Here is a 54366-nt window from a genome sequence, read left to right as displayed (position 1 = left end):
GACGGGGAAAAAGCGCGACGCGTTCTACTCCACGCCGGGTTTATCGTGCAGGCGGTGCGAAAGCCGGTGATCAGAAAGCTTAAGCAGGAACGCCCCGGCGAGCTGGGCGAAATCGCGGCGGCGCTGGCGGCACGCGGTGTGTCTATCCTGACTCAGTACAGCGACCATGCGAATCACCTTATTCTGCTGACGGATGATGATAAGCTGGCCGCTGAGATCACCGAACCCTGGGCGGCCCATGCTTAAGACGAGTTTACCTCCTGACAATAGCGCGATGCTGGAAAAGGCGATTGCCGCGGTGGCGGCAGCTATGGCCGATCCGTCGCGCGTGAAGATGCTCTGCGCGCTAATGGACGGACGGGCGTGGACGGCAACCGAACTGAGCGCGGCGGCAGACGTTGCGCCGTCGACCGCCAGCGGGCATCTCGCCCGGCTGGTGGAGGGAAAGCTGATTACCTGCCTGTCGCAAGGGCGGCATCGCTATTATCGCCTTGCCGGGCACGACGTGGCGGCGCTGGTGGAGCAGATGATGGGGCTCTCCTGGAGCCGCATTACCCCGCCGGAAACCACCGCGCCGAAAGCCATGCGTGAAGCCCGGACCTGCTATGACCATCTCGCAGGCGCGGTGGCGGTGCAGATCTATGATTTCATGCAGGCGGAAGGCTGGCTGGAGGCTGACGGTTCAGCGTTGACACTCTATGGCCGGGAGCAGTTCCTGAAACTCGGCATTCCGTTAAGCGCTCATCCGCGTCGGAAGGCCTGCTGCGCCTGCCTGGACTGGAGCGAACGGCGGTATCATCTGGGCGGAGAAGCAGGCGCGTTACTGCTTGACCATCTGGAAAGTAAAGGCTGGATCCAGCGGGTGGCGGGATATCGGGAGGTGGTAGTGACGGCTTCGGGAAAGGCTGCAATTAAGGGGCTTTTTAGCCGCTAAACTCCACTGAGGGCTGGTGCCCTCACCCCGCCCCTCTCCCACAGGGAGAGGGAGAACATCGTTTTCGCAATTCCTGCGCTTTTACCTCTCGTTTCTTGATAGTTACCCTGATAACTATTATCTTGGCCGCGTGTGACGAGAGGTTTCCCCCATGAGTGAAGAAGAACTGTTCTGCCGCAGGCCGATGGGTATGCGGATGGCGATGATCGTGCGCCAGTGGCGTGCCGTCATCGACGATGCCATTCTCGATACCGGGTTAACCCAGTCGAGCTGGACGGTGATGATGCAGCTTCATCAGCTCGGGGATAACGTCTCAATGAGCGAGCTGGCGGAGGTGCAGGGCATTGAACTGCCGCCGCTGATGCGCACCCTGACACAGCTGGAAAAGCAGGGTTACCTGCTGCGCGCCGTATCGCCTTATGACAAGCGCATCCGGCTTTTGACGCTGACGCCTGAGGGAAAAGCCCTGTTACTAAGGCTCACTCAGGTGATTGAGACGTATCAGGCTCGCGTATCGCAAAACATCGCGCCGGAACATCTCGACATTTTCAGCGCTACGTTGAATCAAATCGCCTGCAATTTGCGGACAATCCGCGAAGAAGATAACAAGACCGAAAAATAATGACCCCTGAACAAAAGTTTGCCCGCTGGGTAAGGGTGAGTATTGCCTCTTTCCTGCTGATGTTTGTCTACTTTATCGTCGCGGATATCTGGATCCCGCTGACGCCGGACTCCACCGTGATGCGCGTGGTGACGCCGGTGTCTCCGCGCGTCTCCGGCTACGTGGCGGCGGTACATGTTCATAACAACAGCCAGGTGAAGAGAGGCGATCTGCTGTTTGAGCTCGACGACACGCCGTTTCGCAACAAAGTGGAAGCGGCGCAAATCGCGCTTGAGCAGGCACGCCTGTCCAATCAACAGCTGGATGCGCAGATCGCCGCCGCGCAGGCCAGCCTGAAAACCGCCGTGCTGACCGCGCGTAACGACAAAGTGACCTTCGACCGCTACCAGAAGCTGAGCACGCTGCAGAACGTCTCGCAGGCGGATCTGGATAAAGTGCGCACCACCTGGCAGAGCAGCGAGCAGTCCGTCAGCTCCATCCAGGCCAACATCCATAACCTGCGCATTCAGCGCGGCGAGCGGGACGAGCACCGCAACGTGACGCTGCAAAAATACCGTAACGCGCTGGATGAAGCGGAGCTGAACCTCGGCTGGACGAAGGTCTACGCCCAGGCGGACGGCACGGTCAGTAACCTGCAGTTAAGCCCTGGCTTTTACGCCTCCTCGGGTTCGGCCGCGCTGGCGCTGGTAAACAACCAGACCGATATCGTGGCTGATTTTCGCGAAAAAAGCCTGCGCCATACCCATCAGGGCACCGATGCGGCCGTGGTGTTTGACGCCTTCCCGGGACACGTTTTCCGCGCCCACGTCACCAGCAGCGACGCGGGGATCCTTGCAGGTCAGGAGGCCGTTAACGGCCAGCTCTCCGAGCCGGAAACCTCCAACCGCTGGGTGCGCGACGCTCAGCGCATGCGCATTCACGTGACGCTGGACGAGCCGCTGCCGAAGCATCTGCCTACCGGCGCCCGCGCGACCGTGCAGCTTTACAACAGCGAAGGGCCGTTTGCGCGTTTCTTCTCCGGGATGCAGATCCACCTGGTAAGCCTGCTTCACTATGTCTATTAGTACCCTGGCGCGGGTCTTTACCCCGCACGGCAACATCGTCTATACGGCAAACGACTTTCGCCAGACCCTGCGCATCGTCTTTGCCGGCATGATTGCGCTCAGCATCTCCAGCTTCTACAACACCAGCTACGGCGTGTTTTTCGTGGTCTACCCGATCATGCTGTTGTCGCTGGTGCCGGTGTTTAACCGCCACGTGGCGAAGCAGTTTATCTTCAGCGCCGCGCTAAACTGCGTTGAAATGGTGATTATCATCGGCTATCTGTCGCAATGGCCGGTCATCATGACGCTGGTGGTGTTTGCCCTGTACGTGATGCGCTTTCGCTTTATGAGTAAAGGGCCGCTGTTTTTGTTCGGTTCGATGGGCGTGGTGTGCCAGAGCGTGATGCTCAACTTTATGAGCTACCCCACCACCAACTGGCACACGCTGCTGTTTTCCAACATCGAAGCGAGCGTGATGGCGGTATGCCTGAGCGCGCTGATGAACTATCTCCTGCCGGACGTGGAGCCCCGCAAGCCGCCGCCGCTGATTGAGAAAGACGACGCCCGCGTGCGCCACGAGTCGCTGCTCTCCGGTACCGTCGCGACGCTGATATTCGTCGTTTTTCAGATCAGCGACTTAAGCGATTCGCTTTCGGCGCTGATGGCGGGGATTTTAATCCTGTTCCCGATGCACTATCGCGGCGCGGTGATGAGCTCCATCTGGCGCGTGGTCGGCGTGGTGCTGGGCTGTCTCTATATTCTGGTGGTGCAGCTGATCCTCTACGATCACAGCAGCCATATGCTGCTGATGATGCCGCTGATCGGCCTTGGGCTGGCGTTTGGTGCGCGACTCCACGTGATGGAGAAGGTGGGGGCGGGCGTGGGCTTCTCCAGCATCACCACCATCGGGATAATGTTCGGGCAGAACATGCACCCGGACACTGACCTGGTGTTCAGCGATCTGTACCGCATCACCTCCGTTACCTTTTCGCTGGTGGCGACGCTGACGATGGTCTTTCTGGTGCACCTGATCCTGAACCGCTTCGAGGCGACGCGCTACGTCATCGCGCCGCCCAACGCGGATTAATGTCCCAGCACGGCAGGTAGCTGCGAGAGTAAAAACAGGATCAGGCCAATCGTCCCGCCCACCAGGGTGCCGTTGACGCGGATGAACTGCAGATCCTTGCCAATGTTCAGCTCAATCTGGCGGGACATGTCTTTGGCATCCCAGCTTTTCACCGTGTCGCTGATGTGGCGTGTCAGGAACGCGGCAAAATCCGGCGCGAGGCGATGCGCGGCCTGCTCCAGATGCTCGTTCAGCGAGGCCTGCAGGTTCGCGTCGTTCGTCAGCGTTTCGCCAAACCACAGCCCGGCGTTGGCGATGCGCTGCTTCACGCGCGAGTCCTCGCTTTGCATATCCGCCTTCAGCCACTGGCGCAGGTCGGCCCACATCTCGCCCAGATAGCGGTTAAACGCCTCATCGTTTTTCAGATAGTGCTTGATGTTGTCGGCTTTCGCGGCCATGTCCGGATCGTTTTTCAGCTTGTCGATAAGCTTCAGCGTGGCGCGGTCAAACGCCTGGCGGATCTGGTGCGTGCGGTCGTGGCTGATATCGTCCAGCAGCGTGTTGACCGCGTTCGACACCATCTCCGCGCTTTGATCGCCCAGCCACTCGGTGGGCAGGACCATCGCCTTGCGCGGATGCTCGGTTTTGAGCCAGTGGACGATCTGGTCGGCGATAAAGTCCCGCGTGCTTTCCCGCTGAATTAAAGTAATCAGGCGATTGATGATGGCGTCCAGCAGCACCTGATGGCGATTGTTTTTGGTCATGCTCTCCAGCATCACGGCGCTGGTTTCGGTGAAATCGACCTTGTCGATGGCCTTATGCACCGCGCGTTTGAGCAGGCGCTGAATGCGCCCGTCGTCGGTCAGCTCAAGAAAACCGCTCATCACCTGCATCAGATGCAGCCCGACGCGCTGGGCGTTGTCGGGCTTGCTGAACCAGGCACCAATCATTTGCGCGGGCTCATAGCGGCGAATCAACGCCACCAGCGACTGGGTATCGAGAAACTTCTCCTGCACGAACTGGCCGAGATTGTCGCCGATCCGGTCTTTATTGCGCGGAATAATCGCCGTATGGCGGGAGATAAAGGGAATCGGCACCCGGCGGAACAGCGCGACGACCGCAAACCAGTCAGCCAGCGCGCCGACCATCGCCGCCTCGGCAATGGCCTTGACGCCGCGCACCCAGAAGGTCTGCGGCAGGAACAGGGTGGTGATAAAGGCCGCGGCGGCAACCAGCAGCAGCGACAGCGCCAGCAGCTTGGCGCGTTTGAGTTCAGCTATTTTTTCCATGGGTTAAGGATAGAGGCAAGTGAACCAAAAGTGCAAAACTGGTGTAAGGGGGAGACGCATTCTCAGTGTGAACAAATGGCGTCTATATAAAAAACATATACATCTAAATTATCTATTATTAATTTTTCTATATTTTTTGTGCTTATTTATATTCGGATGTAATGTTTTGTGACCGTCGTAGTCATTTTAACGCTCCTGTTAGCCATAAGATAAAGGGCTATTTATGAAAGGAGATGGTATTGATGACATGGGAGTATAAAGTTTCGACAGGGGTATTGAGCCATAACGGCGAGTTTGTCGCTAACTGCTACAGCGGTGCGGGTGAATCGAAAGATAAGCCAGAGTGTGAAAGTCAACGAAACAGAGGCCCCATTCCCAGAGGTATTTATTTTATTGCCGGGTGGAATAATCATAAAAGTGCAGAGGCTATTATTCTTGAACCTATAGCGGGGACCAATACCTTTGGTCGAGATCATTTTCAAATTCATGGTGATAAAAAAGGTCAGCCGCCAGGTTCTGCATCAGCTGGTTGCATCATTATGAACGGTCAGGACAAGCGTCATATGATTTATGATTCGGGTGATACAATACTGGTGGTGCGATAATGAAGTATATTATTGCGCTATTATTCTTGTGCTTACCGGTGGGTTTATTTGCCAAAAACCACACTCCTGAACAGATCTTGCAGATGATAAACGGCAAAGGCGCCATGTCTGTTGTCGCGGAACTGGATTCAAATGATACGGGTGAGTCGGAATGGTGGAATCATGTGATCCCGGAAATAAGCAAAGGTAGCCATGCCTGGTTAGCCGTTGCGAGTGCCCTTGAACCTGGGGTGGATGCCAGTACTGCTGAAGATCTAAAGGCGGCACTTTCAAATGCTATTCCGCATAACCCTGCGGGCGTTTTGGCAATCTTAAAAGACGATAAGCCGTTACTCACTGTTGAACAAATTTGCGCGTTTGCTAATTTCCCCGAAACGGAGGCAGAGAGTAATAAGCTTTTTGTGGATTCAATCAGGGAGATGTTCAAATTAAAAAGCCCGGAGGGTAAAAGATGTCTCGCCGTTATGATCTCAACTGTCGAACACTCTGTTCCATTCGATAAGGATATGTAAATGGCCATTCCGGGATATATGTCATTAACTGACGATGCGGGTAATAGCATAAAAGGCAGCGTGAAAGTTAAAGACCGTGAAAACCAGATTGAGGTTTTGGGGCTCTATCATAACGTAAGCTATAATTCTGACCTGCATAATGGCAGAGTGTTGAGCAAACGGCAGCATCGTCCCTTTCTTATTGAGAAGGAAATTGATGCATCGAGCGTTTTTCTCTATAAAGCACTCAGCACGGGCGGTACGCTCAGCAAAGCGACTATCGACCTTTACAAAATCAACGATGCCGGTCAGGAGGAAATCTATTTCAGGATAATGCTGGAAGCGGTGAAGGTCGTCACGGTGTTTTCATTAATGCATGACGTGAAAGAGACTTACCATGAAAAACAGGGGCATCTTGAGCTTGTTCTGCTTCGTTATGAAAAGATTACCTGGCATTACCGTGACGGTAACGTTATTCACTCGGATGACTGGGATTATCGGTTAGGGGCATAGAAAACGGCTGATTAGATTCTTTCATATCACCCGCCACAGCACCCACCCGCCAAACCCCATCAGCACTGCCCCCGCCGTGCGCTCAATCCACCACAGCGAACGGCTAAGCTTCTGCTGAATCGCCGATAGCCCCATCAGCGACACCAGCGCCAGATCCCACGCCAGCACCACCATTATCATCCAGACGCCGCAGGTCGCCTGCTGAAGCAGCGTGACGTCCGGCCCCAGTAGCGCCGTCATCAGCGCGAGATAGAACAACGCATTCTTCGGGTTTAACAGCGCCGAACCGAGCCCCAGCAGGATCTGCTTGCGCAGCGAAGGGCGGTGCTGACGAGTTTCATTCAGCGCCAGCGCCTGCGGTCGGCTGCGCACCAGATGCGAGCCGATCCACAGCAGATACAGGGCCCCGCAAAGCTCGATAAGCGTAAACAGCCACGTTAACTGGCGCAGCGCGCTCCAGCCGATAATCACCAGTAAGATATACAGCCCGTTGCCCGCGGCGATGCCGAAGCACAGCCCAGCGCTGCCGCGCAGCCGATAGCGCGCGGCGTAGCCCACCAGCAGGAAGAAGTCCGGGCCCGGGCTTAGCAGGGCGACAAAGTGCGCTAGCGCCAGGGCGAGAAAAGCGGAAGGGAAGAACAGTTCCATAGCAACCTCGGTTAACAATCCGAGGTCAGACTACGGTGATGCAAACGCTATTTATTGTCAGATATTGATCGGCCCGTCGCGTACTGGCGCGGCGTGGCGGCGGTATAGCTGACGAAGGTCTTATGAAAATGGCTCTGATCGGCAAAACCGCTCTGGTAGCTAACGTCAGCGATGTCGTCCCCTGCACGTAGCCGCGCTTTGGCGAACTCCACGCGGGAGATGTTGAGGAAGCTGCCCGGCGTCAGGCCGGTGTCCTGCCGGAAGGTGCGGATCAGCGTCTCCTTGCGCAGCGAGAATCGTTGGGCAAGCTCGTCGAGCGAAGGCGGTGCGGCCAGGTCGGCAAGAAACGCCTGCCGCACGAACTGACTGGTTGAGCGAAGCGCGTCTGCGTTATCCGCGCTGCGGGGAAGGGCTGAAAGCAGCGTGTCCACGGAGGCAGGCGACATCGTCTCAACAATCTCAAGGTAGCGCTTAAAGAGCGTACGGTCGCGAATCACCTGTAGCGCCAGAGGAAGCTCGGTGTCGATATAGAGCATATGATAGCTGCGCGGATTCCCGGCGACGGGATTGCAGCTGTGCGGCGCACAGGCCGGGATCACGATGAGGTCACCGGGGTTAAGGATGTACTCTCTGTCATGACACTCGCAGCAGGTCTGGCCCTCCACAATCGCGCCGATGGAAAGCTGAGGGTGACTGTGGCGTTTGTACGCATGCGTACTCTGCCAGGTACTGCGCAGCTCAAGGCCTGAGGCGCGGTGAAAAGTCTGGCGGACGTGTCGGGTAGCGGTCATATGAACTCCTTCTGGACGTTTTTTATACCACGTCAGCGAACCGTCTGGCAGCGCTTCATTAAGAACCTTCCGGATATACCCAACTTTACGTCCATAGCCAGTCACGTTGACTACCCTTAATACCCTAAGCGGTAAAACAAGGAGATTCGACATGGCTTATCAGACAGTAAATCCTGCCACTAACCAGCTCATCAAAGAATACCCCTCGCATACCGACGCGGATATCGAAGCGGCGCTGAAGGCGGCCGATGCGCTTTATCATTCGGACTGGGCGAAAGGCGACATCAATCAGCGCCTGCCGGTGCTGCATAAGCTTGCCGACCTGATCGACGAGCGCGTGGAGGATCTGGCGAAAATCGCCAGCCAGGAGATGGGTAAGCTCATCGAACAGAGCCGCGGCGAGGTGAAGCTGTGCGCGCAGATCGCCCGCTACTACGCAGACAACGCGAAGCAGTTCCTGGCTCCGGTGAAGTATCAATCCGAACTCGGGGAAGCGTGGGTGGAGCATCATCCCATCGGCGTGCTGATGGCCGTTGAGCCGTGGAACTTCCCCTATTACCAGCTGATGCGCGTCCTGGCACCAAACCTGGCGGCGGGTAACCCGGTCATCGCCAAGCATGCCAGCATCGTGCCGCACTGCGCCGAGACCTTTGCCCATCTGGTTCGCGAGGCGGGCGCGCCGGAAGGGGCGTGGACCAACCTGTTTATCTCGTCCGATCAGGTGGCGAAGATTATCGCTGACGATCGCGTGCAGGGCGCCGCATTAACCGGCTCCGAGAAGGCGGGCAGCGTGGTGGCCGCGCAGGCGGCGAAGCACATCAAGAAATCCACGCTGGAGCTGGGCGGTAACGACGTCTTCGTGGTGCTGGATGATGCAGACCTTGAGAAAGCCGTGAAAATTGGCGTAAATGCGCGCCTCAACAACGCCGGGCAGGTCTGTACCGCGGCGAAGCGCTTTATCCTGCATGAAAAGATTGCGGATACCTTCCTGAGCAAATTCACCGAGGCGTTTAAGCAGGTGAAGATTGGCGATCCGCTGGACGAAAGCACCACGCTGGGGCCGCTGTCGTCGAAAGATGCGCTTGAAACGTTGACCAAACAGGTTCACGAGGCGGTGAAAAACGGCGCGACGCTGCACTATGGCGGCAAGCCGGTGCAGCACGACGGGAGCTTCTTTGAACCGACGATCCTGACGAACATCTCGCGCGACAACCCGGCGTACTTTGAAGAGTTCTTCGGCCCGGTAGCGCAGATGTACGTGGTGAAAAGCGACGACGAGGCGGTCGCGCTGGCGAACGACTCCCACTACGGCCTGGGCGGGGCGGTATTCAGCCAGGATATCGAGCGCGCGAAGAAAATGGCGTCCCGGATCGAGACCGGGATGGTGTATATCAACTGGCTTACCGATACCGCGCCAGAGCTGCCGTTCGGCGGCGTGAAGCGCTCCGGTTACGGTCGCGAGCTGTCGGACCTGGGGATCAAAGAGTTTGTGAACCAGAAGCTGGTGGTGGTGCGTAAGTAAGAGGTAAAAAAAACCTGCCAGACGGCAGGTTTGCTATGAATAACGTCTTCGCCTTTCTTGCCGGGTGGCGCTGCGCTTACCCGGCCTACAATGTGCAACAATTTTAATATATTGCCCCTTTCATTGTAGGCCCGTGCAAGCGTAGCGCCGCCGGGCGAAACGCACAAACAGGCTTAGAAGGACACTCCACCGCCTACATATGCGCCGTCAATCAGCGTGTGGTTAGGACGACCGTCTTTGCCATCAACGCTTACGTGACGATAACCCACCTTCAGCGTCACCGGCTTCACTGGTGTCCAGCTTACGCCGCCGTTCGCTTCAACGTAGTTTTTCACGCTGTTGTTCAGGCCGTCTGGGGCAACATAGCCTTCACCGAATACCCTGATGCTGTCGGTCAGGGCAACGTTCACACCGCCGCCGATCGGGAACGCCACGCCGTTATCGCCTTTCTTCGGGCCAACGTAGAGGGCCTTAGCGCCTGCGTTCAGCATCACCGGGCCGACTTCGAAGTTGTAGCCTGCACCCACGCCACCGGTCGTGGTGCCGTCGTCGGTGTTTTTCAGCCAGCTACCTTCGGTGTACAGACCGGAGGTTGATTTACCCATTTCCACGTTCAGGTTAGTGAAGTTCTTACCCTGCTCAATGCTGCCACCCATGGCCAGTGCGGAGCCTGATACGGCGGTCAGAGCGGAAAGAAGGAGAACGTTGAGCTTTTTCATGAGTTTTTCCTCGTCATCAAATTAATCTGAGGGCACCTTAACAATAGCTGTTTATCTCTGCAAATGTGATTCTTGTCGCGTTTTTATGCTGATTTTGTTGGGTTTTTGAATTTTAAATGTTGGTTTAATGTTGGCCCGGCAAGGAGTCAATACGTAATGCATTCGTGTTTATGAATGGTTCAGGATTTTAATTAAACGTACGCTGAACGAGCCGGGGAATTTAGTTCCTGATGAATTAATTGAGTTTCTAATAATTTCCAAAAGTGTTTCAGTTGTCACAGATAAAGACACAGGTTTACATTTCTGGAGGTGGTTATACGTTCCGCAACGCCGAGTCGCTTTCCGCCATGTCATTTTTCTGACACGTTTATTCTTTACGTTGTTGGCTTCAATTACTGGATGCTAACAATATGAAAAGAAAAATTATTCCTGTGCTTATCGGTTGTGCGCTCTCTTTCTCTGGCCTTGCGGCGCAGCCTACCGCTGAGCGCTATGTCGTCAGTTTCCCTGACGGCTCCCATGTGAAATACAGCGGCGCGTTTGCCGATGCGTTCCCGAACGGGCTCCCGGTGGGGATTGGTTCTGGCCTGCTGTTTACGGGCAAGCAGGGCGATGCACTGACGTTTGCGACCGTGACCGATCGCGGTCCCAACGCCGATGCGCCAAAAATGGGTAAAAACGAAGCCAAAATATTTGTCACGCCAGATTTCGCGCCGCTGCTGATGACCATCCGCGTCCAGAACGGCAAAGCGGAGGCAACGGATGCCCGTCCGCTGCATGACGATAAAGGTGAGATTAACGGTCTGCCGCTGCAAAGCGGCGTGATTGGTTCCACCAATGAAGTGGCGTTCAGCGATACCTTAAAGACGCTCCAGGGTGACAACCGCGGACTGGATACGGAAGGCATCACGCCGGACGGCAAAGGCGGCTACTGGCTGTGCGACGAGTACGGCCCGTTCCTGATTAACGTCGACAGTAAAGGCAAGATCCTTGCGATCCACGGACCGCAGGCCGCGGAAGGCGAAAAATCCATCGCGGGCGGTCTGCCAAACATCATCAAATGGCGCCAGCCCAACCGGGGCTTTGAAGGCCTGACCCGGATGCCGGACGGACGGATTATCGCCGCCGTGCAGAGCACGCTGGATATCGACGGTAAGAGCAAAAAGCAGGCGCTGTTTACTCGTCTGGTGAGCTTCGACCCGGCGACCGGCAAAACCGCGATGTACGGTTACCCTATCGACAGCGCGGCCTATGACAAAAACAGCGACGCCAAAATCGGCGACATCGTGGCGCTTGATAACCAGCACATCCTGCTGATTGAGCAGGGAAGCGATAAAAACGACGGCATGCGTAACCTGATTTACAAGGTGGACCTCAGCAAGGCGAGCGATCTTTCCGCCTTTGACAAGCCGGGCGAGTACCCGGAATTTGATGATGAGAAAAACCTGGCGCAGCGCGGTATTACCCTTGCGTCAAAAACGCAGGTGGTCGATCTCCGCGCGCTGGGCTGGCAGCAGGAGAAGGCTGAAGGGCTGGCGCTGATCGACAGCAAAACGCTTGCGGTGGCGAACGATAACGACTTTGGCGTGAAGGTTGCGATGCAAAACCCGGTCGAGGGCAAGAAGCTCAAGGATTATCGGGTGAATGCGGAAGGCAAGCTGACGCTGGATGATAAACCGGTGGAAACCACGCTCAGCGTGAAGCCGCTGAAGAAGCCGGAGTCGGACAGCGAGTTGTGGATTGTGACGCTGCCGGAGGCGGTGAAATAAGTTTACCGCTCACCCCTCACCCTAACCCTCTCCCCACAGGGGAGAGGGGATTGTTCGGAGCGCATAGTTAAGCGGGGAGGCTATTTCTTCAGCCCCGCAAACGCCGCCCGAATCTCCTCTTCCGGCAGCTGTATACCAATAAACACCATCACGCTGTGCGGCGCTTCATCGCCCCAGGGTCTGTCCCAGTCGGCGCTGTACAGGCGCTGCACGCCCTGGAACAGCAGGCGGTTGGGTTCGCCGTCAATCCACAGCATCCCCTTGTAGCGCAGCAGCTTGTCGGCAAACGACAGCAGCAGGTTCTCCATTACGCGGGAGACTTCGCTGATATCCACCGGATAATCCAGCTCCACCACAATCGACGTCACGTCGTTTTGCTTGTCTCCCATAAAGTGGAAGCGCGGTTTCGCGGTGACGTTCTCCTCCAGCATAAAGCCGTTGGTGTTGAACAGCTGAGACAGATCGATATCGCCGTGCGTTACCGCGTAAATTGGCGCGCGGGAGTTGATGCGCGTCAGGCGCTCGCGAAGTTTAACGCTTTCGCCCGCCACGTCGGTTTTGGTCAGCAGGATGCGGTCGGCGTAGCCCACCTGAGACTGGGCGATGGTGAACTGGTTCATCTGTTCGTCTGCGTGGACCGCATCAACCAGGGCAATCACGCCGTCCAGCAGGTAGCGCTGGCAGAGGATCTCGTGAGAGAAAAAGGTCTGAATAATCGGGCCGGGGTCGGCCATGCCGGTACACTCGATCACCAGCCGGTCAAAGTCGATTTCACCGCGGTCGCGGCTGTCGAGCAGGTCCAGCAGTGCGTCTTCTAATTCGTTAGAGCGGGTGCAGCATATGCAGCCGTTGGTCAGGGTTTTGATCTGCGTGGCGCGATCGCCAATCAGCTGGTCGTCTACCGAGACTTCGCCAAATTCGTTTTCGATGACGGCGATTTTGAAGCCGTGCTGCTCGTTCAGAATGTGGCGCAGCAGGGTGGTTTTACCGGCGCCGAGGAAACCGGTCAGCAGGGTAACGGCAATCGGGGTCATGGTCTCTCCTTTAGCAGCAGCGGACGCCGCCTTCTCCACTTCCGCCGTAGCGCGCTTCCTGACGCTCGCGGAAGAATTCGGTGTAGGTCATGAACGGCTTATCCGGATGGTTGGTCTTCATATGCTCAACGTAGTTGTCATAGTCCGGAATGCCAATCAGCATTTTCGCCGCCTGACCGAGGTATTTTTTTGCTTCGCCTAAGTTACCAAACATAACGTGTCCTGATAAGAAAAAGCCCGGTGGCGCGCAGCGTTCCGGGCCTACAGTACCGTTGTAGGGCGGGTCAGCGCAGCGCCACCCGCCATTGTTTTAGTGATGTGAAGAGGTCTTCACGCCGCCTTCCGGCACCGGCACGTACGGGGTTTCTTTGTCCGTACGGCCTTCAGCGTTACGCACTTTCAACCAGGTTTTGATGCCGTAGAAGATAATGCTATACACCACCACCAGGAACAGAATGCTCAGACCCGCGTTGGTGTAGTTGTTCACCACGATATGGTTCATGTTGGCAATCTGCTGGGCAGTCAGGTCTGCGCCGCCTGCGGCAATTTTCTCTTTGTACTGGTTAGCCATGAAGAAGAAGCCTTCCAGCTGCGGGTTGGCGCTGAACAGCTTCAGGCCAAGCGCCCAGGTGGTGCAGAGCAGCAGCCAAAGCGCAGGGACAACTGTTACCCAGATGTATTTGGTGCGCTTCATCTTCACCAGTACTACGGTGCCGAGCACCAGCGCCACGGCAGCCAGCATCTGGTTGGAGATACCGAACAGCGGCCACAGGCTCTTCACGCCGCCGAGCGGGTCGACAACGCCCTGATACAGCAGGTAGCCCCACAGGCCAACGCAGCCCGCGGTACCGAGAACACCGGCGACCAGAGAGTCGGTTTTCTTCAGGAACGGTACGAAGTTACCCAGCAGATCCTGCAGCATGAAGCGGCCCGCACGGGTACCGGCGTCCAGCGCGGTCAGGATGAACAGCGCTTCGAACAGAATACCGAAGTGGTACCAGAAGCCCATGTCCGCCCACGGCAGCACTTTGTGGAACACGTGTGCGATACCGACAGCCAGCGTCGGTGCGCCACCGGCGCGGTTCAGCACGGACGGTTCACCGATGTCCTTCGCGGTCTGCATGATCTGCTCAGGCGAAATCACGAAGCCCCAGGAGCTGACGGTCGCCGCCGCGTGTGCGCTGGCGTCTTTCAGCTGCGCCATAATCAGCGCCGCGTTGTCGCCGCCCATCTCGTGCAGGTTAGGCATGGTAATGCCGAGACCCGCCGGTGGGGTGTTCATCGCAAAGTACAGACCCGGTTCGATGATGGACGCGGCAACCAGCGCCATGATCGCCACGAAGGACTCCATCAGCATCGCGCCGTAGCCGATCAGGCGTGCGTCTTTCTCGTTCGCCAGCAGCTTAGGCGTGGTACCGGAGGAGATCAGGGCGTGGAAGCCGGAGACCGCACCGCAGGCGATGGTGATGAACAGGAACGGGAACAGGGCGCCTTTCCACAGCGGACCGGTACCGTCGATGTACTGGGTCACAGCAGGCATTTTTAGTTCAGGGTTGATGATCACAATCCCGATTGCCAGCCCGACGATCACGCCGATTTTCAGGAAGGTCGCCAGGTAGTCACGCGGAGCCAGAATCAGCCACACCGGCAGCAGTGCGGAGATAAACGCATAACCAATCAGCGCGAAGGTGATGGTGGTGTCCTTGAAGGTCAGCGCCGGGCCCCAGTACGGGTCGTGCGCAATCACGCCGCCAAAGTAGATGGAGGCCACCAGCAGCACGATACCAATCACCGACACTTCACCCACGCGTCCCGGTCTCAGGAATCGCATGTAGATCCCCATGAACAGCGCAATCGGCACGGTTGAGCAGACGGTGAATACACCCCACGGGCTTTCGGCCAGCGCTTTCACCACGATCAATGCCAGCACCGCGAGGATGATGATCATAATCAGGAAGCAGCCGAACAGGGCGATAGTCCCCGGCACGCGGCCCATCTCCTCTTTGACCATCTCACCCAGAGAGGCACCGTTACGGCGAGAAGAGATAAACAGCACCATAAAGTCCTGCACCGCACCCGCCAGCACCACGCCCGCCAGCAGCCAGAGCGTACCCGGCAGGTAGCCCATCTGCGCGGCCAGTACCGGGCCGACCAGAGGGCCTGCACCGGCGATCGCGGCAAAGTGGTGACCAAACAGCACGTAGCGGTTGGTTGGCACGTAGTTCAGGCCGTCATTGTTAATGACCGCCGGAGTGGCGCGCGTCGGGTCGAGCTTCATGACCTTCTGCGCGATGTACAAGCTGTAGTAGCGATAAGCAACAAGATAGACGGAAACGGACGCGACCACGATCCACAGGGCGCTTACGTGTTCGCCCCGGCGTAATGCGACAACCGCCAGACAAAAAGCGCCGAGGATCCCGAGTAAGGCCCAGGGCACGTGCTTCAGTAGTTTTTTAGTATCCATAGTAAGACCTGGTTTTTTATGTAAAGAAAAAAGGGTCAGGGTTCGTTGTGAGGAGGTATTGATTAATGCTGGAGCGATCGTGCCAGATCCTCGCGCGCGTAAAGGACGGTAAATGAATGAGTGGTTGAAAGTGCCGGGTGAGCGGTCAAAGGCGGCGGCGAGCGGTTTCGGCTCGCCGCCATCAGGCGAAATTATGTGATTGAGATCACTTGATTATTCGGGTTGCGCTCCACGGCCAGATAGCTTTCCAGCGTCCTAATGAGCTTCTCCTTCAGCCAGCTCGGCTCCAGAATCTGAATATGGGGCAGCCAGTAGAACAGCAGCGGCAGGATCTGGTTCTCGTGGGCCGCCTGGCAGCGCAGCGTGACGCCGTCCTGTTGCTCCTCCAGAAGCTCCTGTTCCGGCAGAAGATCGCGGCGCAGGAAGTAATGTGAAATATTATCTTTGATGAATATTTTCACCGCGAAAGTATCTTCGGACACCCAAGGGTCGAGGCTTTTTTCCAGCAGCGCAAGGACATTTCCTTCCGGGGTGAAGGTCGTTTTCTGAATATCAAACCAGCTAATCTGGCTCAATGAGAAGGATTTCAGGCGGCTATTTTCGGTAGCTTGTAAATACCATATATTTTTTTTGTTAATGAGTTTATAGGGATTAATCAGCCGGGTTTTGCCCTTATAAACAATCTGACAAACATTATGGTTTTTAATCGATCTCTCGATTTTCGTTAAATGACGGCGAATATCGCGTTCTACCGTGTGTTCGGCTTCATTCGCAAGAATAAGAATATGGTTTTCGTCAACGCGCGTTTCAAGATTCTGCCAGAATTCCGTATTTCTTTCAGGGAAAAAGCTATCAGCATTCAGAAAGTTAGCCAGAGTGTGATGCAATCCTTGTCCGCCGGGCGATTGTGCAGAATGAATCAGCCGATATAGCCCGTTACCGGTATGTTCAACAATGGGAGAGAGTGCATTTAAATCCCGGTAGACGGTACGCTCGGTAATTTTAAATTTCTCCATTAGCGCACTGCGGTTTACCACACCGTTTAAATGTAGCTCAAGAAGAATATCGACCAGACGTTCAGCCGAGCGGCTCCGCGTCGTTTTAGCCATAAGGTCATCCTGTATATATAGGCATGCGCTGAATGATGCGGGTGCACTGACAGGCGGCGTCAGTATTCAGTCACAGAAAATTTCTCTTATGGGTATATAACGGCGTGATTTAGCGGAAACCTTAGGAGTTTTTGTAGAAAGCGGCGCTGGCCGGAAAAAAAGGCCAGCGCGAGGGGGATTACAAGGCGGCTTCCGCCTCCAGCATGACCGGGTGGAAACGGCGCCTGAAGTAGATCAGGCCGTGTCCCGCGTCACTCAGGATGATGTTTTTAATTTCAACAAGATAAACCAGATGCGTGCCGATGGTTTGTACCTGGCTTATTTCACCTTCAAGGCTGGCCAGCGCGCCCTTCAGCACCGGCTGCGCCAGCGGGCCTTTCTGCCAGCAGGAGAGGGCAAAGCGCTCCTCCATCGTCATTCCGGTCATCCCGGCGAAATGGCGAGCCATGATCTCCTGCTCGTGGTTCAGCACGTTAACGCACAGCCTGCCGTTGCCCTGAAATACCGGGTTCATGGCGCTGTTGGCGTTGATGCACACCATCACTGACGGCGGCGTGTCCGTGACCGAACAGACCGCGGTGGCGGTAATGCCGCAACGGCCCGCCTCGCCCTCGGTGGTGACAACATTAACCGCGGCCGACAGGCTGGCCATCGCATCGCGAAAACGCAAGCGTTGTTCATCTAAATGCATTGCTACCTCCCGCTGCGCTATTTCAGCAGCTTATCCAGCATGTTGATATCGCTGTTATTGTGCAGGTGCGGCACCGTCCAGCCGTGTTGGTCGTATTCGGACATGCAGCGGTCGACCATCGCCATCATCTTGTCCATGTTACCGGAGCTCTGCGCCTGGCGCAGACACTGCAGGCGGATCTCATCCTGGCTGCCGGAGTAGTTAATTTCGTACAGCTCGTGACGACCGCCAAACTCGCTGCCGATGGCATCCCACATCAGTTTCAAAATCTTGATGCGTTCGACGTGATCCATGCCGTTGGAGCCGCGCACGTATTTCGCCAGATACTGGTCGATCTGCGGGTTGTTCAGATCCCGGGCGCTGGACGGCAGGTAGATCAGCCCGGAGGTGACGTTACGCTCGATGATGTTCTTGATCTTGGCGTAGGCCATTGGCGCCATCACGCGGTAGGTCTGCAGCGCGGCGTGATCCGGCAGATACGCGCCGTTGACCCACGGAGTGGCTTCGGAACACATGGAGTCGCTCAGCGCCCAGAACATGTTGCGCCAGGCTACCACTTCGCCGAGATCCGCCTGCACGCCGCGAAACTCCAGGGTGCCGGTACATTCCAGGGATTTCTTCAGCAGGGCGGTGATGAAGTCGAGCTTTACCGCCAGGCGCACGCAGGCCTGCAGCGGGTACATGCGGGCGAAACCGCCCTCCATCGTCCAGCGACGGCAGCGGTCAAAATCGCGGTAGATCAGCACGTTTTCCCACGGGATCAGCACGTGATCCATCACCAGGATGGCATCGTTCTCATCGAAGCGGCTGGAGAGCGGGTAGTCGTACGGGGATCCGGTTGCGCCTGCCACCATCTCGTAGGAGGCGCGGGAGATGAGCTTCACGCCCTCGGCATCCATCGGCGCGACGAACATCAGCGCGAAGTCCGGGTTTTCGCCCATCACCTGCGCGGAGCCGAAGCCGATCATGTTGTAGTGGGTCAGGGCGGAGTTGGTGGCCACCACTTTCGCGCCGCTGACGATAATCCCGGCGTCGGTCTCTTTCTCCAGCTTGATGTAAACGTCTTTTACCTCGTCCGCCGGCTTGTGGCGGTCGATCGGCGGGTTAACGATAGCGTGGTTGAAGTACAGGCCGGTTTCCTGAATGCGGGTGTACCAGTTGCGGGCGTTCTGCTCGAACTGGCCGTAGAAGGCCGGGTTGGCGCCGAGGGCGCAGCCGAACGCGGCTTTGTAGTCCGGCGTACGGCCCATCCAGCCGTAGCTCAGGCGAGACCACTCGGCGATGGCATCGCGCTGCTGGCGCAGGTCGTCGGCGCTTTTCGCCACGCGGAAGAACTTGTGGGTATAGCCGCCGCTGCCGGTGTCGGTGCCCCAGCACAGCGTGTCCTGCATATCCGGCTTGTGCAGCGCGTCGTACATCTGCGCGATGGAGGCCGCCGCATTGCGAAACGCCGGATGGGTGGTGACGTCTTTGACGCGCTCGCCGTAGATATAAATCTCACGACCGTCCTGCAGGCTTTTTAAATACTCTTCACCGGTTAACGGGCGTTTGGCGTCAGCGCGGAACTCTTCAGGCTTCATAGGGGACCTCGTATCGGAATTGGGGTTGTTAAATTTATGTTTTGTTTTTGTTGTTTAATTGAAGCCTGAGAGGGACGTAACGTGAAGGGACGATTGGGACAACGGCGGGTACTTTTCGGGCGGGATGTGGTTTTGTGATCTGTGCGCCTTTTCGGCGGGTGGCGCTGCGCTTACCCGCCCTACGAACCGTGATACGTTCAGGAAACCGGTACTTTCTGCGCCCGATACGCGCTCGGCGAGCATCCCACTAAGCGGTTAAAAAAGCGGGCGAAATAGGCCGGATCTTTGAACCCCAGCTGCCAGGCAATTTCGCTGACGGTGCTGTCGGAGAAGAGCAGCAAGCGTCTGGCCTCCCGCAGCTGGCGGTCGAAGATCAGGCGTTTTGGCGGGCGGTTGGCGAAGCGGCGGCAGATATCGGTCAGGCGGGATTCGGTCAGGTGCAGCTCGCTGGCGTATTCCGGCACCGTCCAGTGCTGGTGGTAGTGGCTGTCGATCAGCTGGGTAAAGCGCTGGAACAGCTTCAGCTCGCCGCGCATGCCGCCTGAGGCGTGGTCGTCGAGCTTCGCGTTGCGCAGCAGCAGGGTAAACACCGCCTGCGCCAGCAGGACTAGGGTATGCTCGCGCCCGGGCAGCTGCTCCGTGGATTCCCGGGCGATCAGCTGCCAGTAGTGCTTCAGCGCCGCCAGCTCGTCCGGCTTATCCGCCAGCGAGAGGCAGATCCCCGGCAGGCCAAACGCCTCCCGCGTGCCGGGATAGAGCACCTCCAGCAGCGGCCAGATCAGCTCCTCGCGCACCGTCAGCACGTGACCGTCGCTGTCGGATTCGGTGATAAACGCGTGCGGCACCGACGGCGGCGTGAGGACAAACAGCGGCGCCTGCACCGAATAGCGGTGATCGTCGAGCTGGAGCTCAATCTGTCCGGTATCGAGAAAGTGCATCTGAAAATACTGGTCGTGACGATGCGCCTGCATGTCGCGGCCAAAAAAGGCCGCCATGCGGGCGAACGACTGGTAGTGCACATCGTCGGTGCCCAGACTTTCGTCGTACTCCTTGCTGATATCGATGTTGGTAATTGGGCTCTGGCACATACCCGCTCCCTAGTGGATCTTCTGCGCCGCGATGCCCGGCTCGCGTTCAAGGCTTTCGCGCTGCGTCATCGGAATGCGCGTCAGTACCAGCGCGCCGACCACCAGCAGCCCGGCCACAAACCACAGCCCCGAGCTGAAGCTGCCGGTCGCGTCGCGCAGGATCCCAATCAGCAGCGGGCTGACGGCGGATCCGACGTTGCCGATAGCGTTGATCACCGCCAGCGCCACCGCGCGGGACTGCAGGCTAATAACCCGATCCGGCGTGGTCCAGAATATCGCCATGGCGGTAAACGATCCGGTTGAGGCCATGATGATGCCAAGCAGCTGGATCAGGCTGTGATCGGTGGCCGAGGCCAGCATCCATCCCGCCGCCGCGAACAGGTACGGCAGGATGGTGTGCTTTTTTCGCTCTTTCAGCCTGTCGGAACGGCGGCTCCACCAGATCATCCCGAGGATGGTGCAGAACTGCGGGATTGCCGCCAGCAGGCCGATGACGATATTGCTGCTCCCCGTGTTGAAGCTTTGCAGGATCTGCGGCGTCCAGATGTTGATCGCGCTCAGCGTGTTGGTCAGGCAGAAGTAGGCCAGCGTGTAGAGCAGCACCGCCGGGGTCAGCACCTCGCGCAGCGTCGAACGCGGCGTGATGGATTGGGCAATGGCGACCTCCTGCTCCCGGGCTATCATCGTTTTCAGCGCCTGTTTTTCGTCGTCGTCCAGCCAGGTGGCCTGATCCGGCGTGTCGTTGAGGTAAAACCAGGTCACCACGCCGAGCACCACCGACGGCAGCCCTTCAAGCAGGAACAGCCACTGCCATCCTTTGAGGTTCCACAGTCCGTCCATCGCCAGAATGTACCCGGAGAGGATCGAGCCGAGCATCATGGTCACCGGCATGGCGATCATAAACAGCGCGTTGGCGCGGGCGCGGTGATAGGCCGGGAACCACCAGGTTAGATAGACCAGAATACCCGGCAGGAAACCGGCTTCGGCAATGCCCACCAGCATGCGTAAAACATAGAGCGTGTGAGGGCTGGTGGCGAACATGGTGCAGGTGGAGGCAATGCCCCACACCACCATGATCCCGGCGATCCAGCGGCGTGCACCGATCTTCGCCAGCATGATATTGCTCGGGATCCCGCACAGCACGTAGGTGACGTAAAACAGCGTCGCGGCCAGGCCAAACATGGTTGACGTGAGGCCCAGATCTTTACCCATCGTCAGCCCGGCGAAGCCGATGTTGATGCGATCGAGGAACGAGAAGACAAACAGAATAAAGAGAAAGACGATCAGGCGGCGGAACAGCTTGTGAATGACGCGGTGTTCAACAGCTTTATTATCATGGGTTTGAAGGGTAGAGGTCGTCATGGTGCGCTCCAGATCTTACGTTTAGTAGACGGATTTATTGTTATGAACTGACGTAACCGGTGTTTCGATAAAGCGTGCCGCCAGCGCTTCCGCGCCGCGGGCAAGCAGGGTAGTGTCGACCCCGACGGCAACAAACAGCGCGCCGAGTTCAAGGTAGCGTTTTGCCAGCGTTTCATTCGCCATCAGGATGCCGGGGGCTTTACCGGCAGCGCGTATCTGCGCGATCGCCTGCTCAATGGCGGCCTGCACCTCCGGGTGCTGCGGATTGCCGGCAAAGCCCATATCGGCGCTCAGATCCGCCGGGCCGATAAACACGCCGTCGACGCCTCCCACGTCCAGGATCTGCGGCAGGTTTTTCAGCGCCTCGCGGGTTTCAATTTGCACCAGCACGCACATGGCGTCGTTGGCCTGCTGCAGGTAATCGGGAATGCGGTTCCAGCGCGACGCGCGCGCCAGGGCGCTGCCGACGCCGCGAATACCCGCAGGCGGGTAGCGGGTGGAACGTACCGCCAGCCGCGCTTCGTCGGCGTTTTGCACCATCGGCACCAGCAGGGTTTGCGCGCCCACGTCCAGCAGCTGTTTGATCTGCACCGGGTCGTTCCACGACGGGCGCACCACCGGCTGGCTCGGATAAGGGGCGATGGCCTGCAGCTGGGTTAAGACGGTCTGCACGCTGTTTGGCGCGTGCTCGCCGTCGATCAGCAGCCAGTCAAAGCCTGCTCCGGCCAGCAGCTCGGCGCTGTAGCTGCTGGTCAGCCCCAGCCATAAGCCAATTTGCGGACGGCCTGCTTCCAGCGCCGCTTTAAATGCGTTTTGCATCGTGCTCTCCTAGACAAAGCGGCAGCTGATGGAGCCCATGTTGCCGTAGTCGACGTGGAAGGTGTCGCCTCTGCTGGCGGGCACCGGGCGGGTAAACGAGCCGCCGAGAACGATCTGGCCAGGCTCTAGCTGCACGTCGTACGGCGCCAGCTTGTTGGCCAGCCACGCCACGCCGTTGGCCGGGTGGTTAAGCACGCCTGCGGCCACGCCGGTCTCTTCGATCACGCCGTTGCGGTAGAGCAGGGCGGAGATCCAGCGCAGATCCAGCTCGTCGGGCTTGATAGGACGGCCGCCGAGGATCACGCCCGCGTTGGCGGCGTTATCGGAGATGGTGTCAAATACCTTGCGCGGACGCTGGGTTTCCGGGTCAACGTTGTGGCAGCGGGCGTCGATCAGCTCCAGCGCGGGGATGACGTAATCCGTGGCGTTATAGACGTCGAAGATCGTGCAGTTCGGTCCGCGCAGCGGCTTTGCCAGCACGAAGGCCAGCTCCACTTCAATGCGCGGAACGATGAAGCGATCGACGGGAATGTCGCTGCCATCGTGGAAGAACATGTCGTCCAGCAGCGCACCGTAGTCCGGCTCGCCGATCTGCGAGCTGGCCTGCATCGCTTTGGAGGTGAGGCCGATCTTGTGGCCTTTCAGCACGCGGCCTTCGGCAATTTTCAGGCTGACCCATTCGCGCTGGACGGCGTAGGCGTCTTCAATGGTGATCTCCGGGTAGTCCAGCGAGATCGCGCGGATCTGCTCCCGGGACTGTTCCGCCTGATGCAGACGATGGGCGATCAGGGTATGGGTGTGTTTATCGAGCATGGCGATATCCTTTGTGCGGCTGTTGCCGGGTAGCGCTTCGCTTACCCGGTCTACGTTCGGGGCCGTTGTAGGCCCGGTAAGCGAAGCGCCACCGGGCAAGCAGACGGCTACTTAAACAATGCGTGCACGTTGTTCTGTTTGTAATTAAGCGTTGGGTGCAGTTCGTCGAGCTCGAACGACAGCGCCAGATAGCGGGCGGCCATCAGCTCCGCGAAGTGCGCTTTGATAAGCTCAAACAGCATCTCCCCCACGGCTTCCCGGCTCTCCAGACTGCGCCCCGCGCCAATCTTCAGCGTCATATGCGCAAAGGCGTAATCGTGTTTTCCGTCGGCCATCTGCCAGGTGTCCAGCCAGTGGGCGCGGCTGCGGATACCGCCGAGCGGGAAGATGCCCGTGGCGGCGAGCGCCTCGTTCACTTTGGCAAACAGCCCCGGCAGGTCGGCCTGCTGGCGTATGTTGTCGGTACATTCAGCAATAAAGTGCGGCATGGTGGCTCCTTACGCGGGCAGGGGGAAAACGGCGTTGACCTGGCCGGTGCCGGAGCTGGCGAACAGCTCGGTGAGAAACTCCACCTTGCCGTCGTATTTGTCCCAGCCGAGCATGCCCAGCAGCATCACCGTGTCGTGCATGTTGCCCTCGCCGTAGCAGTAGTCGGCGTACTCCGGCAGCATGCTGCAGAATTCTTTGAACTGGCCTTCACGCCACAGCTTCACCACGCGCTCGTCCATCTGGCGGTCGAACTCGCGGGTGTAGCTGTTCATCCCTTCCTCGGCGCGCTGATCGTCGATAAAGCGGTGCGACAGCGAGCCGCTGGCGAGCACCGCCACGGTGCCGTCGTATTTCTCAATGGCGCTGACGATGGCCTCGCCCAGCCTGCGGCTGTCGGCGAAGTCGTGAACCGTGCAGAACGCCGAGATGGAGACCACTTTGAAGTGCTTATCCGCGTTCATGTAGCGCATCGGCACCAGCGTGCCGTACTCCAGCTTCAGGCTCGGAATGTTGTGCGCTTTGGCGCGTACGCCAAGCTTCACCGCCTCGTCGGCAATCAGCTGGCCGAGTTCCGGGTTGCCGTCGTAGTCGTAGGTCATGTCGCGGATAAAGTGCGGCAGCTCGTTGCTGGTGTAGACGCCCGCAAAATGGTCCGCACAGTTGATGTGGTACGCGCTGTTCACCAGCCAGTGGGTGTCGAACACGATAATGGTATCGACGCCCAGCTCCCGGCAGCGCTTGCTAATCTCTTTGTGTCCGTCGATAGCGCCCTGGCGGCAGCCGTGGTTTTTACCCGGCAGCTCGGAGAGGTACATCGACGGCACGTGGGTGATTTTTGCCGCTAACGCTAATTTACCCATTTTCAGATCCCCCACTTTGGAATCGGATGGTCGCCCATGGAGATGCAGACGTTCTTCATCTCTGCGAACACTTCGAAGCTGTACTCGCCGCCCTCGCGGCCGGTGCCGGAGGCCTTCACGCCGCCAAACGGCTGGCGCAGATCGCGCACGTTCTGGGTGTTGACGAACACCATGCCCGCTTCGATGCTGCGCGCCAGACGCAGCACCTTGCTGACGTCCTGGGTCCAGATATACGACGCCAGGCCGTACTCCACGTCGTTGGCCAGCCGCAGTCCTTCCGCTTCGTCCTTGAACGGCAGCAGGCATGCTACCGGTCCGAAGATCTCCTCCTGCGCTACGCGCATGCGGTTATCAACGTCCGCCAGCACGGTCGGGCGCAGGAAGTTGCCGCCCTTCAGGTGCGCAGGCAGGTCGGTCGGTTTGTCAGGGCCGCCCGCCAGCAGGGTTGCACCCTCTTCAATACCGAGGCGGATGTAGCCGGAGACTTTTTCCCAGTGCTGCTTGCTGATGAGTGCGCCAATCTGGGTGTTTGGATCGGTCGGGTCGCCCACGCGCAGGCGGTTGGCGCGTTCGGCAAAACGTTTGACGAATTCCGGGTAGATGCTCTGCTGGATAAAGATGCGCGAGCCTGCGGTGCAGCGCTCGCCGTTGATGGAGAAGATGGTGAACAGGGCGGCGTCCAGCGCGCGCTCGATGTCGGCATCCTCAAAGATCAGCACCGGGGATTTGCCGCCCAGCTCCATGGAGTACTTCTTCAGCCCGGCGTTTTTCATGATGTTGCGCCCGGTGGCGGTGCCGCCGGTGAAGGAGACGGCGCGCACGTCGTGATGGCGCACCAGCGCGTCGCCTGCCGTTGCGCCGTAGCCCTGCACCACGTTGAGTACGCCCGCCGGAATACCCGCTTCGAGGGCCAGCTCGCCCAGACGGTCGGCGGTCAGCGGGGAGAGCTCGGACATCTTCAGCACCGCGGTATTACCTAAGGCCAGACAGGGCGCGACCTTCCAGGTGGCGGTCATAAACGGCACGTTCCACGGCGACACCAGCGCGCAGACGCCCACCGGCTGCACCAGGGTGTAGTTGAGCATCTTGTCGTCGACCGGGTAGGTTTTGCCGTTCATCTGCTGACACACTTCGGCGAAGAACTCGAAGTTGTGCGAGGCGCGGGGGATCAGCACGTTTTTGGTCTGGTGGATCGGCAGGCCGGTGTCGGCGGTTTCCATGGCGGCGATCTCCGGTACGTTCTGGTCGATCAGATCGCCCAGACGACGCATCAGGCGCGCGCGCTCCTTCATCGGCAGATTAGCCCACTTCGGGAACGCCTCTTTGGCGGCGGCGACGGCCTGGTGAATTTCAGCCTCGCCGCCGGAGACGACTTCCGCTAATACCTCGCCGGAGGCCGGGTTGGTGGTGTGGAAGTACTCGCTTCCCGCGACGTTTTTACCGTTGATCCAGTGGTTAATCTTTTTCATTTTGCCGTCTCCTCACTCACAATTCGGTTCACCAGGCGTCCAACGCCTTCGACTTCCACCACCACTTCATCGCCCGGTACCACGTCGGACAGCCCCTTCGGCGTGCCGGTGGCAATCATGTCGCCCGGCTGCAGGGTCATAAAGTCGCTCAGGTATGCAATCAGGTACGGGATGCTGAAGATCAGATCCGCCGTGGTGCCTTCCTGACGCAGCTCGCCGTTAACGAAGGTGCGCAGGGCGAGGTTGTGCGGGTCGGGAATGGCCTCTTTTGGCACGACGTTTGGGGAAATGGGGGTCAGCCCGTCGCGGCTTTTCACCCGCAGGTTCGGGCGGTAGTAGTTTTCCAGGTAGTCGCGGATGGCGTAGTCGTTGCAGACCGTATAGCCCGCAACATAGTCCATCGCCTCGGCTTCGCTCACCTTACGGGCGGTTTTGCCGATGACCACCACCAGCTCCGCTTCATAGTGCATGTACTCGATGTTGTTCGGGCGCACCGACGTCTGGTTGTCGCCGTTGAAGGTGTTCGGCGCTTTGATAAAGACCAGCGGCTCGGTGGGCGGCTTGAAGTCCAGCTCGCTGGCGTGATCGGCATAGTTCAGACCGAGGGCAAACAGCGTGGCGTGCGGCGGCGTGCGGTGCGTGCTAGCGACGTCGCGCTCATCCACCACCGGGTTTTCCAGCGGCGGAAACCCCTCCGCCAGAATACGCACCCGATCGCCCGGGCGGACCTCAACGCGGCTTTGCGGAGTACCGAGCAGGATCGCATCGCCGGGATTAAGGGTGGCGAACTCGCTCAGGGCGCTCAGCAGTTCGGCGGCGCTTCGCTGCAGATCGGCCGTGTTCCAGTGGTCCGCTTCGCGGCCGTTGATCTCGGTGATGATGGTCAGGTTATCCACGTTATCAACGGCGACAAGTTCGCCGAGCGGGCAAAATCCGTCCCGGCATTTAGCCTTGATGGCCGGGCGGTAGAAGCTCTCTTCCGGCAGGCTCACTTCGTTGGCGAGCGCATACCCCGCGATGTACTCCGCGGCGTCCTCCACGCGCACCTTGCTGGCGGTTTTGCCCACTACCAGCGCCACCGTGGCGCCGCTCAGCACCGTTTCCCCCTGCGGGAACGGAATGGGCTCGCCCGCGCGAATCACCGTGTTATGCGGTTTGATAAACCACACCGCCGTTTTCGGCGGCGTGTTGTAGGGGGCTTTTTCAAACGCCTCGCGCCAGGCTTCACGCTGGCTTCGATGGTTGAGAGCGACGGCAAAAACGGTACCTTTCATTCATATACTCCTCATCCCGTTAGTCCGGGTTATGATTTCGTTAATATGTTAATGATCTGGTTTTATGCTTTTGCTGTTTATTTCGCAATCAGAAGTGAAAAATTTGTGATATGAATAACAATAAATTTACATATTGGTTTTTATTTATATTTAAATCAGTTTGTTAAGAAAATCGAATGGTTTCTGTTAGACTTTTTGACGGAAAACGTGTTGTTTATAAAAGCATCTTTTAGTGATTGTTTACTTGTTAATGACTAGCGGGGAGAGGCTATGCATGATTCATTAACCATCGCGCTGCTGCAGGCGCGGGAAGCGGCGATGTCGTACTTCCGCCCGATCGTGAAGCGCCATAACCTGACCGAGCAGCAGTGGCGCATTGTGCGCGTGCTGGCTGAACATCCGTCGATGGATTTTCACGATCTGGCGTTTCGCACCTGCATCCTGCGCCCGAGCCTGACGGGCATTTTGACGCGGATGGAGCGTGACGGCCTGGTGCTGCGCTTAAAGCCGGTGAACGACCAGCGCAAGCTGTACGTGTCGCTGACCAAAGAGGGGAATGCGCTGTATGAACACGCCCAGGCGCAGGTCGAAGAGGCGTATCAGCAAATTGAGGCGGAATACACGCCGGAGAAGATGAAACAGCTGACGGCGCTGCTGGAAGAGTTTATTGAACTCGGAAACCGGCATAACGCAGCGCGGGAAGAAGAGTAAAAACCACAAATTCCAGGATGAATTTCGTAAAGTTTTCCCTTTCCAGGCCGAAAATTCTGTATCTGTCTGAGGAAAGAGAAAACATGTTAAACCGTATCAAGATTGTCACCAGCTTAATGCTGGTTTTAGCGATATTTGGCCTTTTACAACTCACATCCGGTGGTCTTTTCTTTAATGCCCTTAAGAATGACAAAGAGAATTTCACCGTCCTGCAAACCATTCGCCAGCAACAGTCCACGCTGAACGCCAGCTGGGTAGCGTTGCTGCAAACCCGTAATACCCTGAACCGCGCGGGTATCCGCTACATGATGGACCAGAGTAATATCGGCAGCGGCGCGACCGTGAACGATTTGATGCAAATTGCCTCTGCGTCTCTGAAACAGGCGGAAAAAAACTGGGCTGCCTACGAAGCCCTGCCGCGCGATCCGCGTCAAAGCGATGCGGATGCCATGGAGATCAAGCGTAACTACGATATCTACCACGGCGCGCTGGCGGAGCTGATTCAGCTGCTGGGCGCGGGCAAAATCAACGCCTTCTTCGACCAGCCGACCCAGAGCTATCAGGACGGTTTTGAGAAGCAGTACGTGAGCTACCTGCAGCAGAACGACAAGCTGTATCAGACGGCGGTCGAAGACAGCAACAGCTCCTTCAGCCAGGCTATCTGGGTGCTGATCAGCGTCCTGATTGCCGTGCTGGTGGTGATTGTGGCCGTCTGGCTGAACATCAAGCAGACGCTGATCTCTCCGCTGAATCGTCTGATCGACAACATTCGCCATATCGCCAGCGGCGACCTGGTGAAGCGCATTGAGGTTCAGGGCACCAACGAGATGGGTGAACTGGCCGACTCGCTGCGCCATATGCAGGGCGAGCTGGTGCGTACCGTTGGCGACGTGCGTAACGGCGCGAATGCGATCTACAGCGGCGCGAGCGAAATTGCGATGGGCAACAACGACCTCTCCTCCCGTACTGAACAGCAGGCCGCTTCCCTGGAAGAGACCGCTGCCAGCATGGAGCAGCTGACGGCGACCGTTAAGCAGAACGCAGAGAACGCCCGTCAGGCGAGCCATCTTGCCCTGAGCGCCTCCGAAACCGCGCAGAAAGGCGGCAAAGTGGTGGATAACGTGGTGCAGACCATGCGCGATATCGCCGGCAGTTCGCAGAAAATTGCCGACATTATCAGCGTGATCGACGGCATTGCTTTCCAGACCAACATCCTGGCACTGAACGCGGCGGTAGAAGCGGCGCGTGCGGGCGAGCAGGGCCGTGGTTTTGCGGTGGTAGCAGGTGAAGTGCGTAACCTGGCCCAGCGCAGCGCCCAGGCAGCACGCGAGATCAAGAGCCTGATTGAAGACTCCGTGGGTCGCGTGGAAGTGGGTTCAACGCTGGTAGAAAGTGCCGGTGAAACCATGGGCGAGATCGTGAATGCGGTTACCCGCGTCACGGACATCATGGGTGAAATCGCCTCTGCGTCTGACGAGCAGAGCCGCGGTATCGACCAGGTAGGGCTGGCGGTGGCTGAGATGGATCGCGTGACCCAGCAGAACGCCTCGCTGGTAGAGGAATCTGCCGCAGCGGCAGCCGCACTGGAAGAGCAGGCAAGCCGTCTGACTCAGGCCGTGGCGGTGTTCCGCATTCAGCAGGAGCAGATGAAAGCCCGCGAATTCGCTTCTGCGAAAACCGTTGCAGCACCGGCGATGGCGCGTAAAACGGTTACCGCTGATGCTGGTGATAACTGGGAAACGTTCTAACGCCGTAAGTTGTGCCGGGTGGCGGCTGCGCCTTACCCGGCCTACGGTTTAGGGTTTTGTAGGCCCGGTAAGCGCAGCGCCACCGGGCGATATTACAGAGGCAGGCGCATGGCGCAGCGCGTTTCATACACGAAACCGTGCGCTGTCTCTTCTTCCCTTTTCTGACGCAGTTCAGGCGTCAGCGTCGTCATTTTTTCAAACCCCAGCCGCGCATAGAACGGCGCATTCCATGGTACGTCCCTGAACGTCGTCAACGTCAGCGCTGTCAGCCCCCTGTTACGCGCATGATCTGCCGCGCGGGCGATTAGCTGCCTGCCGATCCCTTTTCCCTGCCAGTTCAGATCAACCGAGAGTTCGACAATAAACAGTGATGATGGATGGGGTTCAGCAAGGATAAACCCGACGGGCTGGTCGTTCGCCAGCGCCAGCCAGCTTAGCCCGCGTTCGACATAGCCGAGGTGTTGCTCAGCGGAAATGACCTCGCCATCGGCAAGCCAGGCGAGTTCCGGAACGTCACGGAAGCGCCCGGCCGCCGCGCGTTCAATGGCGGACAGGGCGGCAACGTCTTTGAGGGTGGTGGGGCGAATGCGAATATTCATGGCGGCAAGTATAGCCTGACCCGTCGACATTATTCCGAGCAGATCAGCACCGGCGAATAGAAATTGCTGATCACCAGCGCGTCTTCCGGCGTGCGCTCGATCGTCAGAAGCCTTTTATTGCCCAGCGTCAGGCCGGCAACGTATTTTTCAAAGACCCCGGGCGGCATGGCGTCATGGCTAAAACGCTCCACTTTTTGAATAACGATCTCATACAGCTCGCCCTCCACGTGACGCCATTTAAACATCTCCTGGCGGGAAACCTCCCAGCTTCGCGGGGCATTCACTACGCTGCCGTTAACCGTGATGTACCCCGTTTTGTCGGGATGAAAACGCATAATGATCTCACCGTCAAAGGTGAAATCGTGGCTGTCGCGCCGGTCAGAGAAGGTCAGGTTTCCGTCGCAGGCCACCGACAGCGGGGGAGTGTGAAAGTACCATGCCAGCACGGTGCCCAGCAGCAGCAGGTTGAGGAGCAGGATCAGCCAAACTTTTTTGTGTCTCATATCACCACTCGTAATAGTAAAGCGTACGACAGGCGCTGGCTTTACCCTGCGTGAGGGAACATTGGGAGAGCACCAGCCGCCCTTCGTGGCCGTAGAAAAGCGTTCTCTGAATGTGCATGTAGAAAATTGAGTTTTTCAGGCACGGAAGATGGCCGTCCTTCTGAAGCGTTTGCGCCAGCGTAATCGCCTTCCCGTGAAACACGTCCGCCAGCGGCGTAAAGGTGTAGACCGGACAGGTGCCAATATGCGTCAGCAGATGGATCTCCCTCTGTGAGTTTTCTGGCTTGATCAGCGCGATCCAGAGGCATAGCGAAACGACGACCAGCGTGAGCGCGCCGCAGAACAGCCATTCCGGGCGAATGCGCCATGCAGGTTTTGCCGTTTCGGCGGTCGGCGGGGCCTCCTCCAGCGGAGTGACCGTGACGTCCGCGCTGAGCATAAAGCCCGTTTTCGGTACGGTAACGATAAGGAGCTCGTCGGGAAGAAGGGTCGCCAGCATCTTGCGCAGAATGCTGATGTACTGGTTTAAGGAGTTGTTTGACCCCTGCAGCCCTCGGCGATCCCAGACTTCCTGGAGAAAGGTTTCCCGTTCAACCACGTTCCCATGATGCTGAACCAGCAGCCTCATGATGGTATTGGCCGTACAGGTGAGGAGCTGCGCATCCTCATCCGGCGCATTGATAAGAGAAACAGAACCGTCCTCGTCGTTGTAGACGATGGCGTCAGCAAGCAGGTATTTCATAAGTTCTTGTAATTAAAACAGAGATAACGAATAAAAAGAGAAGGTTTACACCTTCCGGGCAGCACTGCTGGCTATTTTAACGCCACTGTTACCGATAACATTGATCCAGACAGGATTTTGGGTGATTTAATAAGTCAGGGTGATAATCACGTCATCAATAAATTCCCCGGTGCCGGTTAGCGGCTGCGCCGGAACCTCGCCGTATACGGTGTAGTTCTGGGTGCCGCCTTCGGGATTCGTGACCTGCAGCGCATCGCCGCTGCTTTGATCTCCCCAGCGTTGCGTGGCCGCCGCATCCTGCCAGAGCCCGTAGCGCAGGCACTGGCCCTCGCTGTTGCAGAGCTGCCGCTGATTACCGCTGGCATGGTTGCCTTTGCCCATCGCAAGGGTGAACGCGGTTCCGGCCGGACAGCGCGTGGTGAGGGTGGCGGTAGATCGCGTCGGGCGCAGGGTAGCGGTGCTGGTCAGGGTGCCGAAGTTAAGCGGCGTCACACGCTCGATGTAGCACCCCTGGCTGATTTCGGCCTGCGCGCTGGTGCCGCCCTGCACCTGCTCCCCCTCTGCCGAACCGTCCGAGCAGTTTTGCAGCGCATCCTGACGCAGGGCGCTGTGCCAGGCGATGCGCAGATTCATGTTGTAGTTGTAATAGTGGTAGGCCGGAAGCTGGCTTTGCCCTGCCGGAATGGTGGCGACAAGCGGAAAGGTACCGCTGACGTTGGCATTGCTTTCCGCGGCCAGAGTCTGCTGAATCAGGTTCCCGCTGCTGGCAGGCCCCAGCTCCTGAGAGCGCGCTGCGCCGTTAAGCAGGCGGAAGAGGAGGGTGTACTGTTTCCCCTCCTGATCCCCCGGCGAGATCATCTCAAAGGGCGGGGCGTCTACGCTGCTCAGACAGACGTTGAGATATTCCGTCCTGCCCTCGTTGTCGGCCTGGCAGCTAAATTTGACCTCGGTGTTGACGGAGGTGGAATTGCCCGCCACGACGTTGCCAAAGTTAATGGCGGGCATGGAGGTTATCCAGCAGGCTGCCGCCATTGCCTTCACGGACACGACGAGCAGCAATAATAACGGCGCTCTTAATGACACAGTTGTTCTCCGATATTCTGTATAGATGACGCGGTACGCGGCGCCGGAAGCGTGACCCGGCACTCCCCCTCACCGGTCTTCACCACCAGCTCACCCGGCAGGGGCGGGTCTTCAAGCCAGATAAAGCCGTCGCGTCCAACGATGGTGGCACCCTTCGGCGTTGACACGACGCTGCCCAGCGGGAGCGGCCTGCGGCGGCTGTCGACCAGCCGGGCCTGAACCGTGACGGCGTGATGGACGTTAAAATCGACTTTCACCGCGCTGCTGTTGCCCGGCCTGGCATGCATGTCGGTGACGGGGGCGATCACATCGGCAGGCAGGTCGAGCGGGTTAATGCTGACTTTGCTGTTGTGGTAGCGCGGCAGGTCGGTCAGCAGGAGATAACCGTCCTCATCCGTTTCACCGGCCGGGCGGTTTTCCAGCATCACCGGTACGTGCCCAACGCCGTGCGTGGACACCAGCGCCATGCCCTGCTGGATGTAGCGCAGCGCGTGCAGGCTGCCGTCCAGCAGCGTCAGACTGCCTTCGGCGGAGGCATACTTATTGCCCTGGCTGGCACCTTGCTGCAGCCCAGCGTGCCATTCGCCCGCTCGGCCCAGATAGCCTACGTCCGCATATCTTTCACGCCGTTCGCCAAAGCCCTGGCCCAGCGCCCATGACCAGCCGCCGGTCTCATCGTCCGGCTGGTGACGGTAATCCATGCGCGGCGTATCCCGGCTGGCCTGAACGGAGAGCGTGTCCTCGCGACCCAATGGGACGGAAAGCAGCAGCTGAACGTGACTCGACGCATCCGTAAACGAGCGGGTATAGCTTAGCGTGGTGGAGATGTGTGCCGGCAGCGACACCGACCAGGAGGCGTTGAGGTAGCGCTCTGTACTGCCCTGAATGTTCTGCTGTACCCAGCCCGCGCCCACGGTGCCGAAGTGGGGGACGGACTGGCTTACCCACACGCTGTCGCTGCGTCTGACGGGCGCGGCACCGCTCATGCGGGCGTTGTCGGCGAAATCCGCCTCGGTACGGACGGTGCTGGCTGAAATGCCCGTACCTCTGCCGTTCCACTGCCAGCCGAGTCCCCACTGAACGCCCCGACCGTAAGGGCTGTCGCTCACGGCAACGTGCTGGCTGACCACCCCTACGGCAGGAGAGACCAGCCAGTCAGCGCCCGTGCCCACGTTGCGCAGCCTGCGCTGCTGTTCCGTATGCAGCGCCAGCGTCAGGTGATTATTCACCCCATAGCGCCAGCCCGCGTCCAGCAGCGGCGAGGCGGCATAGTCGTCGGAGTGCAGGGCGTAGTTTTCGCGCATCCAGCCGATGTCCAGCGAGCCGCTGCTGAGCCCTTCCGCCAGCATGCCCGGCGCGCCGTAGAGATCGAGCTGTACGGCGCGACGCTGGCCGTTGATATCGGTCGACCTGCGCCTGCCCGCTTCCGGTGAAGGAGGGCAGGGTATCCAGCAGAAAGTCCCCCGGCGTGACGCGCTGGCTGCTCTGCTTAAGGCCGTCGATGTAAAGATCGACCGTGGAAGGCAGCACGGCCGTGTCGCTGTAGCGACTGCGCGGTTCGGTATTGAGCTGGGGATTGAGCTCAAAGTTACGTGCCCAGTGCAGTCCGCCAAAGCGCACCTGTCGGCTCCAGCGGGTGCCGGTGGTGACGCTGTCGCCCAGCGCCAGCGTCGTCAGCGAGTCGGTATTGTCCCACTGCCAGCGTGTTTCGAGACGGGTGTGGGTCGGTCGACCGGCGCTGTTTTCCTCCCCGGCATGGCTTGAAAAACTGCTGCTGAACGTTCCGGGCAGCCCGCCGGAGGCGGTCAGCATGGTCTGGGCGTTAAGCTGGCGCTTCCCCTGCGCGTCGCTGGCGTAGAGCGCGTATCCGAGCGTATACGCGCTGACGGGCTGCGCATCAGGATAGCGGTACATGGGCGTGGGCTTTGAGACGGTCAGATGCTGCTGGCCCTCGAGCGCGTCGGCCTCTGCGGTAATCGACACCTGCTGGGACAGCACGTCGAGATTGACCTTCAGGCCCGGCAGGGAAGTCAACTCAACCCACTCGGTGCGATCGTCCGGGGCGTGAAGCCCCAGCTTTTTCATGTCGCTGCGGCTTATCCATAGCGCATTATCCACCACCCGGCAGGCCCAGAGCTCGCCTCGCGGGGCGTGGTTCACGGTAATGGCCAGCCATTGAACGGTGTCGGCGGGTTCAGTCCGGGCTGACAGCATGAGCGGTAGCCAAAACAGGAGCGCGAGAAGCGAGCGGGCGCAAGGGTATCTGGCTGGCATGGTGGTCATCATTGAGATAGACGCGCAGCGTGCTGAGCGCGTGTCGTGAGGGCTGCTTAAGCGATAAAAGAGCGGTGTGTCCCGGGAGCACATAGCCCGCCAGGCCTTTAATCGACCCTATAACCTGCCCATCAGCCGTCAGGGCCTCAAGGTGGCTCAGGCGGATGTGGCGGTTTCCGGCGTTAAAGCAGCGGACGGTGGCCGGTATGTCTGCCTGCTCACAGCTCAGGGCATCGTGGCTGACGGGCGCGTTCTGGTTCCCGGCAATAAACACCGGAATCGAGTAGCGCAGCAGGAAGTGCACCGCGTTGGGATTAGCGGCACGGGACGTGGCGTCCGGTAATTCGTCGATGATCAGCCGGTAACTTTGTTCCTGTGCACGGATGCCGGGCTGCATGACGATAATGCGCACCAGCTGCTGCTGGCCCGGCGCCAGTGATGTCATCGCCGGGCTGCTGACCACCTCCCCGGTGGCCACCAGAACATCTTTATCGTTTTTTTGCGTCCATTCGTACACCCGAATCTGCGCATGGATGGCCGCCTTCCCACTGTTAGTGAGATAGACCGCCGCTGCCCGCTGATCGCTCTGCAGGTCGAGCGTTACCGGGGCTACCTGAAGCGTGGCGGCCAGCGCGTAGCGCGACAGCAGCGCCAGCATCATGAGCCACAGAATGAAGCAGGGAAGGTAGCGACGCACGATCAGTACTCCAGTTTTAACGTGATATCGTCGCTGTAGGCACCGGCCTGGGCGGTTGTCAGCGCCCCAGCGTCAATAACGCCATACAGCGTTTCCTCCTGTTCCGCACCGTTGCCGGTATCGTCCAGGCCATTCGTGCCGGTGATTTGCGTCTGCTTGCCTTCGTCGGCAAAGAGTTTCCACGCAATCTTCTGCGCGCCCGTTTCGCCGTTTTCCGGCTTCAGCCAGAAGGTACCGTTTTCGCCGTCGTTGCTGGTGGCGGTGAGGGTGAAAGGCGTGCCGTTGGTACAGACGATATCGACCTGCGTTTTGGCCTGGATTTCGCTCGACTCATCGGAGCCGTGACGCGAGAAGTTGAGGTCGTTGGCTTTGAGGGTGCACGACTTCACGACCTCAAGTGATACGTGCATCGTCGCGCTTGCCGTACTGTCTGCGGCAATCGCGGCAGCAGGAAGCAGGAGGGCGGAACAACATACGGCAGTGGTGATAATTTTCATGATCTTATTTCCTGACGTGAGTAACAGTGCAATTACAAAGAGAATGACTGAGCGTCCAGCAGGCAGAGTTTTCGATAAAACTCCGCCAGGCTGTGGCAGCAAAATTTGTTCATCGCGTTACGCTTGTGGGTGTAGATCGTTTTAGGGGACTTATTCATAATTTTTGCGATCCGAACCGGACTGAACCCTTTATGGAGCAACATGCAAACCCGCCTCTCCTGATACGAGAGCGTGGCGGCGTTTTCGAAGGCGAATGTCGTGTCGCTAAAACAGTGGCTTAGCTGTGCAAAAGAGAGGTTGTCCGCGACGACTCGAACCCGCTCGTTGCGCAGACTGGCGTGAACGTCGCAGACCCGCGCGGCATCCGTAAATACCAGCCAGTTCTCTCCGACGTGCGTATTGAGCAGCCGTTCCTGCAGGCGTATAAGCCCTTCCGGATTAACGTCATTGATCCAATACATCTCCGGGCGAGGGGTAACAGACGTCGAGATTATCGAAGTGAGGCCAAGCCATAAAAAAGTATTCCCGCTCAGAACGATAACCTGATAGCCAGCATTCGGAATGAAGGGGGTCATTTTCTACCCCACAGATAGCCCTGGCCGTAATCGGCCGCGCTGGCGCGGGCCAGCGCGAAATCACCCGCGGTTTCGATGCCTTCGATCAGCACCTTGCTGGCGACGCGCTTGCACTGGCGGGTGAGATGCAGAAACTTAGCCTGCTCGGTCCGTCCGTTCCAGAAGGTATGTTTGTCAATTTTGATGCCGCAGAAGCGGATCTGGCTGGTCAGAAGGTCGGGAAGAAGGTCTTCGCAGACGTCGTCTGCCCACACTTCTATCCCCCACTGATGGAGCGTCGCGATGCATTTCCGCAGCACCTGGCTTTGCGTATCGTCGAGTTGGACCATCGTATGGAGATCGGTGATCTCGATAGCAAGTCTCTCCGGGCACGGGGTTTCTTCTTTTAGCCTGTCGAGGAAGTCCGTTTCCAGCAGTAAATCCGATGTCGCATTGAGATAATACTTATCGCCATCCTTGCAAAACATGGCGTGACGAAGCTGCGCAAAGAAGTGCGCTTTACGCTGCGTCGCGGGCATTGAGCCAAAGTAATCTTCAAGATTGACGTTGGGCTTTGCCGTGGACAATACCTCCCAGGCAATCACATTTTCACTGCGCAGTGCCCGGATGGATTCGAACTTATAGCCGGTTAGCATGATAAAAGTGCGTAACGCTCCGTGGTGACTTCAGGAGCTGCACATTTTATGGATTTGCTTTTTGGCGGGATATTTATAGATAAAAATGGCTTATATAAAGTGTTTTTATCTAATTTATAAGCGATGCATAGGATTATTTATTTTCATAAGCGCCCGGCAGAACGCCGGGCGTGACGCGTATTAACCCGCTTTGCTGACGATTTTGATTTCAACCATGCCGATCCCGAGCTCACGCGGTGAGTGCCCAAGGATGTTCCCCTCATTTGTAGACTGCGGCTCCGGCGGCACGATCACCAGGGTATTGCTGCGCGAAGGATTCTCAAAATGCAGCGTGTGCGTGCTCACGTCGTTTCCAAGCGTTAACATCTGCTCCCGATCCCCCACGCGCACGGGGACGGGCTTGTTAGCATTCGGCCCATAAGCCCTGGCGGTGATCACCAGGTCGAACTGTTCCGGCAGGGGATGGGTGTACTCAATTTTCACCTCATTGCCCAGCTGCGCGTTGGACCAGCGCCCCCAGGACTCCGGCCGCGAGATGCCGCTAAACTGCTTCACTTCTTCCGGCGCGCCGGCCACGTTAAAGATAAAGCTGTCCGCTTTGTAGCGAATATCGTTGTCGACGATCTTCAGCATGTCGACGTTACGCTGATAGCGCGCGGTATCAATCACCGTATCGTTGAACGCGGTTTTGCCTTTCCACTGCGCCTTATCCACGTGCTGGACGGTTTGCTCCCCGCCAAGCTGGCCCTGAGAAACGCACCAGTCGGTAGAGAGCGCCAGCGGCTGCGACCAGAGCTGGCCCATTTTGTAGCACCGATCAATCCAGACGAAGTTATCGCGTGGCGCGAAATCGGCCAGCTGATAGCGCAGCGGCGCGGAATATTCGCTTTCTGGCAGCGGCTCAACGCGACCCTCCGATACGCGTACCAGCAGCGGCAGGCGGAAGTTGCTGCCCGAGAAGGCAATGGTGTTTTTATCCCGATCGATGGTGAAGTCCTTCATCTCTTTCGGGAAGTTCCACAGGCGGATAATGTCTGGCTTCCAGGCGAGGATTTTATCCTTCATGTTGAGGAACACTTCCGACAGGGACTGCCCCGACAGCGTGCTGCGGCCAAGGCCAATAAAGTTGTCGCCGCCCAGAATGTCCAGCACGGTGGCGCCGTTATCCATGGAGTTGCGTTTGGTGGCGATCTCCTCCTGCTGCGGCTGGTCGCCGCGCAGGACGAAGAACAGATTGCTGCGATCCTGCTTGTTGAGCTGCTCCCAGGCGCTGTTTTTCATCGCCAGATGGTCAGACGAAACCACGATTACGGTGTTTTTAAAATATGGCGAGGCTTTGATTTTCTCGACCAGCGCGGCAATGTGCTCCTGGCTGCAGGTGACGGCGCTGAACGATTTGTTGTTCTTGCCATCAACGTCATAGCTTTTGCGCTTGCAGGTGCGCGAGACAAATCCGTCCGGATGATGGGTATCCACCGTCAGCGCAAAGAGGGAAAAACGCTTGCCCGCGCGGGAAAGTTCCTCGAATTTCTTCCAGGTTTCGTCGAGTACCGTATCGTCATAGAAACCCCAGTCATTGCGGTAGCTCGGATCGGCAACGGTCGTTTTTAATTCTTCTGAGCCATACAGGTGATCAAAACCGTGGGATTTCAGGAACACATCTTTTCCGGCGAAGCGCAGGTTTGCCCCCTGCACAAAATAGTTTTCGTAGCCGGAGTTTTTCAGGATATCGCCGAGGCAAATATTCTGCGGGAAGAAGGTCGACATCGAGGCTGAGGCGTTACCTTCAAAAGGGGCGAACAGCGGGATACCACACTGGGAGGCAACCATCCCGGCAATCGTGTAATCCGTACCGGGCAGCTGCATAGTGTGGCTGAAATCGAGACCTTCATTTTTCAGCGCACCCAGGTCCGGCGTCAGGTCAGGGAAGGCATCGTTATCAAAGTACGTGCGTTCCAGGCTTTCACCATATATGTAGACCAGATTGAGCTTCGGGTTGGCGATCGTTTTCGACGGTTCTTTGTAGTAAGCCGCGAAATCCGGATCGCCGTCGCGCGACTGGGACTTCACCAGCTCGGTGATCTGATGGAACGCCGGGCTGGCGTCGACGGAGGCCAGCGCCAGAAATAACGCCAGCAGGCTGTAGCCATGATGATGCGGATGATGGCGACGTCGACGCAGCACCCAGGCCAGCGCGCCAAAAATCGTCACCAGCGCGACGATAAGGCCGAGTCCCGGCAGAATGTACTTGCCCACACCCGCGCCCGTCAGGCTGTTCGTCAGCGTGTAGAGTACCGCATCGTTAATACCGTCACCGGTAAAGTAATCGCTGGCGTATAAGGTAATGTTTAAAATAATAAAAATGCCGAGCACCACCAGCGTGGCGATAAACCACCAGGTGTGACGGCCGGCTTTGCAGGCGTAAACGCCGACAGAAGCCAGAAAAAGGATAAGAGACATGATTTCAGACAACAGCATATCCTCGTGACGCCAGATGCTTCGCTGGCTAACTGTTTATTTTTTGGGTCATACAATGTAATTGCGATGTCGTTAAGCTGCAATTTTAGTGTCACGAAAGTGTGCTGTTGTTAGGATTTGGTTTAGAAAATCGTTTTTATGAAGACGGACACATCCTGACAAACGGACGCTGAGACGGTGGCAGGTGGGAAAAACGCTCGTTTAGCGCCGCGCTGCAAGACTATCGCATTAAACGCGGCGTGTTGTGGCAGAAAATGGGGTGGATCAGGAGATGAAATTAACGCCTTGTTTCAGCACCAGATCGCAGGCTTTGGTTTTCACCTGTTTTGCCAGAGAAGAGTTGCCGAGGGTGCTCAGGTTAAGCTGCTGGCCGTTTTGCGCATTAAGCAGGCCCTGAATGCCGTCCATATAGTTGGTGTCCGCTTTCTGCTCCTGAGTATCCAGACCCAGTTTACCCAGCACCTGGTTTTTCACGTTTTGCGCGTCGGTCACCGAGGCCAGCTTTTGCTTCGCGCAATATTCCAGAATCCCCGCCGCGTTGTTCATCGTGCCCGCGCTCAGGCTCTGGCCGCTGTTGCCCAGCAGGCTGGTGAGGGAAGAGGCGGAGAGTCCACCCTGAGAGCTGCTGCTCTCTTTGGTCAGCTCATTCGCTGCGCTTGACAGGGACTCCTGCCAGGACGCCGCTTGCGCTGCGCCGGTCATCAGCAGCGCGCCTAAAAAAGTGCTGATTAGAATCTGTTTTTTCATCATGGCTCTCTCAAAAAGGTCCGTTTTGGGCCGAAGGGGTTCCAGTATATACCTATGCCCTGGCGGCGATTCCTGGAACTGTCTTAATACTCTTTGCCGGTAACGCGGCTGCGGTAACTTTCCCAGTCGAAGATGACATAAAGACTGTTACCCAGCTTCATGCGATCCATGACGCGTTCCCCCAGCAGGCGGGTCATCTCGTCGATATTGTGGTTCGTCAGCATGCCGGTAGGGCGTTTGGACGAGGAGCGGCGATCGACAATCTGGTTGATGATCACCTTTTCATAGCGGGATTCTGTCTGAACGCCAATCTCGTCGATAACCAGTAAATCGACGTTGCTCAGATCGTTCAGCAGCTGTTCTTCGCTGGTTTCGCGGTTGCTGAAGGTGTCTTTCATTGCGGACATGATATCGGCCACGGTGATGATAAGAACCGATTTACCCCGCAGAAGCAGCTCGTTGCAGATCGCGGCTGCAAGGTGGTTTTTGCCGGTGCCCGGCTTGCCGCTAAAAATGAAGCTGGCGATATTGCCGTCGAATTCATCCACGTACTGCCGGGCGGCAGCAAGGGCGTTCATCTGCCCGTTGGTCTCGATTTTATAGTTATCGAACGAGCAGTTCTGGTGCAGGGGACGAATACCGGAACGGTTAAAGGTGCGCTGCATTTTCATCGCCCGGTTTTCCCTGGCGAGCGCGGCGGCGCGGATCTCACCTTGCTCTTTTTGCCACGCCAGCAGCTCTTCACCCGTGGTGAACGCGGGCTTCACGTTGGCAGGCATCATTTTTTGCAGACGTTTCATCAGGTCGCCGACGTTCTTCATTTCGCACCTCGGAATCCGCTGGGGATCTGTTTATCCGGTTCTGAAAACGCGTTGATATCGCGTTTTGGCTGCCCATTGTTGCCAGCGCGGGTGATTTGAAGATGACGCGCAAGCTTTTGCTGCCACTGAATGTGAGTGAACACTTTCCCTTCCGCCTGCCACCAGGCGGTAAACGCGGCGAGCTCTTCCGCGGTGGCCGGTTGGGTTAACGCTATGCCCCACAGCGCCGCCTGCCGCTGAAAATCCGCATCCGGTTGCCAGCCCGCATAGAGGGCAAATTTGCCCATCGGGACGGTCACGGGGACGTTAACCGGTTCATCAAAGAACTGGCTGTCCAGCGTGACATCGCTCGCCGGGCGTGTCAGATGCGCTTCAATCTCCAGAAGCTGCGCCAGGCGTTCCGGCGTGATTGCGTAAAACGCCGGAGCGTTGTCGGCAAAAACGGCAACCGTGCCGCCTTCGGCGTGGGTCAATACACCGCGAGGGTCGCGCATAAAGGCATCGATGCCAGCAATGCTGGTAGTCAGAATTCTGGAGGACATAACGCTTACTCTACTGATTACTACGGGCGTGATATGGGCTTATGGTAGCACAGAGAGGGGAAAGGGAAGGAGGGGATTTCCCCGGTGGCGCTGCGCTTACCGGGGCTACAGTCATAGGCCGAATAAGCGCAGCGCCATCAGGCAGTTATCACGCGATGATATTCAGGGTCACGTCGATGTTGCCGCGGGTTGCGTTAGAGTACGGGCAAACAATGTGCGCCGCATCGACCAGCTTTTTGGCTTCCGCAGGATCCATACCCTCAACGTGGATGTTCAGTTTTGCTTCGATACCAAAACCGGTTGGCAGTGGGCCAATACCCACTTCGCCTTCAATAAAGGCATCTTTTGGCAGGGTAAATTTGTCGCGTGCGGCCACGAACTTCATCGCGCCCAGGAAGCAGGCAGAGTAGCCCGCGGCAAACAGCTGCTCAGGGTTCGTCACGTCTCCGCCCATGCCGCCCATCTCTTTTGGCACGCCCAGTTTTACGTCCAGTACGCCATCGGAAGATGTCGCGCGGCCGTCACGGCCACCGGTTGCTTTTGCTTTGGCGGTATAAACAACTTTTTCTAAAGACATGGCAGGTTCCTCATCTTGCTTTAATGTGTGCTATTAAATAGCGTGCGATATATATGGGTGATAATCACGCGTAAAGTACAGCTTTACGCGCGGTGTAGCTGTTGTCGCAAAAGTTCGAGCTGCTGTTTGAGTGCCAGCAAAGTATCGGTATCACACTGTGCTGCGCAACCCACCGCATGGGGAATACCCAATGCCTGCTGCTGAAGTTCACGTCCTGCTTCACTCAGGGTGACGGCGACCTGACGTTCGTCTTTGCGTGAACGGTGACGGTTGATGAGCCCGCCACTTTCCAGGCGTTTTAACAGCGGCGTCAGCGTCGCAGAGTCCAAAAACAGGCGTTCGCCGATATCCGACACCGTGACGTCATCCTGCTCCCACAGCACCAGCATCACCAGATATTGCGGGTAAGTCAGGTTCAGCGGTGCCAGCAGTTGCCGGTACAGCTTATTAAGCGCCAGATTTGCCGAATAGAGAGCAAAACAGAGCTGGTTATCCAGCTTGAGCGCAGCGGTTGCGTCGTTCGTTTTCGCGTTCATGAGATGAATATAGGTAGTGCGCGATTTAATTGCAAGCAATTTTATGGGCAGGTGTAGCGGAGAGCCACCTGAACGGCCATTTTGCGGTAGTGCTGGCGCTGAGCCTGTTCGTTTGCGCCTTCTTCAAACAACAGCGTAAAGGTGTAGCTGTTGGCAACGTAGTGAAAGCTGAAGCTGCTTATCAGACGATGAAGATCGCGGGCGTCAACCGTCTCACTGAAGAGCTGTTTTTCTTTTCCCCGGCGCAGGATCTCCTCCAGCAGATCGAGCGCGCTGCGGTTGACCTGGCGAAGATAGCTCGACTGCTGCATAAAGCGGCCGCGCTGCATGTTTTCCATGCAGATAATTCGGATGTAGTCAGGGTGGTCGGCATGATAGTCAAAGGTGGTTTCAACCAGGTTGACCAGCGCTTCGACGGGGGGCATTCCCGCCAGGCTTAGTGCTTTTTCACTGGCGCGAATCTGGGTGTAAACATGTTCCAGAACCAGAAGATAGAGATTCTCTTTATTCTTAAAATGGTAAACCACCATGCGTTTGGTGGTACCCGCTTTCTCCGCAATCTGCTCCATGCGGGCACCGTTCAATCCATACTCGGCAAACAGTGCGATGGCGCTCTGAAAAATTTTCTCTTTCAGGCTGGATTCTTCGCTGTGCTCGGGGTGTTCGCTGCCAGGGTTAGCCACATCCTTTCCTTATTTTTCACCAAACGGACCAGAAGGATTATCTCCACGGCAGCGAAATAACACAAATATCAAACGCGTGGGCGTTTGCGGTACAGCCACAGCCCGGGGATCGACAGCCCGACGGAGAGCGCGCCGACGATGGACGACGCCTTAAGAAAGTTGCTCAGGAGAAGGATCATCTGAGGCTCTGTGTAGCCAAAATGACTGATTTTCACCGCGGAAATCATCGCCGTATACGCCGATATGCCCGGGAACATCGGGATCACGGCGGCGACGGTGAACACTTTGGGATGCGCCAGATACCAGCGCGACCACTGGATGCCGATACTGCCAACCAGCATGGAGGCCATAAATGTTGACCATTCGATGTTAAAACCCGCGGTCATCATCACCATGCGTGAGCCATGACCAATCGCGCCCAGCAGCGCACACCACCGCAGAGCACGTTGCGGAACGTTAAATACCATCGCAAAGCCAACGGCAGGAATAGCGGCCAGAAGCATGTCTTGGGCCAGCGCCAGCAGAAAATCTATCACGCCCATCCGCGTAACCCCCAGAGAGTCATAGCCATCACTACGCCGATACAGGTCGCCAGCGTCAGCAGGCTGGCAATAGCCCAGCGTGCCAGACCGGTATTGATGTGCCCTTTAAACATGTCGGCGACGGCGTTAATCAACGGAAAGCCCGGGACCAGCAGAAGCACGCTCGCGGCCATGGCAATCGTCGGGGTAGTGGCAAACTGCGGCAGGCGCAGCAGCAGGCCGGAAACCGTGGTGGCGACAAACGCGGTAATGCAGAAGTTAATTTGCGGATGCAGCTGCCGGTGCGTCAGCATCTGGCGAACATACATAGCGATACTGCTGGCAAAAAAGGTGACGATCGCGCCGTCCCAGCCGCCTTTATTGAGCTTACAAAAGCAGGCGCACGACAGCCCTACCATCAACACGACCAGCCAGCGCGGATAACGTAATGGCTTAATTTGGTTGAACCGTTTTTCAATTTCATGGAGATCGAGAAGCTTGTGTTCAGCAAGGATGACGATGTGCTGCACTTCGGTCACGACGTGCATGTTAATGCCGCGGTCGTGGTTTTTGCGGGTGGAAGTCAGGCACTGACCGTCTTTGATTGTGGTCAGCACGATGGCGTTGGATGAAATAGCGCTTTCAACGCTATCCATACCCAGCGCCAGCCCCAGCCGTGTGGAAAGCTCTTCAACCAGCGCGCTTTCCGCACCGTGCTGGAGCAGAAAAAGACCGCACTGAATACATAGCCGCGTGATTGCACGCTGCGTTGACCGATCTGCCTGCATGTATTGTCCTGAAGAAAATGGAAAGTTGCCGGTTGGCCCATAGCGATTACTTTTAGCACAAAATGCAGAGCCTCTTGCTGTGGGCCAGATCAAGGTTTATGCAAACAGTTGCTGCCCCTAAGTGCGGAAGGGGGGTTATTCATCATTTTGGTGAATTATTTTTATTCAAAGATAAGTTATATATATTTAGTTATTCTAATTTTATATTGTAGTTATTTTAATGACACTGCAATTAAATTTAATTTCGCTTTGTGAGATATTACTGCTGTTTAGGCATTTCTTAAACTACGAATACATCTCATCTTCTGCTTGTATTAACCTGCTTTACATTCAGAGACGAAAATACTCATACGTTGATGCGTTTTAACGTTACTCATCAAATGAAGAATGGACACGGAGGGTCTATGTTGTCTTTGCACGGTAAGCATAGCGTTATCATTAGCCGGATACCGGTGATGCAAAACGGGTTAGGGGGCGTAATGACTCGCCATTTCCCCGATTTTGAATTGACCTATTGCGGCTCGTTGCAGGAGTTAACTCTGCTCCAGTTAAGCCGCGCTGACGTCATCATTGCCGATATATCAGGCGAATACTGGAATCCTCGGGGCGCGCTCGAAGAGTATTTCAGTTTATTGAATCAATACCGGAACATTCACTGGATCTTTTTAGTTTCGCGGCCGCTTAACCCTATTGCCGTTGAGTTACTTGTGCGCCCGGAAAGTACGTTGCTTTCTGATATGGAACCCATTGAAGGCCTGGTTAATGCTATCCGGGCAGGCAGGGAACGCGCAGAGCGGGTCAGCCAGACGTTGTTAGCCCCTGAAAATAAAAGTACGGAGGATGAAGACGAACACGTTATTACGCTAACGTACTCTGAACGCAAAGTATTGCGACTGTTAGGTAAAGGATGGGGTATTAACCAAATCGCCACGTTGCTCAAGAAGAGCAATAAAACCATCAGTGCGCAGAAAAACAGTGCGATGCGACGGCTGTCATTACGCAGTAATGCCGATATGTACGCCTGGATAAACAGTATAAAGGGAATGCGAGAGCTGAGTTTGATGTCAGCCTATGGAGAGTTCGAGGAATGGAAAAAACCGATTCAACAAGACATATCGCCATCGTCGAAAATTGCACGATGAGTGCTGTTGGGCTCCAGCATCTTTTTGCGATGCCCGGCCTGGATCATTATCAGCTGCATCTGTTTAGTGAATTTGACAGCTTTAAGAAAGCACTTCATCACGTCAATTTTTTCTCGCTGATCTATTCATATTCCGATGCGCGAGAAGAGCGTCGTAGCTGCCTGGCGCACCTGCGGGATTTTGCGTTTACGCATAGCCATATCCAGCGCATTATCCTGGTCGCTGACGAGATGGAAGCAAGATTAATTAGTCATCTTTCCCCGTCACGCCTTCACGGTGTGGTCAGTAAATCGCTGACGCTTGAGAGCCTGCAGAAGGAATTCATGGTGTTGTTGAGTGAAACCCTGCGCATCAATGACAATATGATGAATCACTGGTACCGGAGTCAAAGCAGAATGTTAAGCCCAACGGAACGGGCAATATTGCGGTATATGTCTTGCGGCTATTCCATTCCTCAAATCGCGGCACAGCTTGAACGCAATATTAAGACCATTCGGGCGCATAAGTTTAATGCGATGGTGAAGCTGGGGGTGAACTCTGACGTAGGGCTGCTCGATGCGGCGGATATTATTACCCACCTTCCGCTAAGAGAAGCGCAAAGTTCGGTACTCAGCAAGCCGACCTTTTTATAACCTGCCTGTTGCGCGCCAGACAGGCTCTGGCGCATCAATCAGATGCAAACATCAACCCATTTTGCGGAAGTCAGCTCTGCCATTCTGTCAGGTGAAATACGCACGGCACTATGAATTGCGCCTGCGGCGGGCAGGACTTCGGCGTACTGCTTTAATGAGATATCGCAGTAAACCGCGAGCGGGTTTTCCAGGCCAAACGGGCACACGCCGCCAACGGGGTGACCGGTGATGGTCACTACTTCATCACTGCTGAGCATGCGCGCTTTCGCACCAAACGTGTCTTTCAGCTTTTTGTTATCCAGGCGCGCATCGCCTTTCGCCACCACCAGAATCACCTCATTTTTCACCTTTAATGACAAGGTCTTGGCGATTTGTCCCGGTTCAACACGATGGGCGGCAGCAGCCAACGCAACGGTAGCGGTACTCTGGCTAAGTTCAATTACGTCTATATCCGGCGCGTTGTCGGCAAAAAACTGCTGTACAGACTGCAAACTCATTGTTTCCTCCTGACAAATATCCTGCGTAATCTGTCATAAGAAATTATGCTCTGTAAATATCTCTTCAGTAACAAATATCCCAGACGGCTGATTTCTGGATCCTCTTCACATTCACAGAAACCGGTTACAGTAACCGGTTGCAGAGCGTGATGCGTCGATTAATACTGAGTACGTAACGTCCCCTGTATCCAATAATAAGAGCAAATTATGAAACCATTCCGTCTGAGCAGTACCACTGGTACACAAGCCAGCAAGGTTGTGAAGCTGATTTATGGAACAACGTGCGGCGCGAAAGTGCCCGTAACAAACGCCTGACAGGAGATCTGCCATGTCTGCCAACCATGCTGCGTTTAACCTGATATTCCGTTTCGTTGAAAATTACGTTAGCCCGATTGCCGGGCGGATCTCTTCCCAGCGTCATGTTATGGCTATTCGTGATGGATTCATCTCCGCGATGCCATTTATGATTGTGGGTTCGTTTTTGTTAGTGTTCGCTTACCCACCTTTTTCGCCTGATACCACGTGGGGTTTCGCCCGCGCCTGGCTGGATATGGCGAAGCAGTTTGAAGGCCAAATCCTGACGCCGTTTGATATGACGATGGGCATTATGTCCATTTATATCTGTGCGGCCATCGCCTATAACCTTGGCAAGCACTACGTCAAATCTCATCAGCTGGACCCGTTTATGTGCGCCATGCTGTCGCTGATGGCGTTTCTGCTGGTCGCGGCACCGAAAACCAAAGGCACGCTGCCAGTCGATAGCCTGGGTGGGACGGGCATTTTTACCGCGATTCTGGTGGCGATCTACTGCGTTGAGATGATGCGTTTCCTCAAGGCGCACAACATCGGTATTCGCCTGCCAGACCAGGTACCTCCGATGATCAAAAACTCTTTTGATCTGCTCATCCCTGTGCTGGTGGTGGTGTTGACGCTCTATCCTCTGAGCCTGGTCATTCAGTCTCAGTTCGGCATGCTGATCCCACAGGCTATTATGTCGGTCTTTAAACCTCTGGTTTCCGCAGCGGATTCCCTGCCTGCGATCCTGCTGGCCGTGTTGATTGGTCATCTGCTGTGGTTCGCCGGGATCCACGGCGCCGCCATTGTCTCCGGGATGCTGCAGATGTTCTGGCTCACTAACCTGGGCGCGAACCAGACCGCTCTGGCCGCCAGCCAGCCTCTGCCGCATATTTTTATGGAGGCGTTCTGGACGTTCTTTATCGTGATTGGCGGGTCGGGCGCCACGATGGGTCTGGTGATTTGCTATCTGCGTAGCCGTTCAGCGCATTTACGCTCTATCGGACGTTTGAGCGTGGTACCCAGCTTCTTTAACATCAATGAACCTGTCATTTTCGGTACGCCGATTGTGATGAACCCGGTGTTCTTTATTCCGTTCCTGCTGGCACCGATGGTTAACGCCGTGCTGGCGTGGGCGGCGATGACGTTTGATTTGATTGGGCGCGTCATCTCAGTAGTTCCCTGGACGGCACCGGCGCCAATAGGCGCAGCATGGGCCCTGGGCTGGGATTTCCGCGCGGCTATACTGGTTGTGGTTCTGGCCTGCGTATCGGCAATCATCTACTTCCCGTTCTTCAAAGTGTATGAGAAGCAGCTGCTTGAGCAGGAAGCGGAAGAAGCGCAGCGTAGCGCGGAAGAGGACAATCAGCAGGTGGCATAGGTAAAAACAGAACGGCAACGCAGGTTGCCGTTTTTTGTTTTGTAGGCCCGGTAAGCGAAGCGCCACCGGGTAATTCACTGCTCTACTTCAGCGTGCAATCCCCGCACTGCTTAACGTCCGGCAGGCGATAGCGCTGGCAGCAGGTGCGGCGAACCAGAAGCCCATCACGGAGTACAACGGTACGGAATAGCGGGTTGTCACGGCCATCGGAAAGCTGCCTGGCAAAGAAACAGGACTGACGCAGGGCCTCAACGTTCTCATCACCGAGCAGCGGCTTCATTTCCGTTAAATACCAGTGGATTAAATAGCCTGTATTGCTCCAGATAAGTTTCCCGTTAATCTCTCCCGTCGCTTCAAGCGCTTCCACCACCGGGATCAGGGCCTGAGTGATAAGCTGCTCCATGCGTTCCTGAGCCGTCAGGCGTTCCGCGTTCTGGTCTTCGTGCAGATCAATCCAGAAGCAGGCCGCACGCCCGGTTTCGTGAAACTCGACGTGGAAATTATCCGGCGAGAGTTCCAGCATGCTCTTCTGTGTTAACAGCGCCAGCATGAGGGGAGGCACCATCAGCCCGATATACCACTGCGCCCAGAGAGAGAGCAGGGGTTTATTTTCCCGCGTAAGGGTGGGCTGATTGCGATAGATATGGTCGGAATAGGTGGCCAGCAGCGACTGCAGTTTTGCCGGTTGGCGCCACTCTGAGAGCGTCATGGCGTGGTTCGGGTGCGCTTCATCTAGCCGGATAAAGTCCAGCAGGTGGGCGCGCGTTTCGGCAATCTTATCCCGTATGGCATCCGCAAGCGAAGCATTCCCGCTGGTGAGGGGCGCTCGCCAGAGGATGGGTTCGACGATGTGTGCGGTTTGCGTGGCCATAGTATAGATAGAAATCTAAATGATAATGATTGCCAATCCTAACTATTGATCATACCAATGGCAAGACTTTTGTCCGGGTGAAATCGCAGTGATGTTTACGCCGTCTGCAGCTCTTCACTCAACAGAATGTTATTACGCCCCATATGCTTTGCTTCGTAGAGGGCTTTGTCCGCTTTTTCCAGCGCGCCTTCCACGTCATCATCCCCGAAAATGGCAATACCAATGCTGATGGTGACGTTTGTCGCGACGCTTTCGTTAAACAGATGCGGGATTTTCAAATCGTAGACTTTCTGACGGATCCGCTCGGCCGTCTGGCGGGCATGCTCAAGTGAAATGTTGGTCAGCAGCACCATAAATTCTTCCCCGCCAAAACGCGCCACAATATCGCGAGAACGCACGGCGTCGCGGATTGCCGCAGAGACGCGCTTCAGCGCCTGGTCGCCCATCATATGGCCATAATGATCGTTATAGGCTTTGAAGTGGTCGATATCCATCAGCAGGACAAAGTGCTCGCCATTTTCTACCGTCGGCAGGTTCTCCAGACGGCTTTGCAGACCGCGACGATTATAAAGCCCGGTAAGCGGGTCCATCATGCTTAGATCGGTAAGGGTTTCTCGCTCTTCCAACAGGCGAGAGAGCAACTCCTGAGCGAAACGATCGTTACGTGTTTGCAAAATGTTATGAATAGCAATTGCCACCACAGGAAGTGCGAAAGAATAGGTCATTCTCAGCCATATATCGTGATCGCTTAGCCACATGCAGACAATAAAGGTGGGTAAAGAGTGCAGCGTAAATGCTTTGATATTACTGGCGAATGCCAGCGTTCCAATAAAAAGTACCGTTAATAGGGCGATTAACAAATACGTCGCGTGGTCGTGGGTAATTAAGGCGAATTTAGACACAATTTGCCAGGCCCACAAAATACCGAAGATCCCTGAAACAACGGGAATATTTATCTTCCGCGCGCGCTTTCTCCAGTGCCAGACGAACAGGCCGGTGCTGATGGAGAAAATAGCAATAAGTGGCGCAGATAACAGGCGTACAGAATTGAGCGGATTTGTTACCGAGAACACCGCTGAGATTGCGTTAAGAAATAAAAATAAACGTAACGACAATTGATATTTTCTGTGAACCAAAGACCGCCAGGATTGTGATGTCATAGTCGTGCGTTTTTATTAAAATCTAATTAAAACAAATAAGTAGGTGCCGTTTCGCAATAAAACATGCAAAAAACCCAAAGAGTAATTATCAGAAAATCTTTAGAGGTTGTTAACAGGTGTGCAATTTATCACCTTAGGCAATTCCTGTCATTACGGGAAAGGTAAAGGTCGATGGATTTTGATTCATTCAGCTGACAAATGATAATACATATCATATGATATTGATTATCATTATTGTTGTGAGAGGGCATAGCATGTGGAACAGGGCGCTTGGCAGTGGTTGGGGGGTATTGCTACCGGGAGCCATTCTCGGCGGGTTGATGTTTGCCGATCTCTCCCTTGATACCTGGAAAGCAATCATTGTGTCAGGCCTGTTAGTCACGTCAGGCATGATCTGGCATAAGCAGCTGCGCCACTTTGTTTTACTGCCATCATGCGTAGCACTGGTCAGCGGAATTCTGGTGATACTGATGAGTTTGAAATAACAGGGAAAACAAGAGGTACTTCAGGAGGAATGTAAGATAATTGGTGCGAGGGGGGGGACTCGAACCCCCACATCCTAAGGACACTAACACCTGAAGCTAGCGCGTCTACCAATTCCGCCACCTTCGCACAGTCATCTTACTATTTATAGCTATGTTGATATCGCCTCGTTGGTGCGAGGGGGGGGACTCGAACCCCCACATCCGTAAGGACACTAACACCTGAAGCTAGCGCGTCTACCAATTCCGCCACCTTCGCCCAGTGCGAGCAATATCATCGTGATTTATGGTGCGAGGGGGGGGACTCGAACCCCCACATCCGTAAGGACACTAACACCTGAAGCTAGCGCGTCTACCAATTCCGCCACCTTCGCATACCATCGATACTGTAAAAGTATCGTAACCACGGAGGCGCATTCTAGATGTTTTCAGCTTTACGTCAACAGAAAAGTGCGCGCGACACCTTGATTGCTGCAAAAATGGCCGATGAAGGCGCCATGCGGAGCCGGATGGTGCTTGCACTTATCCGGCCTGCATGAGTAGAGATTACTTTTTGGCCTGACGCGTCATTACGGTACGGTAGACCTTAAAGCGGCCGGTCTGGGCGATCACTTCGTGGAAACCGAAGGTTTCATCCAGCACTTTCGGGTACGCCAGGAAGGCGTTCGCGACAATACGCAGCTCACCGCCGCTGTTGAGGTGACGGACTGCGCCACGGATCAGCGTTTGCGCTGCTTCAAGACTGGTCTCCATGCCGTCGTGGAACGGCGGGTTGGAGATAATCATGTCGAAGCGACCGGTGATGTCGGAGAAGACGTTGCTGGCAATCACCTCGCCTTCAATGCCGTTTGCGGCAAGCGTTGCGCGGCTGGCTTCAACCGCCGGGGCGCTCACGTCACAGAGGGTTAAGCGCACCTTTGGCGAATGGCTGGCGAGCACTGTAGAGAGCACGCCCGCGCCGCAGCCCACGTCCAGCACTTTGCCTTTGGTGTGCGGCGTCAGGGTGGAGAGCAGCAGCTTGCTGCCCGTATCCAGCGCGTCACGGCTGAACACGCCCGGCAGGGTTTTGATGGTCAGGCCGTCAAGCTGGTACTCGTCCCAGTAAGCCTGTGGATCAAACGTTGTCTGTTTTTCCAGACGGCCATGGTACAGACCACAGCGGCGAGCGCTGTCGACTTTATTCAGCGGCGCGTAGCCTTCGAGCATCTGTTCAGCGCTACGCACGCCGCTGCGGTTCTCACCCACCACGAAAATATCGCAGCCGACCGGCAGCAGGGAGAGCAGGTTCATCAGCTGGAACTGGGCTTCCGGTTTATTCTTCGGCCAGTAGTAAATCAGCGTATCGCAGTCGGCGATATCGCTCTGCTCCGCCACCAGGCTAAAGCGCGCGCGCTCGCCCATCTGGCGGCTCAGCACCTGCCAGTGATGGTAATATTGGGTGTGGGCACGGCTTTCAGCACAGTCGAAACGCGCAGGCAGGTCGTCCTGCATATCTCCGGCAAACAGAATACGGCTTTCTTCGAAATCATCACTGTGACGCAGCAAGACTTCACTTGCCGGGGTAAATGCAGACATGAATTGTTCCTCAATAAACTCAGGCGGGGATTATAGTAGGTAGATGGCGCACTTTCGACACATTTGCTATATTTGCGCGCCTGAGAGACAGGAGTTTTCCCTATGACATCCCGACGAGACTGGCAGTTGCAGCAGCTGGGCATTACCCAGTGGGCTTTGCGTCGCCCGACGGCGTTGCAGGGCGAAATTGCCATTTCCATCCCTGCGCACGTACGGCTGGTGATGGTGGCGGAAGAACTGCCTGCCCTGAATGAACCCCTGATCGATGATGTCCTTCGCAGCCTGAAGATGACGGCCGACCAGGTTTTACAGCTGACGCCAGAGCGTGTCGCGATGCTGCCTCCTGATAGCCGCTGTAACAGCTGGCGTATCGGAGAGACAAACGAAATCCCCCTCCAGGGGAGCCAGATCTGCTCGCCAGCGCTGGACGAACTGAAAGCCAACCCAAAAGCGCGCAGCGCGCTATGGCAACAAATCTGCGAATATGAACACGATTTCTTCCCTCACGACGCCTGATCTGTCTACAGCGTTCGCGATTGAAACACGCGCCCACGCGTTTCCGTGGAGCGAAAAAACCTTCGCCAGCAATCAGGGCGAACGGTACCTGAACTACCGCCTGGACGTTGACGGCACCATGGCCGCTTTCGCGATCACGCAGGTTGTTCTTGATGAGGCGACGCTGTTTAATATCGCGGTTGATCCCGCATTTCAGCGCCGTGGGCTGGGAAGAGAACTGCTTGAGCACCTCATCCGTGAGCTCGAAACCCGTGACGTTTTCACCCTGTGGCTGGAGGTGCGCGCGTCGAATGTCGCCGCCATCGCGCTCTATGAAAGCTTAGGCTTTAACGAGGCGACAATCCGCCGTAACTACTACCCCACCGCAGAGGGACGTGAAGACGCCATCATAATGGCTCTGCCGATTGGATAATAAAAAATAAGGTTGTAACGATGAAATGGGACTGGATTTTCTTTGATGCCGACGAAACGCTGTTTACGTTCGACTCGTTCGGCGGCCTGCAGCGGATGTTTCTCGACTATAGCGTAACCTTCACCGCTGAAGATTTTCAGGACTATCAGGCGGTCAACAAACCGCTGTGGGTGGATTACCAGAACGGTGCCATCACCGCGTTACAGCTTCAGCACCAGCGATTTGACGTCTGGGCGGAACGCTTAAAGGTCAGTCCGGGCACGCTGAACGAGGCTTTCCTTAACGCTATGGCCGATATCTGTGCGCCCCTGCCGGGTGCGGTTTCCCTGCTGAATGCGTTGAAAGGCAAGGTGAAACTGGGGATCATCACCAACGGTTTTACCGCCCTGCAGCAGATCCGTCTCGAGCGTACCGGCCTGCGCGATCATTTTGACGCGCTGGTGATCTCGGAAGAGGTTGGCGTGCCGAAGCCGGATCCGCGAATTTTCGACTACGCGCTGGCGCAGGCCGGAAACCCCGATCGCGATCGCGTCCTGATGGTAGGGGATACGGCAGAGTCAGATATTCTGGGCGGCATGAAGGC

At 56.6% G+C, this 54366-nt stretch carries 60 protein-coding genes and 3 tRNA genes (2 of these 63 cut by a window edge); 19 read left to right on the top strand and 44 right to left on the bottom strand.

The genetic code is table 11. The annotated features are described in order from the left end of the window. The 5 genes from RVY89_RS16170 to RVY89_RS16150 form a co-directional block, all read left to right on the top strand. Nucleotides 1–246: the 3' portion of an amino acid-binding protein gene (locus RVY89_RS16170; protein ID WP_484825868.1), read on the top strand. Its footprint begins 132 nt before the window's first position; only the last 246 of its 378 coding nucleotides appear in the window; its start codon lies off the left edge, out of view; the stop codon is at nt 244–246. Further along, nucleotides 239–934: an ArsR/SmtB family transcription factor gene (locus tag RVY89_RS16165; protein ID WP_484825867.1), complete on the top strand. Its 696-nt coding sequence runs from the start codon at nt 239–241 to the stop codon at nt 932–934. Before RVY89_RS16170 ends, RVY89_RS16165 begins: the two co-directional genes overlap by 8 nt. 151 nt (nt 935–1085) lie before the next feature. Then, nucleotides 1086–1556: a MarR family winged helix-turn-helix transcriptional regulator gene (locus RVY89_RS16160; protein WP_484825866.1), complete on the top strand. Its 471-nt coding sequence runs from the start codon at nt 1086–1088 to the stop codon at nt 1554–1556. Next, nucleotides 1553–2620 (top strand): HlyD family secretion protein, encoded by a 1068-nt coding sequence (locus RVY89_RS16155; protein WP_484827946.1) that lies wholly within the window; start codon nt 1553–1555, stop codon nt 2618–2620. Before RVY89_RS16160 ends, RVY89_RS16155 begins: the two co-directional genes overlap by 4 nt. Then, entirely contained in the window at nt 2610–3686 is a 1077-nt protein-coding gene (locus RVY89_RS16150; protein ID WP_484825865.1) for a DUF2955 domain-containing protein, read from the top strand. The genes RVY89_RS16155 and RVY89_RS16150 overlap by 11 nt, the downstream gene beginning before the upstream one ends. Here RVY89_RS16150 and RVY89_RS16145 read toward each other — a convergent pair. Beyond that, complete coding sequence (locus RVY89_RS16145) at nt 3683–4954, bottom strand: DUF445 domain-containing protein (protein ID WP_484825864.1); 1272 nt, start codon at nt 4952–4954, stop codon at nt 3683–3685. The two genes, RVY89_RS16150 and RVY89_RS16145, sit on opposite strands and share 4 nt — an antisense overlap. Before the next feature lie 242 nt (nt 4955–5196). Here RVY89_RS16145 and RVY89_RS16140 point away from each other — a divergent pair, with 242 nt between their 5' ends. The 3 genes from RVY89_RS16140 to tssD are packed head-to-tail and all read left to right on the top strand — an operon-like array spanning nt 5197 to nt 6563. Further along, the gene (locus RVY89_RS16140; RefSeq protein WP_008501321.1) at nt 5197–5559 is read left to right on the top strand and encodes a tlde1 domain-containing protein; all 363 of its coding nucleotides are present in this window, start codon (nt 5197–5199) and stop codon (nt 5557–5559) included. Then, nucleotides 5559–6071 (top strand): hypothetical protein, encoded by a 513-nt coding sequence (locus tag RVY89_RS16135; protein WP_484825863.1) that lies wholly within the window; start codon nt 5559–5561, stop codon nt 6069–6071. Before RVY89_RS16140 ends, RVY89_RS16135 begins: the two co-directional genes overlap by 1 nt. Further along, on the top strand, nt 6072–6563 hold the full coding sequence (tssD, locus tag RVY89_RS16130) for a type VI secretion system tube protein TssD (protein WP_484825862.1): 492 nt from the start codon (nt 6072–6074) through the stop codon (nt 6561–6563). It abuts the gene before it with no gap. 21 nt (nt 6564–6584) lie between these two features. Here tssD and RVY89_RS16125 read toward each other — a convergent pair whose 3' ends face one another. Together RVY89_RS16125 and RVY89_RS16120 are read right to left on the bottom strand one after the other, a co-directional pair. Beyond that, nucleotides 6585–7211, bottom strand: a complete 627-nt coding sequence (locus RVY89_RS16125) for a LysE family translocator (protein ID WP_484825861.1) — start codon at nt 7209–7211, stop codon at nt 6585–6587. 47 nt (nt 7212–7258) lie between these two features. Continuing rightward, nucleotides 7259–8002 (bottom strand): helix-turn-helix transcriptional regulator, encoded by a 744-nt coding sequence (locus RVY89_RS16120; protein ID WP_484825860.1) that lies wholly within the window; start codon nt 8000–8002, stop codon nt 7259–7261. A 151-nt stretch (nt 8003–8153) separates the two neighbouring features. Between RVY89_RS16120 and RVY89_RS16115 the strand changes: the two genes are divergently transcribed. Then, nucleotides 8154–9524: an NAD-dependent succinate-semialdehyde dehydrogenase gene (locus RVY89_RS16115; protein ID WP_484825859.1), complete on the top strand. Its 1371-nt coding sequence runs from the start codon at nt 8154–8156 to the stop codon at nt 9522–9524. Between the two features lie 173 nt (nt 9525–9697). On the opposite strand, the gene RVY89_RS16110 is transcribed toward RVY89_RS16115, so the two are convergent. After that, a complete protein-coding gene (locus tag RVY89_RS16110; RefSeq protein ID WP_371899398.1) occupies nt 9698–10243 on the bottom strand; it encodes a YfaZ family outer membrane protein in 546 nt (181 codons plus the stop codon). 410 nt (nt 10244–10653) lie between these two features. Between RVY89_RS16110 and RVY89_RS16105 the strand changes: the two genes are divergently transcribed. Next, entirely contained in the window at nt 10654–12012 is a 1359-nt protein-coding gene (locus RVY89_RS16105) for an esterase-like activity of phytase family protein (RefSeq protein ID WP_484825858.1), read from the top strand. Between the two features lie 80 nt (nt 12013–12092). Here RVY89_RS16105 and yjiA read toward each other — a convergent pair whose 3' ends face one another. The 14 genes from yjiA to hpaG all read right to left on the bottom strand — a co-directional run bounded on the left by yjiA (nt 12093) and on the right by hpaG (nt 27064). After that, entirely contained in the window at nt 12093–13046 is a 954-nt protein-coding gene (gene yjiA, locus RVY89_RS16100) for a GTPase (protein ID WP_484825857.1), read from the bottom strand. 10 nt (nt 13047–13056) lie between these two features. After that, complete coding sequence (locus tag RVY89_RS16095) at nt 13057–13260, bottom strand: YbdD/YjiX family protein (RefSeq protein ID WP_023345387.1); 204 nt, start codon at nt 13258–13260, stop codon at nt 13057–13059. Nucleotides 13261–13356: 96 nt separating this feature from the next. Continuing rightward, nucleotides 13357–15510: a carbon starvation CstA family protein gene (locus RVY89_RS16090; RefSeq protein WP_484825856.1), complete on the bottom strand. Its 2154-nt coding sequence runs from the start codon at nt 15508–15510 to the stop codon at nt 13357–13359. 191 nt (nt 15511–15701) lie between these two features. Continuing rightward, complete coding sequence (locus RVY89_RS16085) at nt 15702–16619, bottom strand: helix-turn-helix transcriptional regulator (protein ID WP_484825855.1); 918 nt, start codon at nt 16617–16619, stop codon at nt 15702–15704. 178 nt (nt 16620–16797) lie between these two features. Then, nucleotides 16798–17310 carry a 4-hydroxyphenylacetate 3-monooxygenase reductase subunit gene (locus tag RVY89_RS16080; protein WP_484825854.1) on the bottom strand — a complete coding sequence of 171 codons (513 nt, stop codon included), beginning with the start codon at nt 17308–17310 and terminating at the stop codon, nt 16798–16800. Nucleotides 17311–17327: 17 nt separating this feature from the next. Beyond that, nucleotides 17328–18890, bottom strand: a complete 1563-nt coding sequence (hpaB, locus tag RVY89_RS16075) for a 4-hydroxyphenylacetate 3-monooxygenase, oxygenase component (RefSeq protein ID WP_008501307.1) — start codon at nt 18888–18890, stop codon at nt 17328–17330. Between the two features lie 197 nt (nt 18891–19087). Continuing rightward, nucleotides 19088–19978: a 4-hydroxyphenylacetate catabolism regulatory protein HpaA gene (gene hpaA, locus RVY89_RS16070; RefSeq protein WP_484825853.1), complete on the bottom strand. Its 891-nt coding sequence runs from the start codon at nt 19976–19978 to the stop codon at nt 19088–19090. A 9-nt stretch (nt 19979–19987) separates the two neighbouring features. Beyond that, nucleotides 19988–21340 carry a 4-hydroxyphenylacetate permease gene (hpaX, locus tag RVY89_RS16065; RefSeq protein WP_484825852.1) on the bottom strand — a complete coding sequence of 451 codons (1353 nt, stop codon included), beginning with the start codon at nt 21338–21340 and terminating at the stop codon, nt 19988–19990. 21 nt (nt 21341–21361) lie between these two features. After that, the gene (gene hpaI, locus RVY89_RS16060) at nt 21362–22159 is read right to left on the bottom strand and encodes a 4-hydroxy-2-oxoheptanedioate aldolase (protein WP_484825851.1); all 798 of its coding nucleotides are present in this window, start codon (nt 22157–22159) and stop codon (nt 21362–21364) included. Nucleotides 22160–22168: 9 nt separating this feature from the next. Continuing rightward, complete coding sequence (gene hpaH / locus RVY89_RS16055) at nt 22169–22972, bottom strand: 2-oxo-hept-4-ene-1,7-dioate hydratase (RefSeq protein ID WP_484825850.1); 804 nt, start codon at nt 22970–22972, stop codon at nt 22169–22171. A gap of 107 nt (nt 22973–23079) precedes the next feature. Further along, nucleotides 23080–23460 carry a 5-carboxymethyl-2-hydroxymuconate Delta-isomerase gene (locus tag RVY89_RS16050; protein WP_484825849.1) on the bottom strand — a complete coding sequence of 127 codons (381 nt, stop codon included), beginning with the start codon at nt 23458–23460 and terminating at the stop codon, nt 23080–23082. A 9-nt stretch (nt 23461–23469) separates the two neighbouring features. Beyond that, a complete protein-coding gene (hpaD, locus tag RVY89_RS16045) occupies nt 23470–24321 on the bottom strand; it encodes a 3,4-dihydroxyphenylacetate 2,3-dioxygenase (RefSeq protein WP_484825848.1) in 852 nt (283 codons plus the stop codon). A gap of 2 nt (nt 24322–24323) precedes the next feature. Continuing rightward, the gene (hpaE, locus tag RVY89_RS16040) at nt 24324–25790 is read right to left on the bottom strand and encodes a 5-carboxymethyl-2-hydroxymuconate semialdehyde dehydrogenase (RefSeq protein WP_484825847.1); all 1467 of its coding nucleotides are present in this window, start codon (nt 25788–25790) and stop codon (nt 24324–24326) included. Next, nucleotides 25787–27064 carry a 4-hydroxyphenylacetate degradation bifunctional isomerase/decarboxylase gene (gene hpaG / locus RVY89_RS16035; RefSeq protein WP_484825846.1) on the bottom strand — a complete coding sequence of 426 codons (1278 nt, stop codon included), beginning with the start codon at nt 27062–27064 and terminating at the stop codon, nt 25787–25789. Before hpaG ends, hpaE begins: the two co-directional genes overlap by 4 nt. Before the next feature lie 270 nt (nt 27065–27334). Between hpaG and hpaR the strand changes: the two genes are divergently transcribed. After that, nucleotides 27335–27775, top strand: coding sequence for a homoprotocatechuate degradation operon regulator HpaR (hpaR, locus tag RVY89_RS16030; protein WP_023334396.1), 441 nt, complete (start codon nt 27335–27337; stop codon nt 27773–27775). 83 nt (nt 27776–27858) lie between these two features. Continuing rightward, a complete protein-coding gene (gene tsr, locus RVY89_RS16025) occupies nt 27859–29523 on the top strand; it encodes a methyl-accepting chemotaxis protein (protein ID WP_484825845.1) in 1665 nt (554 codons plus the stop codon). A gap of 92 nt (nt 29524–29615) precedes the next feature. Here tsr and RVY89_RS16020 read toward each other — a convergent pair whose 3' ends face one another. The 19 genes from RVY89_RS16020 to RVY89_RS15930 form a co-directional block, all read right to left on the bottom strand. After that, nucleotides 29616–30122 (bottom strand): GNAT family N-acetyltransferase, encoded by a 507-nt coding sequence (locus tag RVY89_RS16020; RefSeq protein ID WP_484825844.1) that lies wholly within the window; start codon nt 30120–30122, stop codon nt 29616–29618. Nucleotides 30123–30151: 29 nt separating this feature from the next. Next, nucleotides 30152–30625, bottom strand: coding sequence for a hypothetical protein (locus RVY89_RS16015; protein WP_484825843.1), 474 nt, complete (start codon nt 30623–30625; stop codon nt 30152–30154). Between the two features lies 1 nt (nt 30626). Further along, nucleotides 30627–31367, bottom strand: a complete 741-nt coding sequence (locus tag RVY89_RS16010) for a winged helix-turn-helix domain-containing protein (RefSeq protein ID WP_484825842.1) — start codon at nt 31365–31367, stop codon at nt 30627–30629. 126 nt (nt 31368–31493) lie between these two features. Further along, nucleotides 31494–32450, bottom strand: coding sequence for a Csu type fimbrial protein (locus tag RVY89_RS16005; RefSeq protein WP_484825841.1), 957 nt, complete (start codon nt 32448–32450; stop codon nt 31494–31496). Beyond that, nucleotides 32441–33436 (bottom strand): fimbria/pilus outer membrane usher protein, encoded by a 996-nt coding sequence (locus RVY89_RS16000; protein ID WP_484827945.1) that lies wholly within the window; start codon nt 33434–33436, stop codon nt 32441–32443. Before RVY89_RS16000 ends, RVY89_RS16005 begins: the two co-directional genes overlap by 10 nt. Nucleotides 33437–33671: 235 nt before the next feature. Continuing rightward, complete coding sequence (locus RVY89_RS15995) at nt 33672–34724, bottom strand: hypothetical protein (RefSeq protein ID WP_484825840.1); 1053 nt, start codon at nt 34722–34724, stop codon at nt 33672–33674. Further along, complete coding sequence (locus RVY89_RS15990; RefSeq protein WP_484825839.1) at nt 34645–35421, bottom strand: fimbrial biogenesis chaperone; 777 nt, start codon at nt 35419–35421, stop codon at nt 34645–34647. The genes RVY89_RS15995 and RVY89_RS15990 overlap by 80 nt, the downstream gene beginning before the upstream one ends. Before the next feature lie 2 nt (nt 35422–35423). Beyond that, on the bottom strand, nt 35424–35918 hold the full coding sequence (locus RVY89_RS15985; RefSeq protein ID WP_371899464.1) for a Csu type fimbrial protein: 495 nt from the start codon (nt 35916–35918) through the stop codon (nt 35424–35426). A gap of 32 nt (nt 35919–35950) precedes the next feature. Next, the gene (locus RVY89_RS15980) at nt 35951–36493 is read right to left on the bottom strand and encodes a helix-turn-helix transcriptional regulator (protein ID WP_484825838.1); all 543 of its coding nucleotides are present in this window, start codon (nt 36491–36493) and stop codon (nt 35951–35953) included. Beyond that, nucleotides 36490–37128, bottom strand: coding sequence for an EAL domain-containing protein (locus tag RVY89_RS15975; RefSeq protein WP_484825837.1), 639 nt, complete (start codon nt 37126–37128; stop codon nt 36490–36492). Before RVY89_RS15975 ends, RVY89_RS15980 begins: the two co-directional genes overlap by 4 nt. 180 nt (nt 37129–37308) lie before the next feature. Continuing rightward, a complete protein-coding gene (gene opgB / locus RVY89_RS15970; RefSeq protein ID WP_484825836.1) occupies nt 37309–39600 on the bottom strand; it encodes a phosphatidylglycerol--membrane-oligosaccharide glycerophosphotransferase in 2292 nt (763 codons plus the stop codon). Between the two features lie 270 nt (nt 39601–39870). Then, nucleotides 39871–40353, bottom strand: a complete 483-nt coding sequence (locus tag RVY89_RS15965) for a YjjA family protein (RefSeq protein ID WP_371899468.1) — start codon at nt 40351–40353, stop codon at nt 39871–39873. 83 nt (nt 40354–40436) lie between these two features. Beyond that, on the bottom strand, nt 40437–41174 hold the full coding sequence (dnaC, locus tag RVY89_RS15960; protein WP_013095461.1) for a replicative helicase loader DnaC: 738 nt from the start codon (nt 41172–41174) through the stop codon (nt 40437–40439). Further along, entirely contained in the window at nt 41171–41716 is a 546-nt protein-coding gene (gene dnaT / locus RVY89_RS15955; RefSeq protein ID WP_484825835.1) for a primosomal protein DnaT, read from the bottom strand. The genes dnaC and dnaT overlap by 4 nt, the downstream gene beginning before the upstream one ends. A 148-nt stretch (nt 41717–41864) precedes the next feature. After that, the gene (locus RVY89_RS15950) at nt 41865–42293 is read right to left on the bottom strand and encodes an organic hydroperoxide resistance protein (RefSeq protein ID WP_008502092.1); all 429 of its coding nucleotides are present in this window, start codon (nt 42291–42293) and stop codon (nt 41865–41867) included. 83 nt (nt 42294–42376) lie between these two features. Then, on the bottom strand, nt 42377–42829 hold the full coding sequence (locus RVY89_RS15945; RefSeq protein WP_033146484.1) for a MarR family winged helix-turn-helix transcriptional regulator: 453 nt from the start codon (nt 42827–42829) through the stop codon (nt 42377–42379). A 41-nt stretch (nt 42830–42870) separates the two neighbouring features. Then, nucleotides 42871–43512, bottom strand: a complete 642-nt coding sequence (locus RVY89_RS15940; RefSeq protein ID WP_484825834.1) for a TetR/AcrR family transcriptional regulator — start codon at nt 43510–43512, stop codon at nt 42871–42873. Nucleotides 43513–43580: 68 nt separating this feature from the next. Continuing rightward, nucleotides 43581–44054, bottom strand: a complete 474-nt coding sequence (locus RVY89_RS15935; protein ID WP_371899472.1) for a threonine/serine exporter — start codon at nt 44052–44054, stop codon at nt 43581–43583. Next, a complete protein-coding gene (locus tag RVY89_RS15930) occupies nt 44045–44821 on the bottom strand; it encodes a threonine/serine exporter family protein (RefSeq protein ID WP_484825833.1) in 777 nt (258 codons plus the stop codon). Before RVY89_RS15930 ends, RVY89_RS15935 begins: the two co-directional genes overlap by 10 nt. A gap of 404 nt (nt 44822–45225) precedes the next feature. On the opposite strand from RVY89_RS15930, the gene RVY89_RS15925 reads away from it, so the two are divergent. Together RVY89_RS15925 and bglJ are read left to right on the top strand one after the other, a co-directional pair. Beyond that, nucleotides 45226–45963, top strand: a complete 738-nt coding sequence (locus RVY89_RS15925; protein WP_484825832.1) for a helix-turn-helix transcriptional regulator — start codon at nt 45226–45228, stop codon at nt 45961–45963. Further along, nucleotides 45960–46595, top strand: a complete 636-nt coding sequence (gene bglJ / locus RVY89_RS15920; protein ID WP_484827944.1) for a DNA-binding transcriptional activator BglJ — start codon at nt 45960–45962, stop codon at nt 46593–46595. Before RVY89_RS15925 ends, bglJ begins: the two co-directional genes overlap by 4 nt. Before the next feature lie 38 nt (nt 46596–46633). Here bglJ and RVY89_RS15915 read toward each other — a convergent pair whose 3' ends face one another. After that, nucleotides 46634–47092 (bottom strand): YbaK/EbsC family protein, encoded by a 459-nt coding sequence (locus RVY89_RS15915; RefSeq protein WP_008502085.1) that lies wholly within the window; start codon nt 47090–47092, stop codon nt 46634–46636. A gap of 328 nt (nt 47093–47420) precedes the next feature. On the opposite strand from RVY89_RS15915, the gene RVY89_RS15910 reads away from it, so the two are divergent. Next, complete coding sequence (locus RVY89_RS15910; protein ID WP_484825831.1) at nt 47421–48767, top strand: PTS sugar transporter subunit IIC; 1347 nt, start codon at nt 47421–47423, stop codon at nt 48765–48767. Between the two features lie 82 nt (nt 48768–48849). Here RVY89_RS15910 and fhuF read toward each other — a convergent pair whose 3' ends face one another. Together fhuF and RVY89_RS15900 are read right to left on the bottom strand one after the other, a co-directional pair. Then, nucleotides 48850–49638, bottom strand: coding sequence for a siderophore-iron reductase FhuF (gene fhuF, locus RVY89_RS15905; RefSeq protein WP_484825830.1), 789 nt, complete (start codon nt 49636–49638; stop codon nt 48850–48852). 95 nt (nt 49639–49733) lie between these two features. After that, on the bottom strand, nt 49734–50798 hold the full coding sequence (locus RVY89_RS15900; RefSeq protein WP_371899477.1) for a GGDEF domain-containing protein: 1065 nt from the start codon (nt 50796–50798) through the stop codon (nt 49734–49736). Nucleotides 50799–51013: 215 nt separating this feature from the next. Here RVY89_RS15900 and RVY89_RS15895 point away from each other — a divergent pair, with 215 nt between their 5' ends. Then, entirely contained in the window at nt 51014–51283 is a 270-nt protein-coding gene (locus tag RVY89_RS15895) for a DUF1435 domain-containing protein (protein WP_484825829.1), read from the top strand. 41 nt (nt 51284–51324) lie between these two features. Here RVY89_RS15895 and RVY89_RS15890 read toward each other — a convergent pair. From RVY89_RS15890 to rsmC, 4 genes are all read right to left on the bottom strand, one after another. Next, nucleotides 51325–51410, bottom strand: a tRNA-Leu gene (locus RVY89_RS15890). 42 nt (nt 51411–51452) lie between these two features. Then, nucleotides 51453–51539 (bottom strand) — tRNA-Leu (locus RVY89_RS15885). Nucleotides 51540–51567: 28 nt separating this feature from the next. Next, a tRNA-Leu gene (locus RVY89_RS15880) sits at nt 51568–51654 on the bottom strand. A gap of 172 nt (nt 51655–51826) precedes the next feature. Then, a complete protein-coding gene (gene rsmC / locus RVY89_RS15875) occupies nt 51827–52855 on the bottom strand; it encodes a 16S rRNA (guanine(1207)-N(2))-methyltransferase RsmC (protein ID WP_368525959.1) in 1029 nt (342 codons plus the stop codon). A gap of 102 nt (nt 52856–52957) precedes the next feature. Here rsmC and RVY89_RS15870 point away from each other — a divergent pair, with 102 nt between their 5' ends. The 3 genes in view from RVY89_RS15870 to yjjG are tightly spaced (at most 20 nt apart) and all read left to right on the top strand, a layout consistent with a single transcriptional unit that may run on beyond the window. Next, nucleotides 52958–53371 (top strand): DNA polymerase III subunit psi, encoded by a 414-nt coding sequence (locus RVY89_RS15870; RefSeq protein ID WP_033144572.1) that lies wholly within the window; start codon nt 52958–52960, stop codon nt 53369–53371. Next, nucleotides 53340–53783 (top strand): ribosomal protein S18-alanine N-acetyltransferase, encoded by a 444-nt coding sequence (gene rimI, locus RVY89_RS15865; RefSeq protein ID WP_008502078.1) that lies wholly within the window; start codon nt 53340–53342, stop codon nt 53781–53783. The genes RVY89_RS15870 and rimI overlap by 32 nt, the downstream gene beginning before the upstream one ends. A gap of 20 nt (nt 53784–53803) precedes the next feature. Next, on the top strand, nt 53804–54366 hold the 5' portion of the coding sequence (gene yjjG, locus RVY89_RS15860; RefSeq protein WP_008502077.1) for a pyrimidine 5'-nucleotidase. Its footprint extends 115 nt past the window's final position; only the first 563 of its 678 coding nucleotides appear in the window; the start codon lies at nt 53804–53806; the stop codon falls past the right edge of the window.

Source organism: Enterobacter sp. 3U4, assembly GCF_057224565.1.
Note: the sequence above shows the minus strand (reverse complement) of the source record. Positions and strands in the feature narration are given on the sequence as shown.

Excerpts from the sequence above, each read along its gene's own strand:
- RVY89_RS16165 (WP_484825867.1), top strand. The coding sequence starts at position 239 with ATGCTTAAGACGAGTTTACCTCCTGACAATAGCGCGATGCTGGAAAAG.
- RVY89_RS16160 (WP_484825866.1), top strand. The coding sequence starts at position 1,086 with ATGAGTGAAGAAGAACTGTTCTGCCGCAGGCCGATGGGTATGCGGATG.
- RVY89_RS16150 (WP_484825865.1), top strand. The coding sequence starts at position 2,610 with ATGTCTATTAGTACCCTGGCGCGGGTCTTTACCCCGCACGGCAACATC.
- RVY89_RS16145 (WP_484825864.1), bottom strand. The coding sequence starts at position 4,954 with ATGGAAAAAATAGCTGAACTCAAACGCGCCAAGCTGCTGGCGCTGTCG.
- RVY89_RS16140 (WP_008501321.1), top strand. The coding sequence starts at position 5,197 with ATGACATGGGAGTATAAAGTTTCGACAGGGGTATTGAGCCATAACGGC.
- RVY89_RS16135 (WP_484825863.1), top strand. The coding sequence starts at position 5,559 with ATGAAGTATATTATTGCGCTATTATTCTTGTGCTTACCGGTGGGTTTA.
- tssD (WP_484825862.1), top strand. The coding sequence starts at position 6,072 with ATGGCCATTCCGGGATATATGTCATTAACTGACGATGCGGGTAATAGC.
- RVY89_RS16125 (WP_484825861.1), bottom strand. The coding sequence starts at position 7,211 with ATGGAACTGTTCTTCCCTTCCGCTTTTCTCGCCCTGGCGCTAGCGCAC.
- RVY89_RS16120 (WP_484825860.1), bottom strand. The coding sequence starts at position 8,002 with ATGACCGCTACCCGACACGTCCGCCAGACTTTTCACCGCGCCTCAGGC.
- RVY89_RS16115 (WP_484825859.1), top strand. The coding sequence starts at position 8,154 with ATGGCTTATCAGACAGTAAATCCTGCCACTAACCAGCTCATCAAAGAA.
- RVY89_RS16110 (WP_371899398.1), bottom strand. The coding sequence starts at position 10,243 with ATGAAAAAGCTCAACGTTCTCCTTCTTTCCGCTCTGACCGCCGTATCA.
- RVY89_RS16105 (WP_484825858.1), top strand. The coding sequence starts at position 10,654 with ATGAAAAGAAAAATTATTCCTGTGCTTATCGGTTGTGCGCTCTCTTTC.
- yjiA (WP_484825857.1), bottom strand. The coding sequence starts at position 13,046 with ATGACCCCGATTGCCGTTACCCTGCTGACCGGTTTCCTCGGCGCCGGT.
- RVY89_RS16095 (WP_023345387.1), bottom strand. The coding sequence starts at position 13,260 with ATGTTTGGTAACTTAGGCGAAGCAAAAAAATACCTCGGTCAGGCGGCG.
- RVY89_RS16090 (WP_484825856.1), bottom strand. The coding sequence starts at position 15,510 with ATGGATACTAAAAAACTACTGAAGCACGTGCCCTGGGCCTTACTCGGG.
- RVY89_RS16085 (WP_484825855.1), bottom strand. The coding sequence starts at position 16,619 with ATGGCTAAAACGACGCGGAGCCGCTCGGCTGAACGTCTGGTCGATATT.
- RVY89_RS16080 (WP_484825854.1), bottom strand. The coding sequence starts at position 17,310 with ATGCATTTAGATGAACAACGCTTGCGTTTTCGCGATGCGATGGCCAGC.
- hpaB (WP_008501307.1), bottom strand. The coding sequence starts at position 18,890 with ATGAAGCCTGAAGAGTTCCGCGCTGACGCCAAACGCCCGTTAACCGGT.
- hpaA (WP_484825853.1), bottom strand. The coding sequence starts at position 19,978 with ATGTGCCAGAGCCCAATTACCAACATCGATATCAGCAAGGAGTACGAC.
- hpaX (WP_484825852.1), bottom strand. The coding sequence starts at position 21,340 with ATGACGACCTCTACCCTTCAAACCCATGATAATAAAGCTGTTGAACAC.
- hpaI (WP_484825851.1), bottom strand. The coding sequence starts at position 22,159 with ATGCAAAACGCATTTAAAGCGGCGCTGGAAGCAGGCCGTCCGCAAATT.
- hpaH (WP_484825850.1), bottom strand. The coding sequence starts at position 22,972 with ATGCTCGATAAACACACCCATACCCTGATCGCCCATCGTCTGCATCAG.
- RVY89_RS16050 (WP_484825849.1), bottom strand. The coding sequence starts at position 23,460 with ATGCCGCACTTTATTGCTGAATGTACCGACAACATACGCCAGCAGGCC.
- hpaD (WP_484825848.1), bottom strand. The coding sequence starts at position 24,321 with ATGGGTAAATTAGCGTTAGCGGCAAAAATCACCCACGTGCCGTCGATG.
- hpaE (WP_484825847.1), bottom strand. The coding sequence starts at position 25,790 with ATGAAAAAGATTAACCACTGGATCAACGGTAAAAACGTCGCGGGAAGC.
- hpaG (WP_484825846.1), bottom strand. The coding sequence starts at position 27,064 with ATGAAAGGTACCGTTTTTGCCGTCGCTCTCAACCATCGAAGCCAGCGT.
- hpaR (WP_023334396.1), top strand. The coding sequence starts at position 27,335 with ATGCATGATTCATTAACCATCGCGCTGCTGCAGGCGCGGGAAGCGGCG.
- tsr (WP_484825845.1), top strand. The coding sequence starts at position 27,859 with ATGTTAAACCGTATCAAGATTGTCACCAGCTTAATGCTGGTTTTAGCG.
- RVY89_RS16020 (WP_484825844.1), bottom strand. The coding sequence starts at position 30,122 with ATGAATATTCGCATTCGCCCCACCACCCTCAAAGACGTTGCCGCCCTG.
- RVY89_RS16015 (WP_484825843.1), bottom strand. The coding sequence starts at position 30,625 with ATGAGACACAAAAAAGTTTGGCTGATCCTGCTCCTCAACCTGCTGCTG.
- RVY89_RS16010 (WP_484825842.1), bottom strand. The coding sequence starts at position 31,367 with ATGAAATACCTGCTTGCTGACGCCATCGTCTACAACGACGAGGACGGT.
- RVY89_RS16000 (WP_484827945.1), bottom strand. The coding sequence starts at position 33,436 with ATGAGCGGTGCCGCGCCCGTCAGACGCAGCGACAGCGTGTGGGTAAGC.
- RVY89_RS15995 (WP_484825840.1), bottom strand. The coding sequence starts at position 34,724 with ATGCCAGCCAGATACCCTTGCGCCCGCTCGCTTCTCGCGCTCCTGTTT.
- RVY89_RS15985 (WP_371899464.1), bottom strand. The coding sequence starts at position 35,918 with ATGAAAATTATCACCACTGCCGTATGTTGTTCCGCCCTCCTGCTTCCT.
- RVY89_RS15980 (WP_484825838.1), bottom strand. The coding sequence starts at position 36,493 with ATGACCCCCTTCATTCCGAATGCTGGCTATCAGGTTATCGTTCTGAGC.
- RVY89_RS15975 (WP_484825837.1), bottom strand. The coding sequence starts at position 37,128 with ATGCTAACCGGCTATAAGTTCGAATCCATCCGGGCACTGCGCAGTGAA.
- RVY89_RS15965 (WP_371899468.1), bottom strand. The coding sequence starts at position 40,353 with ATGAAAAAACAGATTCTAATCAGCACTTTTTTAGGCGCGCTGCTGATG.
- dnaC (WP_013095461.1), bottom strand. The coding sequence starts at position 41,174 with ATGAAGAACGTCGGCGACCTGATGAAACGTCTGCAAAAAATGATGCCT.
- dnaT (WP_484825835.1), bottom strand. The coding sequence starts at position 41,716 with ATGTCCTCCAGAATTCTGACTACCAGCATTGCTGGCATCGATGCCTTT.
- RVY89_RS15950 (WP_008502092.1), bottom strand. The coding sequence starts at position 42,293 with ATGTCTTTAGAAAAAGTTGTTTATACCGCCAAAGCAAAAGCAACCGGT.
- RVY89_RS15945 (WP_033146484.1), bottom strand. The coding sequence starts at position 42,829 with ATGAACGCGAAAACGAACGACGCAACCGCTGCGCTCAAGCTGGATAAC.
- RVY89_RS15935 (WP_371899472.1), bottom strand. The coding sequence starts at position 44,054 with ATGGGCGTGATAGATTTTCTGCTGGCGCTGGCCCAAGACATGCTTCTG.
- RVY89_RS15930 (WP_484825833.1), bottom strand. The coding sequence starts at position 44,821 with ATGCAGGCAGATCGGTCAACGCAGCGTGCAATCACGCGGCTATGTATT.
- RVY89_RS15925 (WP_484825832.1), top strand. The coding sequence starts at position 45,226 with ATGTTGTCTTTGCACGGTAAGCATAGCGTTATCATTAGCCGGATACCG.
- bglJ (WP_484827944.1), top strand. The coding sequence starts at position 45,960 with ATGAGTGCTGTTGGGCTCCAGCATCTTTTTGCGATGCCCGGCCTGGAT.
- RVY89_RS15915 (WP_008502085.1), bottom strand. The coding sequence starts at position 47,092 with ATGAGTTTGCAGTCTGTACAGCAGTTTTTTGCCGACAACGCGCCGGAT.
- RVY89_RS15910 (WP_484825831.1), top strand. The coding sequence starts at position 47,421 with ATGTCTGCCAACCATGCTGCGTTTAACCTGATATTCCGTTTCGTTGAA.
- fhuF (WP_484825830.1), bottom strand. The coding sequence starts at position 49,638 with ATGGCCACGCAAACCGCACACATCGTCGAACCCATCCTCTGGCGAGCG.
- RVY89_RS15900 (WP_371899477.1), bottom strand. The coding sequence starts at position 50,798 with ATGACATCACAATCCTGGCGGTCTTTGGTTCACAGAAAATATCAATTG.
- RVY89_RS15895 (WP_484825829.1), top strand. The coding sequence starts at position 51,014 with ATGATATTGATTATCATTATTGTTGTGAGAGGGCATAGCATGTGGAAC.
- rsmC (WP_368525959.1), bottom strand. The coding sequence starts at position 52,855 with ATGTCTGCATTTACCCCGGCAAGTGAAGTCTTGCTGCGTCACAGTGAT.
- RVY89_RS15870 (WP_033144572.1), top strand. The coding sequence starts at position 52,958 with ATGACATCCCGACGAGACTGGCAGTTGCAGCAGCTGGGCATTACCCAG.
- rimI (WP_008502078.1), top strand. The coding sequence starts at position 53,340 with ATGAACACGATTTCTTCCCTCACGACGCCTGATCTGTCTACAGCGTTC.